This window comes from Pseudomonas sp. H26/SER47-MNA-CIBAN-0231 (genome assembly GCF_040310465.1).
GTDB lineage: Bacteria > Pseudomonadota > Gammaproteobacteria > Pseudomonadales > Pseudomonadaceae > Aquipseudomonas > Aquipseudomonas atacamensis.
The window spans coordinates 110,468-166,599 of record NZ_JBEOPW010000010.1; the positions used below are offsets into that span (position 1 = coordinate 110,468).

Sequence of the window (56,132 nt, forward strand, 5' to 3'; positions counted from 1 at the left end):
TCTTGACGCTGGCGTGGTCACGGCTTCGAGCCGGGTGTTCGACCCGGGCTATTACATGCTGCCCAACTACGACCACAAGTATCGCAACTGGAACCGTACCGGTGACGGCTTCGTCGACCTCGACACGGCGATCATGCGGTCCAACGACACCTACTTCTATGACCTGGCGCACAAGCTCGGCATCGATCGGCTGTCGACCTATATGAACAAGTTCGGCATCGGCCAGAAGGTCTCGCTGGACATGTTCGAAGAATCCCCGGGCCTGATGCCGTCGCGCGAATGGAAACGCGCGACGCGCAAACAGGCGTGGTTCCCCGGCGAAACCCTGATTCTCGGGATCGGCCAGGGCTACATGCAGTCGACGCCGCTGCAATTGGCCCAGGCCACGGCGCTGGTGGCCAACAAAGGCATCTGGAACCGTCCGCACCTGGCCAAGTCCCTCGACGGGGTGAAGCCGGTGGATGAAAACCCGATGCCGAACATCGTCCTGCGCGACCCGTCCGACTGGAACAAGGTCAACCACGGCATGCAGCAGGTGATGCACGGTGCCCGTGGCACCGCGCGCAAAGCGGCGATCGGCGCGCAATACCGCATCGCCGGCAAGTCCGGTACCGCGCAGGTGGTGGCGATCAAGCAGGGCGAGAAATACGACCGCTCCAAGGTCCAGGAACGCCACCGCGACCACGCCCTGTTCGTCGGCTTCGCCCCGGCCGATGATCCGAAAATCGTCGTGTCGGTGATGGTCGAGAACGGTGAGTCCGGTTCCGGCGTTGCCGCGCCGGTGGTGCGCCAGGTCATGGACGCCTGGCTGCTCGACCAGGATGGCCACCTGAAAGCCGAGTACGCCAGCCCAATCACTGCGGAGGCCCCGGCCCGTGATGAATAATTTCGATCGCATGCTCTCCAGCGAGGATGTGATGCGTCGCCGCGCGACGTTGCTGCAAAGACTGCATATCGATGGCCCGCTGTTGATCCTGTTGCTGATTCTCGCCGCCGGCAGCCTGTTCGTGCTGTATTCGGCCAGCGGCAAGAGCTGGGAGCTGCTCGGCAAGCAGGCCACATCCTTCGGCATCGGCCTGGTGGCGATGATTGTCATCGCCCAGTTCGAGCCGCGTTTCATGGCGCGTTGGGTGCCGCTCGGTTACGTGATCGGCGTGGTCTTGCTGATCGTCGTCGACATCATGGGCCACAACGCCATGGGCGCCACGCGCTGGATCAACATCCCCGGGGTGATCCGCTTCCAGCCCTCGGAATTCATGAAGATCCTGATGCCGGCAACCATCGCCTGGTACCTGTCCAAACGCACGCTGCCGCCGCAGCTCAAGCACGTCGGCATCAGCCTGATGCTGATTGGCGTGCCGTTCATTCTGATCGTGCGCCAGCCCGATCTCGGTACCTCGCTGCTGATTCTCGCCGGTGGCGCCTTCGTGCTGTTCATGGGCGGCCTGCGCTGGCGCTGGATTCTCAGCGTGCTGGCGGCGGCGGTGCCGGTGTCGGTGGCGATGTGGTTTTTCGTCATGCACGACTATCAGAAGCAACGGGTCCTGACTTTCCTCGACCCGGAAAGCGATCCGCTCGGCACCGGCTGGAACATCATCCAGTCCAAAGCCGCGATCGGTTCCGGTGGCGTATTCGGCAAAGGCTGGTTGCTCGGCACCCAGTCACACCTGGACTTTCTCCCGGAAAGCCACACCGACTTCATCATTGCTGTGCTTGGCGAAGAGTTCGGTCTGGTGGGGATTTGCGCGCTGCTGCTGATCTATCTGTTGTTGATCGGTCGCGGGCTGGTGATCACCGCCCAGGCGCAAACGCTGTTCGGAAAATTGCTCGCCGGCGCGTTGACCATGACTTTTTTTGTTTACGTTTTCGTCAACATCGGTATGGTCAGTGGCCTGTTGCCGGTCGTGGGGGTGCCGTTGCCGTTCATTAGCTACGGAGGAACTTCGCTGGTGACGCTGCTGTCAGCGTTTGGGGTTTTGATGTCGATCCATACCCATCGCAAGTGGATCGCACAGGTTTGAATAAGGTGAAGAGTGCAATGCAAGTAATGCGTGGCTGGGCGACTCGATGCGCGCCGCTGGTTGGCCTGATGGGCCTGCTGGGGAGCGTGCAGGAAGCGCTGGCCGGCGACTATGAAGGCTCGCCGCAGGTGGCCGAATTCGTCGGCGAAATGACCCGCGACTACGGTTTCGCCGGTGAACAACTGATGGGTGTGTTCCGCGAGGCGCAACGCAAGCAGTCGATTCTCGACGCCATCTCCAGACCCGCCGAACGGGTCAAGCAGTGGAATGAATATCGCCCGATGTTCATCACTGACGCGCGCATCGCCCGGGGTGTCGATTTCTGGCGTCAGCACGAGGCGACCCTGGCCCGTGCCGAGCAGGAATACGGCGTGCCGGCACAAGTGATCGTGTCGATCATCGGCGTCGAGACCTTTTTCGGACGTAATACCGGTAATTTCCGCGTGATCGATGCTTTATCGACCCTCGGCTTCGACTATCCTCCCCGTGCCGAATTTTTCCGCAAGGAATTGCGTGAGTTCCTCCTGCTGGCCCGTGAAGAGCAGGTCGACCCGCTGACCCTCAAAGGCTCGTACGCCGGGGCCATGGGGCTGCCGCAGTTCATGCCGAGCAGCTTTCGTGCCTACGCGGTGGATTTCGACGGTGACGGCCACATCAATATCTGGAACAACCCGGACGACGCCATTGGCAGCGTCGCCAGCTACTTCAAGCGTCACGGCTGGGTCGCCGGTGAGCCGGTGGTCAGCCGCGCCGATGTGCGCGGCGAGCAGGCCGATGAAGGCCTGACCACCGGTATCGAGCCGGTGAAGACGGTCGCAGAGTTGCGGGCGCTGGGCTGGTCAAGTCATGATGCGCTGCGCGATGATATGCCGGTTACCGCATTTCGCCTCGAAGGCGACAACGGCCCTGAATACTGGATGGGCCTGCAGAATTTCTACGCGATCACGCGTTATAACCGCAGCGTGATGTACGCCATGGCCGTACATCAACTGTCTGAACAGCTGGTACAAGCACGGGGCGTCAAGTAATGCAGGCATTGCCTAACAATAAACCCCTGAAGCTGGTGGCTTTCGCTGCGTTGGCAGTCCTGGTCGCCAGTTGCACGACCAGCCGTACGCCGACGCAGAAAACCCCGTCCACCGCTGTCCGCGCCCAACCGGGCCTGGACATCAACCGCGCGCACAAAGACGGCGCGCCGTGGTGGGATGTCGATGTTTCGCGCATCCCGGATGCGACACCGACCCTGCACACCGGCCCGTACAAGGCCAACCCGTACACCGTGCTGGGCAAGACCTATTTTCCGTTGCAGGAATCCAAGACCTACGTGGCTTCGGGCACAGCGTCCTGGTACGGCACCAAGTTCCATGGCCAGAACACCGCCAACGGCGAAGTGTATGACCTGTACGGCATGAGTGCGGCGCACAAGACCTTGCCGCTGCCAAGTTACGTTCGGGTGACCAACCTGGACAACAACAAGACGGTGATCCTGCGCGTCAACGACCGTGGGCCGTTCTACTCCGATCGCATCATCGACTTGTCCTACGCAGCGGCGAAGAAGCTCGGCTATGCCGAAACCGGCACCGCGCGGGTCAAGGTCGAAGGCATCGATCCGCAGCAGTGGTGGGCGGCCAAGGGCCGTCCGGCGCCGCTGATGCTCAATGAGCCGCAAGTGGCGCAGAATAGCGCGCCAGTGATCACGGCGTCGGCCGGCACCGTCGAGCAATGGACACCGCCGCCGCAGCAACACGCCGCGGCCGTGGTGCCCGTGCAGATCGATGCAAAAAAAAACGCTTCTGCACCAGCGTCTGGCCAGTATCTGCAGGTGGGCGCGTTCGCCAACCCGGACGCTGCCGAACTGCTGAGGTCGAAGCTCAGCGGGATGGTGAGCGCGCCGGTGTTCATCAGCTCGATCGTGCGCAATCAGCAGACCCTGCACCGGGTACGCCTGGGGCCGATCGGCTCGCCGGGTGAGATCGCCCAGGTGCAGAACAGTGTGCGGCTGGCCAATCTGGGTTCGCCCAGCGTGGTCACCGAGTAACACGTAGACCTTGATTGACGGTTCACTTGCGGTATTCGGGGGGTGAACCAGGTTGTTGGCTCGTCGAAGAACAAAAGCCCGGCAAGGGTGACTGGAGTGAGCAACTGAACACGCGATGGCCCGTTAGAAGGCTGTCTGAATAAGTTTTGCCTTCGGGCAAGTTTCCATTAGCGATTTCGAGAGACGGATGAACATCACCACCTTTGCCAAACGCCTGTGTCTGCTAGTCCCGCTGCTCCTCTCGCCAGCCGCCTTCGCGGCCGAGATGATGCCGTCGCCACCACAACTGGCCGCCAAGGCCTACGTTCTGATGGACGCCAGCAGCGGCAACGTGCTGGTCGAAAACAACGGCGACCAGCGTCTGCCACCGGCCAGCCTGACCAAGCTGATGACCGCGTACATCGCAACCCTGGAAATCCGTCGCGGTCAGATCGGTGAAAACGATCCGGTGACCGTCAGCGAAAACGCCTGGCGCACCGGCGGTTCGCGGATGTTCATCAAGGTCGGTTCGCAGGTGACTGTCAGCGACCTGCTGCACGGCATCATCATCCAGTCCGGTAACGACGCCAGCGTCGCCCTGGCCGAGCACATCGCCGGCAGCGAAGACGCCTTCGCCGATCTGATGAACAAGACCGTCACCGAACTGGGCATGACCAATACCCACTTCATGAACCCGACCGGTCTGCCAAACCCTGAGCACTACTCGTCGGCGCACGACATGGCGATTCTGGCCCGTGCGATCATCCACGAAGACCCGGCTCACTATGCGATCTACTCGCAGAAAGAGTTCTTCTGGAACGGCATCAAGCAGCCTAACCGCAACCTGCTGCTGTGGCGCGACAAGACCGTTGACGGTCTGAAAACCGGCCACACCGACGAAGCCGGCTACTGCATGGTGTCCTCGGCGGTACGTGACGGCCAGCGTCTGATCGCCGTGGTGTTCGGCACCAACAGCGAAGTGGCCCGCGCCGCTGAAACCCAGAAGCTGCTGACCTACGGTTTCCGCTTCTTCGAAACCCAGACCTTCTACCAGAAGGGCACCGAACTGGCGCAGGCGCCGGTATGGAAAGGCACCACCAGCCAGGTCAAGGCCGGCCTGGCGCAAGACCTGACCATGACTCTGCCAAAAGGCCAGCTGAAGAAGCTCGCTGCCAGCATGACCATGAACCCGCAACTGGTTGCGCCAATCGCCAAGGGCGACGTGATCGGTAAAGTCGAAGTCAAACTGGAAGACAAGGTGGTGCACAGCGCTGACCTGATCGCTCTGGACGGCGTCGAGGAGGGTGGTATCTTCCGCCGCATGTGGGATAGCATCCGTCTATTCTTCTACGGCTTGTTCAACTGATTTTGTGTTGACCTGCATGGCCCCGCCCCGATCCGGTGCGGGGCCATGTGCGTTACCACGGCTTGCGCTATAGAGGCCGTTACGCCATGACCGATACCGAAGTACAGGCGCCAAAGATCGAATTTCCCCAGACTGATTACCCGATCAAGGTGATCAGCGATACGGGCGTCGGCCGCAAAGACCAGATCATCGAGATCGTCAAGAAACACGCGACCATCAATGACGAGCGCATCGACGAGCGTCAGAGCAGCACCGGTAAGTACACCACCATCCAGCTGCACATCGTCGCCACCGATCAGGATCAGCTGTACAACATCAACAGCGAACTGCGGGCGACCGGCTTCGTGCACATGGTGTTGTGATGCACGGCACGCTGGGCTTTCGCGAGCTGGGCCAGATGGCTTACGAGCCGGTCTGGCATGCCATGCAACGCTTTACCAACGAACGCGGCAATACTGCCGCCGACGAAATCTGGCTCGTCGAACACCCGCCGGTGTTCACCCAGGGCCAGGCCGGCAAGGCTGAACACCTGTTGCTGCCGGGAGATATTCCGGTGGTGCAGGTCGATCGTGGCGGCCAAGTGACTTATCATGGCCCCGGGCAACTGGTGGCTTATCTGTTACTGGATGTACGCAAGCTGGGTTTCGGCGTGCGTGATCTGGTCAGCCGCATGGAAGCCTGCCTGATCGAACTGCTGGCCAGCTACGGCGTCACCGCCGCCGCCAAGCCAGATGCTCCCGGCGTATACGTCGATGGAGCGAAAATCGCTTCTCTGGGTTTGCGCATTCGCCACGGTTGTTCCTTTCATGGCCTGGCCCTGAACGTGGATATGAACCTGGAACCGTTTCGACGGATTAATCCCTGCGGCTACGCCGGGCTGGCCATGACCCAGCTGAGCGATCACGCAGGATCGATTGAATTTGCCGAGGTAAGTGCCCGGCTGCGCGCGCAGCTCGTCAAACACCTCGACTATGCTGAGCAGACGACCCTCACGGGCGGAATCGACTGATATGACTACTGATGCAGTGCAAACCATGATCCCGACGCTCGACGTGACCGAGCGCCCGGCCCCGCGTCCCAAGGTTGAAGCCGGCGTCAAGCTGCGCGGCGCCGAGAAGGTTGCACGCATCCCGGTCAAGATCATCCCGACCACCGAACTGCCGAAGAAACCCGACTGGATCCGCGTGCGCATCCCGGTTTCGCCGGAAGTCGATCGCATCAAGAGCCTGCTGCGCAAGCACAAGCTGCACAGTGTCTGCGAAGAAGCGTCCTGCCCGAACCTCGGCGAATGCTTCTCCGGCGGCACCGCAACCTTCATGATCATGGGCGACATCTGCACCCGTCGCTGCCCGTTCTGCGACGTTGGCCACGGTCGTCCGAAGCCACTGGACGTCAACGAGCCGGAAAGCCTGGCGATCGCCATCGCCGACCTCAAGCTCAAATACGTGGTGATCACGTCGGTGGACCGCGACGACCTGCGTGACGGCGGTGCCCAGCACTTTGCCGACTGCATCCGCGAAATCCGCAAACTGTCGCCAAACGTGCAGCTCGAGACCCTGGTCCCGGACTACCGTGGCCGCATGGACATCGCCCTGGAAATCACCGCTGCCGAGCCGCCGGATGTGTTCAACCACAATCTGGAAACCGTGCCGCGCCTGTACAAGGCTGCGCGTCCGGGCTCGGATTACCAGTGGTCGCTGACCCTGCTGCAACGCTTCAAGCAGATGATGCCGCATATCCCGACCAAATCCGGCCTGATGCTGGGTCTGGGCGAGACCGACGAGGAAGTCATCGAAGTCATGAAGCGCATGCGCGAACACGACATCGACATGCTGACCCTCGGTCAATACCTGCAACCGTCGCGCAGTCACTTGCCGGTGCAGCGTTTCGTGCACCCGGACACCTTCGCCTGGTTCGCCGAAGAAGGTTACAAGATGGGCTTCAAGAACGTCGCTTCGGGCCCGCTGGTACGTTCCTCGTACCACGCCGACGAGCAGGCGAAGCTGGTCAAGGCCGAACTGCTGGGTTCCTGATTCACTGCTGATGTAAAAATGCCCGCCGAGGACGGTTCCTCGGCGGGCATTTTTTTGCCTGAGACATGGGGCTTTTGTTTGTCTCTTGAGCTGACTACTGTGTGCATGACTTTACCGCTGGAGCCCAAGGATGACCGTTCGACCGAGCCACACCCTGATTGCCCACCGAGCCGTACCGGCGCTGCCCTCTGAAGGGACGATCGGCGTCATCGCGCCTGCCGGTCCCGGCGCCCTCGACACTGAAAAAGCGCTGCAATGGATGCGCGCGCGCGGCTATGGGCTGAAGGTGTTTCCGGCTGTCTATGAGAAGGACGGCTATCTGGCTGGCAGTGACGACGTACGCCTGCGCGATCTGCACGCGGCCTTCGCTGATCCTGAAGTCGACGCGATCATTTGCCTGCGCGGCGGCTACGGCACGCCGCGTCTGCTCGACCGAATCGATTACGACCTGCTCAGCCGGCATGCCAAGCCGTTTGTCGGCTATAGCGACATCACCGCGCTGCATCTGGCCATCAGTCGCTACGCCGGGTTTGTGACCTTTCACGGGCCGCTGCTCAATGCCGACCTGCTCGGCGACAAGGAGCCGCCGACCGTCACGTCATTCTTCGCCATGCTGCGCGGGCAAATGAAGTCAGGGAGTGTGCTGAGCCATCCAGCGGCTTATCCGTTATCCACCGTCGAACCGGGCATCGCTCACGGGCGTTTGCTCGGCGGCAACCTGGCGATGATTGCTGCAACCCTCGGCACGCCCTACGAGATTGATGTCGAAGGGGTGATCCTGTTCATCGAGGACATCAACGAGCCGCTGTATCGCATTGATCGGCTGCTGACCCAGATGCGTCTGGCCGGCAAGCTGGCCCGACTGCGCGGTGTGCTGGTCGGTGATATCGCCGGGGTGGAGGTCGACGCGCTGAATCGCCTGCTCAAGCAAACCTTTGAGCCGTTGCGAATTCCGGTGTTGTCGGGTTGGCGCAGTGGCCATTGCGACCCGAACCTGACACTGCCGTTGGGCGCGCTGGTGCGCCTGGATGCAGGGAAGCAGGAGTTGCTGCTGGAGCAGGATGTGGTCATCCGATAATTCGGGAGGCAAAAGATCGCAGCCTTCGGCAGCTCCTACATGGGATTGATGATCGTCCTGTAGGAGCTGCCGAAGGCTGCGATCTTTTGATTTGCTCTATTGGGCGCGCAGGCTCTCAAGCAACTTGTGCGTTGGATACCCATCCGCCGGCCAGCCCAGCGCCTGCTGGGCACTGCGAATGGCCTTGCGGGTATTGGCGCCGATAATCCCGTCCGCTGTGCCGGCGTCGTAATTACGCGCGCTCAATAGCGTCTGCAGTTCGATGCGCTCGGTGCGGCTCAGCGGCAGATCATCTTTCGGCCAGTCGCCATTGATCAGGCCCGCGCCTTCAAAGCGCTCGGACAACAGGCTCACCGCCAGCGCATACGACGACGAATTGTTGTACTTGAGAATCGCCCGGAAGTTGTCGAGGATGAGGAACGCCGGGCCGCGATAACCGGCCGGCAGCAGCAGGGCGGCGGACAGTTGTTCGGAACCGGCTGGCACCTGCGCACCATTGGGCAGGTTCACACCCAGTTGCCGCCATTCGGCGACGCTTTTGCGAATCGCGCCATCGGCCAGCGTGTAGTTGAAACCGCTCGGCAATTGCACTTCGAAACCCCACGGCTGGCCGCGTTGCCAGCCCGAGCTTTGCAGGTAATGCGCGGTCGAGGCCAGCGCATCGGCCGGGCTGCCCCAGATGTCGCGGCGACCGTCACCGTCAAAGTCCACGGCGTGGGTGTTGTAAGTGGTCGGAATGAACTGGGTCTGGCCCATCGCGCCGGCCCAGGAGCCGAGCATTTTCTCCGGGGTGATATCGCCCTGTTGCAGAATCTGCAGGGCGGCAATCAATTGCGCGTGAGCAAAGCCCGGACGACGCCCCTCGTAGGCGAGGGTGGCCAGCGAGTTGATCACCGACTTGCTGCCCTGAAACTGGCCGAAATTGCTTTCCATGCCCCACACCGACACCAGCGCCTGGCGATCAACGCCATAACGCTGCTCGATGCTTTGCAGAATGTCGGCGTACTGGTTGATCAGCGCCTGGCCCTTGCGGACGCGCAGTGGCGACAGCGCACCGTCGAGGTATTCCCACACCGGGCGGGAAAACTCCGGCTGACTGCGATCGGCGCGAATCACGCTGGCGTCGAAGCTGATGTTGGCAAATGCCCGATCGAACAGCTCGGGGCGAATCCCGGCGGCGAGGGCGTCCTTGCGGAAGCCCGCCTGCCATTCGGCAAAGGTCTGGGTCGGTTGAATATCGAGCGGATCAGCGGACGGCACTACCGGCGGAATGATCGCTGGGGCCGTGGTGACCGGGGCAGCTTGAAGCGGTTGTGCATCGGCGGCGGTGGGTTTTTCCGCGCAGGCGACAAGCAGAATGAAGCTGGAGGCAGCGATCAATTGGCGCACGGGCCAACGACGGGAAAGACTTGGGGGCATGCACAATTCCAGGGGAAACGAATCAGGTGCAGACCTTAACATGAGCGGGGGGTGGTGCGCTTCAGGCAGCCAGAAAGTAAAAAGCCTCCCGGTTGTCAGACCGGAAGGCTTCGCGGCGGTAGCTGCCTTTGCCCTTGGCTGGTCGTTCCTGGCGGCTGCGGAACAAGGGCTGGGCGACGATGGATTTGGCCTTGTTGGGGCCATGCTTTGCTGGCTTTTTGCTCATGAGGGTTCTCTGGATTGAGTGGGTTTGGCGCGGCAAATAATCTGCCGATGTTGGGCGTCTGTCCAGTGCCTGTTGTGTAGGAATGTTCTGGCGCTTTCGCGAGCAAGCTTGCTCCCACATTTGGAATGCATTTCAATGTGGGAGCGAGCTTGCTCGCGAATGGCCGTTATGCGGGAAACAGGTTATTCGGCAGGAAGTGTCAGGCGCTGGCCAGCCATCAACAACGCCAGACGACTCAAGCTCATCCACGGCGAACCCGCCGCCTGGCCCTTGATCTGCGCGTCGATACGCTGCGCTTCGAGCAACAATTGCGCCCAGCGTTGCGCCGAGTAGCGTTGCAGTGCCTTGCTCATCAGCGGCTTGCGCTTGTCCCAGACCGGCGGTTTCGATTGGCTGAAACACTTGTCCAGTGGCGTGCCCTGGCTGTATTGCAGGGAAATGTTGGCCAGCAGGCGCAACTCCCGCGCCAGTGCCCAGAGGATCACCGGCGGTTCGACGCCTTCGCCGCGCAGGCCCTCAAGCATGCGCAAGGCGTGGGCCGGTTCGCCGTTGAGCACCGCGTCGGTCAGGCCGAACACGTCGAACCGGGCACTGTCGGCTACGGCGGCCTGCACGGTTTCGATGGTGATCTGCCCACCTTCGGCCATCAGTTTGAGCTTTTCGATTTCCTGGGCGGCGGCGAGCAGGTTGCCTTCGACACGCGCGGCAATCAATTCGACGGCGTCCTGACTGGCCGACAGGCCTGCCTGGGACAGGCGCTGACGAATCCAGCTCGGCAGCTGATTGGCATCCACCGGCCAGATCTGCACGAACTGGGTTTGCTGGCCTTCGACCAGTGCCTTGCCCCACTTGGTTTTCTGCGCGCTGCCATCGAGCTTCGGCAAGCTGATCAGCAGGACAGTGTCTTCAGCGGGGCGTGAGCAGTATTCGATCAGCGCGGCGGCGCCTTTGTCGCCAGGTTTACCGGATGGCAGGCGCAGTTCCAGCAGGCGTTTTTCGGCGAACAGCGACATGCTTGCGCCGGCCTGCAGCAACGTACCCCAATCGAAATTGGCATCGGCGGCGAACACCTGACGTTCGTCGAAACCTTGCTGACGGGCAGCGGTGCGGATGGCGTCGGCGGCTTCCTGACACAGCAACGGATCATCGCCGCTGATGATGTAAACCGGCGCGAGTGCGCCTTGCAGGTGTTTGCCGAGTTGCGCGGGAGCGAGCTTCATAAAGAAGGGCGAGCGGGGCGCCTGAGCACCCCGGCCGTCTTACTGCTGCGGGATTTCGAGCGGCGACTGACGCGGAGTTTCCGCCTCAGCCTTCTGCGCCGCTTCCAGCGCATCGGCTTCAGCCTTGGCGCGGTCGTTGGCGGTTTGCTGCAGTTGCTGCAACTGGCCCGGGGTCAGCTGCGACAGGCGCAGCATCATGCGTTGCACCAGCTCGCGACGGATTTCATGACGGGCGTCGTTGGCTTCCTGATCGGAGCCGACGAGGTTGTTGCCGTCGTGAATGAACACCTTCTGCACTTCGAGCTTGTCGCTAAGCAGGGACAGGTCTTTGTCGCCGCGGATGTCATAGCTCAGCACAGTGTTGACCTGATACTCGCCTGTGCGCCCGGCACCGGCATAGCTGAGAATGCGCTGGCTTTCCTGCTCGTCAGCCAGATACAGCTTGTACGGCGCGCCGCTGTAAACCTTGACGCCGCTGGACTCCAGCGTCTGACGCAGCTGTCTTACGGTTTCGCCATAAGCGTTACGCGCGCTCAGGTCGATTTCCTTGATCGACAGTTCGTTGGTGCCGGTACCACGCAACTGGAAACCGCAGGCGCTCAGCAGAACGGCGAGGCCCATCACCAGCAGATTGCGTTTGATCATTGTGTTGCTCCCCTTGAAACCAGGTGAGCCGACTCTGCGGCCCGAAAGGTTTTACTGGCTGCCAGGCGAGCCTGGCAGCCGATCCAATTTAGCTGGCGACGATGTTGACCAGTTTGCCCGGCACCACGATCACTTTGCGAATGGTCAGGCCGTCGACGAAACGCAGCACGTTTTCGTTGACGCGCGCGGCGGCTTCGATCTCTTCGCGGGTGGCGCTGGCCGGCATTTCGATCTGCCCGCGCAGCTTGCCGTTGACCTGAATGACCAGGGTCAGGTTGTCCTGCACCAAGGCACTTTCGTCCACGGCCGGCCAGCCTGCATCGATCACCGCATCGGCGTGACCCAACTGCTTCCACAGTTCGTGGCTGATGTGCGGGGTGATTGGCGCCAGCAGCAGGGTCACCGCTTCCAGACCTTCATGCAGCAGCGCGCGGTCCTGTTCGGTGCCTTGGGCGGCTTTTTCCAGCACGTTCATCAGCGTCATCACCTGAGCGATGGCCGTGTTGAATTTGTGGTTCTGGCCGACGTCATGACTGGCCTGCTTGATCGCCAGGTGAATCGCACGACGCACGGTTTTCTGCTCGTCGCTCAGAGCGGCGATATCCAGTTTGCCCGGCAAGCCCTGGGTGACGTGAGCTTGCGCCAGACGCCAGACGCGCTTGAGGAAACGGTGCGAACCTTCAACGCCGGAGTCGGACCATTCCGCGCTCATGTCAGGCGGCGAGGCGAACATCATGAACAGGCGGCAGGTGTCGGCGCCGAACTGGTCGATCATCGACTGCGGGTCGACGCCGTTGTTCTTCGACTTGGCCATCTTCTCGGTACCGCCGATTTCCACCGGCAGGCCGTCGGACTTCAGCTTGGCGCTGATCACCTTGGCTTTGCTGTCACGCTCAAGTTCAACGTCTGCCGGGTTGAACCAGGTGTAGGCACCGTTGGCTTCGCGACGATAGTAGGTCTCGGCGATCACCATGCCCTGGGTCAGCAGGTTCTTGAACGGCTCATTGGAGCTGACCAGACCTTCGTCACGCATCAGTTTGTGGAAGAAGCGCGCGTAGAGCAGGTGCAGAATGGCGTGTTCGATACCACCGATGTACTGATCCACCGGTAGCCAGTGGTCGGCGGCGGATTTTTCTACCAGGCCACCTTCAAAGTGCGGCGAGGCGTAGCGGGCGTAGTACCACGACGACTCGACGAAGGTGTCCATGGTGTCGGTTTCACGCTTGGCCGGCGCGCCGCATTTCGGGCAGCTGCATTCGTAGAACTCGGGCATGCGCGCCAGCGGCGAACCGGCGCCGTCCGGCACCACGTCTTCCGGCAGAACGACAGGCAGTTGATCTTCCGGCACCGGCACGTCGCCGCACGTGGCGCAGTGGATGATCGGGATCGGGCAGCCCCAGTAGCGCTGGCGGCTGATGCCCCAGTCGCGCAGGCGGAACTGGGTGCGCGAGGCGCCGAGTTGTTTCTTGATCAGGGCCACTTCCATGGCGTCGAACGCGCCGGCGAAGTCGAGGCCGTCGAATTCACCGGAGTTGATCAGCGTGCCGTGCTCGCCATAGGCGTCCTGCCATGGCGCCGGATTGGTATCACCGGAGCTGGTGCGCACCACCGATTTCACCGGCAGGTTGTACTTGTGAGCGAACTCGAAATCGCGCTCGTCGTGCGCCGGAACCGCCATGACCGCGCCGTCGCCGTAGTGCATCAGCACGTAGTTGGCGACCCATACCGGAAGTTTCTCGCCGGTCAGCGGATGCTCGACGAACAGGCCGGTCGGCAGGCCTTTCTTTTCCTGGGTGGCGACATCGGCTTCAGCGACGCTGCCGCCCTTGCATTCAGCGATGAACGCTTGCAGCTCGGGATTGTTCTGCGCGGCCAGGGTGGCCAGCGGGTGCTCGGCAGCGACGGCGACATAGGTCGCACCCATCAGGGTGTCCGGACGGGTGGTGAAGACTTTCAGGGTGCCGGCTTCGCCGATCGAATCGACGTTGTACGGGAACTGCACTTCCATGCCACGGGACTTGCCGATCCAGTTGCGCTGCATGGTCTTGACCTGCTCCGGCCAGCCAGTCAGTTCGTCGAGGCTTTCCAGCAGCTCGTCGGCGTAAGCGGTGATCTTGAAGTAGTACATCGGGATTTCGCGCTTTTCGATCAGCGCGCCGGAGCGCCAGCCACGGCCGTCGATGACTTGCTCGTTGGCGAGAACGGTCTGGTCGACCGGGTCCCAGTTCACGGTGCCGTTTTTACGGTAGATCACGCCTTTTTCGAACAGGCGGGTGAACAGCCATTGTTCCCAGCGGTAGTAGTCCGGCTTGCAGGTGGTCACTTCACGGGACCAGTCCACCGCGAGGCCGAGGCTGCGCAGCTGCGACTTCATGTAGGCGATGTTCTCGTAGGTCCACTTGGCGGGCGCTACGTTGTTTTTCATTGCGGCGTTTTCCGCCGGCATGCCGAACGCATCCCAGCCCATGGGCTGCAGAACATTCTTGCCCTGCATGCGCTGGTAGCGCGAGATCACGTCGCCAATGGTGTAGTTGCGCACGTGGCCCATGTGCAGCTTGCCGCTGGGGTAAGGGAACATCGACAGGCAGTAGTAGGTTTCCTTGCCTGGCTGTTCACTGACTTCAAAGGACTTTTGCTCATCCCAGAACGACTGGGCGGCGGCTTCGATCTCACGTGGCTGATATTGTTCGTGCATGGCTACTTTTGTACTGGATAGGGGTGGCCTAATCCTCTTCGACGGCGGCATCCGGGATGGCCCGGGTGCGCTGGAAGTGGAATGACAGGAAGCGCCGTAGCATACATGACCGCGCTTGGCCGAGGGAAACCCTGATTACAGCTGTTTGCCCGACCTTTTGGACGACGAGGGCCGTTGGTCGCGGCGTGTAGCCGGTTCGTGCAGCGAAGCTAAGCTCTAATTGGGGAGTGAGTCTTATCTTCAATGAGGTGAGGGATGGTGGAGCAACGGAAAAAGAACGTAACGAAACCCGAGTTGTATGAAAGGTTGATCGATCGTCTGGGCATGGCGCTGGACGCCGTGAAAACCGCTGACCGGCTGCGCGACGAGCGCCCCCTGGAACTGGAATTGCGTGGCTTGAGTCCCGCCGAGTTCAAACTGGTCAAGGCCTATCTGGATCGCAGTGAACGTGAAACGCAGGGATGCCTGTCTCAAGCAGTGAAGCAGCTCGATGCAGCACATTCGGCCAAGGTCATCTGGCTCAAGGACAAGGCGCCGCGCAGAGACACCGGCAAGGTGCGTTCTGTGCAGGCCAAGTAAGCGCATGGCAGGTCATGAGACGGATCTTTTGCAACAGGATCCCGCCTATTGGTTGTAACGCGTAATCAACACTCTTAGGCTTCGGGCATCTTTGGAGATGCCCGATGCCCTTTCGCTATTTCATCAAACAACTTTTATTGCCGCCCGGCATTCTTTTGCTGCTGTTGCTGGCCGCCTGGTGGCTGCGCCGCTCACGGCCACGGCTGGCTGGCGTGTGTTTTGCCCTTGGCTTTGGTGGCCTGCTGCTGATGAGCCTGCCGGTGGTCGTGCAGTGGAGCGCCAAGGCGCTGGAACGTGAGCCGCCGCTGGCGCGGTCAGAGTGGACGAACCTGGCGCAACGCGCCGATGCGATTGTGGTGTTGGGCTCGGGGCGCGAGCGCGGTGATCTGGCCTGGGGCGAAGACCAGCCGACCGGCATTGGACTGGAGCGGCAGCGTTACGCGGCGCGCCTGGCCAAGGCCTCGGGTCTGCCGATCCTGACCAGCGGCGGCCTGCACTACGGCACGCCGCCGACCGAAGCGAAATTGATGGCAGATTCGTTGCGTGATGATTTCGCCGTAACGGTGCGCTGGCAGGAAGGCGAGAGCCGCACCACATGGGAGAACGCGAAGATGACGGCAGATATTCTCTTGCCCCAGGGGATCAAGCGGGTCGTCGTGGTGACGCAGGCGTGGCACATGCCGCGTGCAGTGTGGAGCTTTGAGCAGGCGGGTTTCGAGGTGGTGCCGGCGCCGGTGGGTTTCCTCGGTACGGATAACGCTCGCCCGTTTGGCGGCTGGTTGCCGGAATTCAAGTCGATCTGGCAGAGCGGGCAGTTGCTCAATGAAGCGGTGGGGCAGGTGGGGTATTCGTTGTTTTACCGCTGAAAATCATTTTGGCGAGGGGATTTATCCCCGATGGGGCGTGTAGCGGCCCCTCTCTTACCTTCAGAAGAGGGGACTGCTGCGCACTCCAGCGGGGATAAATCCCCTCGCCACATTTCTCAGAGGGTCTTCGACATCCGGCTCGCCATCAGCGCCCAGCCAAACAGCAGCAGGCACAACGCGATCAACGGCCACGAGCGCCATTGCAGATACGGCGTCAGATCGTGCATCGGTACCACTTCGCCGTACAGCACGCCTTGTTCGAACTGCGGAATCTGCTCGGTGATCTGCCCGAACGGATTGATCAGGCCGGTGACGCCGTTGTTGGTCGCGCGGATCATCCAGCGTCCGGCTTCCAGCGCGCGCATCTGCGCCATTTGCAGGTGTTGCAGCGGGCCGATGGACGTGCCGAACCAGGTGTCGTTGCTGATCGTCAGCAACAGATCACTGCGTGCCGACAGGCCGGCGGCGAATTCCGGATAGACCACTTCGTAGCAGATAAACGGTGCGATCTGGTAACCCTTGGCTTGCAAGAGCGCTTGATCCGACGGGCCGCGAGCGAAGTCCGACATCGGCAGGTCGAAGAACGCGATCAAGCCGCGCAACAGGTCCTGCAACGGCACGTACTCGCCGAACGGCACCAGTTTCTGCTTCAGGTAAGTGCCGTCGCCTTCGCCGACCACGGTGATGCCGTTGAAGAAGCGCCGTTCGTGATGCACGGTCTGGCGGATCGGCACACCGGTGATCAACGCCGATTTACGCTCGGCGGCGAAGTTGCCCATCATCGTCAGGTAGCCCTCGGCGGATTCCTTCAACACCGGCACGGCGGTTTCCGGCCAAATCAGCAGATCGACTGGTTTGGAGCGGAAACTCAGATCACGGTACAGCGCCAGTTGCGCGTTGAGTTCGGCCGGGTCCCATTTCATGCTTTGCGCGACATTGCCCTGAATCGCGGCGACCGTCAGCGGTGCGCCGGACGGGCTGGTCCACGCGTGGCCTTTGAGGGCGATGCCTGCTACCCAAGGCCCCGCCAGAAGTACCAGACCGGCCGCGATGAAACCCTTGCGTCGCGCCTGCAACAAGCGCGACGCGTTGTAGATCAGCGCTGCGGTAAGTGCCAGAACAAACGAGACCAGCCACATGCCGCCCACCGGGGCGAGCCCGGCCAGCGGGCCGTCGAGCTGGCTATAGCCGGAATAGAGCCATGGGAAACCGGTAAGGAACCAGCCGCGAAACGCTTCCTGGCCGACCCACAGCGCAGCAAAGGCCAAGGCATCCGCCAGCGGTGCTTCGTTACGCCGCAACCAGCGCGCCCACAGCCACGCGGGCAGGGCGAAGAACCAGGCAATCGCCGCGGTGAACAGCAGCATCAGGAACCCGGCGAGCAACACCGAAGCGCCACCGAAATGATGAATGCTGTAATAGATCCAACTGGTGCCCGCACCGAACAGACCGAAGCCGAAGCACCAGCCACGGCCGAGCGCCTGACGCGGGCTCAGCTCACGCAAACCGGCGTAGAACAAACCGACCGCGAGCAAAGCCAGCGGCCAGATGTTGAAAGGTGCCAGAGCGAAGGTGGTAATTGCACCGGCCGCCACGGCCAGCAGGTTACCGGGCCAGCCGGGGCGGGTTGTCCAGCGCATTTCAGTCCTTAGATTTCTTACCGGGCGATTGGGGTCAGTCGCAGCAAATGAATCCGACGGCTGTCGGCGTTCAGGATGCGGAAGCGATAGGCGCCGATTTCAGTGATTTCGTTGCGTTTTGGCAAGTGGCCGAACGCGCTCATCACCAGACCGCCAACGGTATCGAACTCGTCGTCGGAGAATTCGCTGTCGAAGAACTCGTTGAAGTTCTCGATCGGCGTCAACGCCTTGATCAGGAAATCACCGCTGGGCAGCGGCTTGATGTAGCTGTCTTCTTCGACGTCGTGCTCGTCCTCGATGTCGCCGACGATCTGTTCCAGCACGTCTTCGATGGTCACCAGGCCGGCCACACCGCCGTATTCGTCGATGACGATGGCCATGTGGTTGTGGTTGGCGCGGAATTCACGCAGCAACACGTTCAGGCGCTTGGACTCCGGCACGAAGGTGGCCGGGCGCAGCAGGTCCTTGATGTTGAAGCTGTCGCCGTTTTCCTTGAGGATCAGCGGCAGCAGATCCTTGGCCAGCAGCACGCCCATCACGTCGTCATGGCTTTCGCCGATGACCGGATAGCGCGAGTGGGCCGAGTCGACCACGGCGGGGAGGAATTCGCGGGGTGTCTGGGTCGCCTTGATGCTGATCATCTGCGAGCGCGGCACCATGATGTCGCGAACTTGCAGGTCAGCCACCTGGATGGCGCCTTCGACGATGGCCAGCGCTTCGCTGTCCAGCAGTTTGTTCTGATGTGCATCACGCAGCAGCTCGAGGAGCTCCTGACGGTTCTTCGGCTCGTGGGCAAAAGCCTGGGTCAGTTTACCCAGCCATGACTTCTGCCCGTTGCTCGATCGATCTTCGCTCATAGCGATTACTCTGAATCCTTTGTTGTAACGATGGGGGTGTGTTCGGTTTCGTCATCCGCGTACGGATCGGGATAGCCCAGTTCAGCAAGCAACTCGCGTTCCAGTGCTTCCATTTCTTCGGCTTCGTCGTCATCTATATGGTCGTAACCCAGCAGATGCAAGCAGCCGTGAATGACCAGATGTGCCCAGTGGGCCTTTAGTTCCTTGCCCTGCTCGGCGGCTTCGCGTTCGACCACGGCCACGCAGATCACCAGATCGCCGAGCAGCGGGATATCGAGAAATTCGTCTGGCACTTCCGCCGGGAACGACAACACATTGGTCGCGTAGTCCTTGTGGCGCCAGGTGTGATTGAGCTCGCGGCCTTCTTCCTCGTCGACCAGACGAATGGTCATTTCCGAATCAGCGCTGCGCTGGCGCAGGGCCAGTTCGCACCACTGACGGAACTCGGCTTCACTCGGCGCGCTGGCCTCGGTGGCGATTTGCAGATCCAGCTCAAGCATCGCGCGAGGCTTCCTTCGCAGCTTCGGCACGGGTCTCGAAGCGCTCGTAGGCCTCGACGATCCGCTGCACCAACGGGTGGCGCACGACGTCTTTGGGCTGGAAGTGGGTGAAGCTGATGCCCGGCACGTCTTTGAGCACTTCTATCACATGGTGCAAGCCGGACTTGGTGCCGCGCGGCAGGTCGACCTGGGTGATGTCGCCAGTGATCACGGCGGTGGAGCCGAAGCCGATCCGCGTGAGGAACATCTTCATCTGCTCGACGGTGGTGTTCTGGCTTTCGTCGAGAATGATGAAGCTGTTGTTCAGCGTACGACCGCGCATGTAGGCCAGCGGCGCGACTTCGATCACCTGTTTCTCGATCAACTTGGCGACGTATTCGAAACCGAGCATTTCGTACAGCGCGTCGTAGAGCGGGCGCAGGTACGGGTCGATCTTCTGCGACAGGTCGCCGGGCAGGAAGCCGAGTTTTTCCCCCGCTTCGACCGCCGGACGCACCAGCAGGATGCGGCGGATCTGCTCGCGCTCGAGCGCATCTACCGCGCAGGCCACGGCCAGATAGGTCTTGCCGGTACCCGCCGGGCCGATGCCGAAGTTGATGTCGTTGCCGAGGATTTCCTTCACGTAGCGCTGCTGATTCAAGCCGCGTGGGCGAATCATGCCTTTCTTGGTGCGCAGGGCGACGGTCGCTTCGGCAGGGGCCGGGTTGTCGATATCTGCTGATTCCTGAATGAACAGGTGCACCAGGTCTGGCGACAGCTCGGTACCCTTGGTTTCCCGGTACAGGCGGCGCAGCAGGTTTTCTGCGGACGTGGTGAGTTTTGGATCGCCAATCAGCTCGAACTGGTTTCCGCGATTGCGGATCTCGATGGCCAGGCGCTGTTCGATCAAGCGCAAATGCTCGTCGAATTGCCCGCACAGATTGGCGAAGCGGCGAGCCTCAAAAGGCTCGAGGAGAAAACGATGTGGTTCGATGGGTGCGTTCAAGGTCGTATTTAGCCGCCCTGGGGCAATTAGGATGAAATCAAGGATAACGCCAGTGGCGTGGGTGCGAAAGCTCTTAAATATCGACGCTGCTTTCCAACCCATTGTCTGTGGCTGGCGGGGTCTTTTGTGGTGAGGGGATAAATCCCCTCACCACAGAAACCCCATCCACAATGCGATGGTGTTACTGGATCAGCGAACCACGCAGCGAGTGCGGTTGCGCGGCGTCGATGTGCACATCGGCGAACTGACCGATCAGGGTGGGATTGTCGCAGCGGAAGTTGACGATACGGTTATTCTCGGTACGCCCTTGGAGCTCGCCCGGGTCTTTCTTCGAGTAATCGGTCACCAGAATGCGCTGGATCGAACCGACCATTTGTCGGCTGATTTCGAAGCCCTGCTGATTCAAACGATGTTGCAGCGCGTTCAGACGTTCTTTCTTCAATTCTTCCGGGGTGTCGTCGGCCAGATCGGCAGCGGGCGTGCCCGGGCGCTGGCTGTAAACGAACGAGTAGGAGAAATCGAAGCCGACATCGGCAATCAGCTTCATGGTCTGTTCGAAGTCTTTCTCGGTTTCACCGGGGAAGCCGACGATAAAGTCCGAACTGATGCAGATCCCCGGCACGGCAGCGCGCAGTTTGCGCAGTTTGGATTTGTACTCCAGCGCCGTGTGGTTACGCTTCATCGCCGCGAGAATCCGGTCCGAGCCCGACTGCACCGGCAAGTGCAGGTGCTTGACCAGTTCCGGCACTTCGGCGTGGGCCTGGATCAGGCTGTCGGAGAACTCCAGCGGATGCGACGTGGTGTAGCGGATGCGGTCGATGCCATCGACAGCGGCGACCACGCGAATCAGCTCGGCCAGGTCGGCCAGGCGACCGTCGTGGGTCTGGCCGCGATAGCCGTTGACGTTCTGCCCGAGCAAGGTCACTTCACGCACGCCGTGTTCGGCCAAGTGAATGATTTCCGCGATCACGTCGTCGAACGGTCGGCTGACCTCTTCGCCACGGGTGTACGGCACCACGCAGAACGTGCAGTACTTGCTGCAACCTTCCATCACTGACACATAAGCGCTCGGGCCGTCGATACGCGGCTCCGGCAGGTGGTCGAATTTTTCGATTTCCGGGAACGACACGTCGACCTGCGGCAGCTTGCTGCTGCGCGCGGCGTCGATCATTTCCGGCAGGCGGTGCAGGGTCTGCGGGCCGAACACCACGTCGACGTACGGAGCGCGATCACGGATCGCTGCGCCTTCCTGACTGGCCACGCAACCGCCGACGGCGATGACCATGTCCGGGTTGGCCAGCTTCAGTTCGCGCCAGCGGCCGAGCTGCGAATACACGCGGTCTTGCGCGCGTTCGCGGATCGAGCAGGTATTGAGCAGAATCACGTCGGCATCTTCCGCGCGAGCGGTGACTTCCAGGGCCTGATGTTCGCCCAGCAGATCGACCATGCGCGAGCTGTCGTACTCGTTCATCTGGCAACCGTGGGTTTCGATGTAAAGCTTCTTGGCCATGGATTCGGGTCGTCACGTGATTCAAAGAACCGCGCATTATAGGGAACAAGCCGTCAGGTTCCTACCGCTGTGCGTCCGGTGGCTATGCTATAGTTCGCGCCCTCATTTTTACCCCGATGTTATCCGCCCGCCATGACCAAACGCGAAGCTCCAATCTACAAGGTGATTTTCCTCAACCAGGGCCAGGTGTTCGAAATGTACGCCAAGCAGATCTATCAGAGTGATCTGTGGGGTTTCCTGGAAGTTGAAGAATTCGTCTTTGGCGAGCGCACGCAAATGGTCGTCGATCCGAGCGAAGAAAAGCTCAAGGCGCAATTCGAAGGCGTGGTGCGCAGTTTTGTGCCGATGCATTCGATCGTGCGCATCGACGAAGTGGAGCGTCTGGGCACGCCGAAAATCAGCGAGGCCCGGGGCGCGGTCGGCAATGTCATGCCGTTTCCGATGCCGATGCCTGAGAAGTAAGCACAGCTTTGGATTTGGAATGATGTTGTGGCGAGGGGATTTATCCCCGCTCGGCTGCGAAGCAGTCGCAATCCATCCAGCAATATGTGTCAGACAGAACCGGGTTGCAGGGTTTGGGGCCGCTTCGCAGCCCAACGGGGATAAATCCCCTCGCCACAGGTCATCTCCACAGCGCTTATGGCAGTGGTGAGAATGGCGTGCGCCCATCGGCGTTCTGCAGTTCCATCAGGTATTTGCGGAAAATCTGCCCGAGCACCTGAGTGGCGGTTTCGAGATCTTCGCGGGACATCTTTTCCGAGACTTCGTCAGCCGTGTCCAATGCCTCTTCAGCACCGTTGACCGCTGCCATCTTCAGCACGATGTAGGCCTGGATATTGTTGGCCTGCACACCTTCACCGTGGAAGAACATGCTGCCGAGCTTGTATTGCGCCTGGGCGTGGCCTTGCAACGAGGCCTTTTCGAAATAGGTCAGGGCTTGATTGAGGTCGCGCGGCGCGTTCTTGCCGTCGTAATAGAACTCACCCAACTCGTATTGCGCTTGCGCGTCCCCTTCGTCCGCCGCTTTCTGGCAGGCGGCCAGTGCCTGCGTGACGTCTTGCGGCTGAGTATTGAGGGTGCAACGACCCATCGCCGGGATCAACAACGAGTTGCCGCCTGCTTGTGCATGCGCGAGCAGGGGCTGAAGGAGCAACAGGCAGCCCAATGCAAGGGTGCGGCCGGTGCGGTTCATGGGAATCGACTTACCTCTGAAGGGCACGCGGACCCGTCGAGGGATCCAATAAGCGCGCATTATGAAATAAGCAGGGCCAACCTTACAAAGTCTTTACTCGTTTTTCTGCTGCGTGGGGAATATATCGCCCGATTCGGGCAGGATTTTCGCAGGCACGTCGGAAAAACCAAGCGGATGTAGGCGAAAGCTGACGCTGGCCATAGCCAACGTCAGCGGTACGGCGATTATTTCAATGCGGCGAAGGCGCGCTCGGCGGCGTCCAGCGTCAGTTGCAGCTCGGCTTCGCCGTGGGCGATCGAGGTGAAACCGGCTTCGAACGCACTCGGTGCCAGGTACACGCCACCTTCCAGCATCAAGTGGAAGAAGCGACCGAACATTGCCGCGTCGCTGGCCATCACGTCGTCGAAGGTGACGATGTCGTCGGCGCCGCTGAAGTACAGACCGAACATGCCGCCGGCCTGAGTGGTCACGAACGGGATGCCCGCAGCATCGGCACGCTGTTGCAGACCGTCGAGCATGCGCGAGGTGTAGTCGGTCAATTCGGCGTGGAAGCCCGGGCGGCTGATCAGACGCAAAGTTGTCAGGCCGGCAGCCATCGCCAGCGGATTACCCGACAACGTACCGGCCTGATACACCGGGCCCAGTGGGGCGATGCGTTGCATGATTTCGCGTTTGCCACCGAAGCAGCCCACCGGCATGCCGCCGCCGATGATCTTGCCGAACGTGGTCAGGTCCGGCGTCACACCGTAGTGCGCCTGGGCACCGCCGAGGGCGACGCGGAAGCCGGTCATCACTTCGTCAAAAATCAGCACCACACCATGTTTGTCGCACAGCGAACGCAGGCCTTCGAGGAAGCCCGGCGCTGGCGGCACGCAGTTCATGTTGCCGGCGACCGGTTCGACGATGATGCACGCCACGTCCTCACCTACTTCAGCGAGCATCGCTTCAACCGCGTCGATGTCGTTGAACGGCAGGGTCAGGGTGTGTTTGGCGAACGCTGCCGGCACGCCGGCCGAGCTCGGTACGCCCTGGGTCAGAGCGCCGGAACCGGCCTTGACCAGCAGGCTGTCGGAGTGGCCGTGGTAGCAGCCTTCGAACTTGATGATGCTGTCGCGACCGGTGTAACCACGGGCCAGACGGATCGCACTCATGGTCGCTTCGGTGCCGGAGCTGACCATGCGCACCATGTCCATCGACGGCACCAGCGAGCAGACCAGATCGGCCATCTCGGTTTCCATCGAGGTCGGTGCGCCGTAGGACAGGCCGTGTTGCAGCTGATTGCGCACCGCGTCGAGCACGTCCGGATGGCTGTGGCCGAGGATCATCGGGCCCCACGAACCCACGTAATCGACATAACGCTTGTCATCTTCGTCGGTGACGTAAGCGCCTTCGGCGTGTTTGAAGAACAGCGGGGTGCCGCCGACGCTCTTGAACGCGCGCACCGGCGAGTTGACGCCGCCGGGGATGTGTTTCTGAGCATTGGCAAACAGGGTTTCGGAACGAGACATGATCGGGCTCTCAAATCAGATTTTCAGAAGTTCGTTGAAGGCGCGGGCGCGGCGGGTCACTTCGGCGCTGCTCTCGGCGCCGAACAAACCGTGGATCACGGCGAGCAGATCGACACCGTGCTCGACCAGCGGCGCGGCGTTATCGAGGGTGATGCCGCCAATCGCGCAGATCGGCAAGTGCAGCGTGCGTTTGGCTTCGTCGAGCAAGTCGAGGCTGCAACTCGGCGCACCGGGTTTGGTGGTGGAATTGAAGAAGCGGCCGAAGGCAACGTAACTCGCGCCTTCTTTGGCAGCCTGTTCGGCCAGAGCGATTTGCCCATGGCAAGTCGAACCGATGATCGCTTTCGAACCGAGCAGGGCGCGGGTCGGCGAGAGCGGGCCGTCGGTCTGGCCCAAGTGCACGCCGACGTTGAGGCGTGCGGCCAGCTCGGCGTCATCGTTGATGATCAGTTGCGTCTTGTAGCGCTCGCACAGGTTGCGCAACGCCTCGGCCTCGCGCAGACGGCGGGCCTCGTCGCTGCTCTTGTCGCGGTATTGCAGCAGGGTGACGCCGCCGTCGAGCGCCGCCTCCACGTAAGACAGAAACTTGCCGGTCAGCAACTGGCTGTCGGTAATGGCATACAGGCCACGGAGTTTCATCGGGCAGACCTCACGACGTTACGAGCAGAAATCCAGCGGCAGGCGACGCGGCACGAACTGGCCTTTGCCCAGTTGTTCGGCATCGCGCAGCGTCCGCCAGGTGTAATCCAGCGCACTGCGCACGGCACTGGCCAGGTGCTCGCCCTGAGCCAGGCGACCGGCCAAAGCGCTGGCCAATGTGCAACCGGAGCCGTGATAGCTGCCCGGCAGGCGCTGGCAGATAAAGGTTTCGCGCAGGCCGTCGCGGCTGTACACGCGGTTATGGATTTCAGTTTCGTCGCCATGGCCGCCGGTAATCAGCAGGTTTTTGACGAATGGCAGGAGTTTTTCCGCGCACTCGTCGGCTGTGCCTTCGGGCAGTTCGGCGAGGATGCGCGCTTCAGGAAGATTGGGCGTGGCAATGATCGACAGCGGCAGCAGACGCTCGCGCATCGCGTAGCCGACCTCGTCCTTGCCCAGGCGTCCGCCGCCGCCGGCACGCAGCACCGGATCGCAGACCACTGGCAGATGCGGGTGCGCCGAGAGCAGTTCGACGACCGTGTCGACCATCTCCAGCGAGCCGAGCATGCCCAGTTTCACTGCGGCGACTTCGGAGTCATTGAGCACGGCGTTGGCCTGGGCCAGTACCCACTCACGGTCGAGGACGCGGAAGTCCGTGACGTTGACGGTGTCTTGCACGGTCAGGGCGGTGACGGCCGGAGCCGCATGGCAACCCTGCGCGAGCAAGGCTTCGATATCTGCCTGCAAGCCGGCGCCACCACTGGGGTCGTGGCCGGAGAGACAGAGGACAACGGGGCGGGAGCTGTAGATATTCATGGTGCGCGAGCTTACCACCAAAGCTGATTTTGGGGTTCAGTACTCACGGTGTTTGCGAGCAGATTGTCGGACAACCCCGCAGTCTTTATTTGGAGCACATTTGTGGCGAGGGGATTTATCCCCGTTGGGCTGCGAAGCGGCCCCAAACCCTGCAATCCGGTTCTTTCTGACACACCTCGCTGGATGGACTGGCGACTGCTTCGCAGCCGAACGGGGATAAATCCCCTCGCCACAATTGGTCATCTATCAAGGAGGCTGTCGTCGCGAGTTGACCAACCCAACAGCTCTATCTCGGTGCTTTGCCCTGGAACGCCCGTTCTAGAGCCGTTGTAGGAAAAATTTCCATGGTGCTCAATGGCCATCAACGGCTATGCTAGGCTGGATCCAAACAATCACAGGTAATACCGGTTTTACGTCTACTCAAAGGGAATGGGGGGCTTCCTGACACAACCGGACGAGCCACGCTGGGGCTTCAATGCGCTATTTGCTGATGTTGCTGTTCTGCTTGCCCCTCATGGCGAGCGCTGTCGAATTCGACGAATTCACCCAGAGCCTGCCACTGGGCCGATCGCTGCAAGTGTTCGAAGACCCGAGCGGTCAGGCGACGATTGCCGACGTCCGCGCGCAAGACGCCGCCGGCCAGTTCAAAGCCCACGACAAAGCCACGCTGAACGCCGGTTACTCGCGTTCGGCGTTCTGGCTGAGGATCGACCTGCATTACCGCCCGAGCAACCCGGCCGCCCAGCGCACCTGGTTGCTGGAACTGGCGTATCCGCCGCTTGATCACCTCGATCTGTACTTGCCTGGCGCCAACGGCGAATACCGACTGGTGCGCCAGACCGGCGATGCCTTGCCCTTCGCCAGTCGCGAGATCCGCCAGAACAACTACCTGTTCGACCTTCCCTTCAAACCGGATCAACAGCAGACGCTGTACCTGCGACTGGCCAGCGAAGGCTCGATCCAGGCGCCGGTGACGTTGTGGTCGAGCACCGCGTACCTCGAAGACCAACCGGTGCGCCTGTATGTGCTCGGCATCATTTATGGCGTGCTGCTGGGGATGCTGGTTTACAACCTGTTCATCTACCTGAGCGTGCGCGACACCAGTTACCTCTATTACATTTTCTATATCGGCTCGTTCGGCCTCTATCAATTGTCGGTGAATGGCGCGGCGGTCGAGTATTTCTGGCCGGACAACCCATGGTGGGCCAACGCCGCGACGCCGTTCTTCATCGGTTGCGCCGGGCTGTTCGGCAGCCAGTTCGCCCGCAGTTTCCTGCAAACCAAGACCCACAGCCCCTGGCTGGATCGTTTGCTGATCGGCCTGATTGCCTTCAGTGCACTGGTGATCGGCCTGTCGCTGATGACCAGTTACGCCCTGGCCCTGCGCCTGGCGACCACACTGGCGCTGACCTTCACCGTGGTGATCTTCGCCGCCGGGATTCTTGCCTGGTGGCGCGGCTTGCGCGTTGCGCGTTACTTCATCATCGCCTGGTCGGCTTTCCTGCTCGGCGGCATCGTCAACACGCTGATGGTGCTGGGGCTGCTGCCCAACGTATTCCTGACCATGTACGCCAGCCAGATCGGCTCGGCCATCGAGGTGGCGCTGCTGTCGCTGGCGCTGGCCGATCGCATCAACGCCATGCGCGAACAACAGGCGCAGACCTTGTTCGACGCCGGGCAGAAACTCGAAGTGCTCAACCAGCAACTGGCCCACAGCAACAAGCTCAAGGACGAATTCCTCGCGACGTTGACCCACGAATTGCGCACGCCGATGAATGGGGTGATCGGTTCGCTGGAGCTGATGCAGACCGTCGACCTCGATCCCGAGCTTGAGCAATATCAACAGACCGCCGCCGGTTCCGCCCGCGACATGATGCGCATGGTCAATGGCATCCTCACGCTTACTGAATTGCAGGCCGGCAAACTCAAGGCGACGCCGGGCAGTTTCAGCCTGCGCGGCGTGATCGAAGCGTTGCGCGTGCAGTTCGAAGGCAATGCAGCGAGCAAGTCGCTGGACTTCAAGGTCGAGGTGCTGCCGACCCTGCCGGATCGCTTGCTCGGCGACAGCGCGAAACTGGCGCAGTGCCTGGAATGCCTGCTGGACAATGCGATCAAGTTCACCCGCGTCGGCGGGTTGGCGCTGCGCGTCACCGGGCGGCCGTCGGCGGATGAGCGCATGGCGCTGTCGTTTGCGGTGATCGACACCGGTATCGGTTTCACTGATCTGGGCGAGGCGACCCTGTATCAGCGTTTCTTCCAGCTCGATGGTTCGATGACTCGCGAATACGGCGGTCTCGGTGTTGGTCTGGCGATCTGTCGGCAACTGGTCGAATTGCTCGGCGGCAAACTCACCCATCGCTCCGAGCCGGGACGCGGCAGCCGCTTCCAGCTTGATGTCGAATTCGAACTGCCGGTGATCGAAGCGCCTGCGGATCAGCCGCCTCGCGATTGCATTCGTGCGCCGCAGGACTGCACGGTGCTGCTGGTGGACGACAACAGCGTCAATCAACTGGTGATGCGTGGCATGTTGCTCAAGCTCGGTTTCCGCGTGCGCAGCGCTGACAACGGCGCCGCCGCGCTGGACTGCCTGCAACGGGAAAGTTTCGATGCGGTGCTGATCGATTGCCAGTTGCCCCGCCACGAAGGTGCATCGCTGTGCTGCCAGATCCATGCATTGCCAGGCTGCGCGCATTTGCCAGTGTTCATGCTGGCGCTGGGTGCGGATCGCGAACAATGCGCCCCGGGCGCGGCAATCGACTATCTGCCCAAACCGGTGAAATTCGAGGATCTGCAGGCTGCCTTGCAGCGCCGCGTGCTCAGTTGCTGATGGGGTAAAAGCGCCGCAAAAACGGCGCCTATGACACTTTGTTCAAAAAAGCACCAGTGCTTAACTGGTGCCATTGCTGAACACGGAGCGCCGTCATGAACCTGCATCAGTTCGCCGAAACCCACGAAGTCACCAATCAGCCGCCGTCGCTGGACGGCACCAACCTGTACCGCATCGACCTGCCGTTACAGGAGTGGTCGCGGCGTTTTGGCGCCGGTTGGGCCGAGGCGCGGATCGATGCCTATGGCGCACTCGCGGGTGGGCCGCTGATGGAAGCGGGGTTTCTCGCCAACCAGAACAAACCGGTATTTGCCAGCCATGATCGCTACGGTCATCGCATCGATCTGGTCGAGTTTCACCCGGCTTACCACGAGCTGATGCGCACGGCGATCGAACATGGCCTGACCTCGCTGCCTTGGGCACACCCGCAGGACGGCGCGCATGTCGCCCGCGCTTCGATGACCTATCTGCACAGCCAGGCCGAGGCCGGCAGTGGTTGCCCGTTGACCATGACTTTCGCCAGCGTGCCGGCCCTGCGCTTGCAGCCGGAGCTGGCTGAGCAGTGGCTGCCGAAAGTCCTCGCCACCGAATACGATCCGCGCAACGTCGGCATGGCGCACAAGGCCGGCGTGACCATCGGCATGGCGATGACCGAGAAGCAGGGCGGCACCGACGTTCGCGCCAACACCACCAAAGCCTATCCGGTCGGGGCCAGCGGCCCGGGTCAGGCCTATGAACTGGTCGGGCACAAGTGGTTCTGCTCGGCGCCGATGTGCGACGCCTTCCTGACATTGGCGCAAACCGACAAGGGCTTGAGTTGCTTCCTGCTGCCGCGCCATCGCCCGGACGACACGCGCAATCAGTTCTACATCCAGCGTCTGAAAAACAAACTCGGCAACCAGTCCAACGCCTCCAGCGAAGTGGAGTTTCGTGGCGCACTGGCGTGGATGATCGGCGAAGAAGGGCGCGGCGTGCCGACCATTATCGAGATGGTCGCCATGACCCGTTTCGATTGCATGGTCGGCTCCAGCTCGCTGATGCGCCAGGCGCTGACCCAGGCCAGCCATCACTGCGCGCACCGCAAGGTCGGCGGCAAATTGCTCAGCGAGCAGCCGCTGATGCAAAACGTGCTGGCCGATCTGGCCCTGGAAAGCGAAGCCGCGCTGGCCTTGAGTCTGCGCATGGGCAAAGCGCTGGATCATCTGGATGATCGCCACGAAGCGCAGTTCGCGCGGCTGGTGACGGCAGTGGGCAAATACTGGATCTGCAAGCGTGCGCCAGGAATGATCAACGAAGCCGCCGAATGCATGGGCGGTGCTGGATACGTCGAGGACAGCATCCTGCCGCGCCTGTACCGCGAAGCGCCGGTGAATTCGACGTGGGAAGGTTCGGGGAATGTGCAATGTCTCGACGTGCTGCGCGCTCTTTCGAAGGAGCCGGGTGTGTTGGATGTGCTGTTCAGCGAACTGGGCGATGGCCATGGCGACAAGCGTCTGGCCGCGCACATTCAGCAGTTGCAGGCGCAGTTCAAGGACACCAGTGACATTCAGTATCGGGCGCGGCAGTTGACCGAAGACATTGCCCTTGGATTGCAGGCCAAACTGTTGCTGGAGGCTGGGAATTCCGTGGTCAGCGATGCCTTCATTGCCAGCCGTCTGAGCGGTGGCGGTCGCGTCTACGGCGCGTTGCCGCGTGGGCTGGACGTTGAAGCGATCGTCGCCCGCTCGACTCCACAAGGCTTCTGACCCCATCTCCCAAACACCCCCAAAACCTGTGGGAGCGAGCTTGCTCGCGAAAGCGGTACATCAGTCGACATAAATGTTGAATGACAAACCGTATTCGCGAGCAAGCTCGCTCCCACATGGGATCTTCATTGATTTAAAGATTTCGGTACACCCACAACGCCACTGTTCCCGTGCGTCCACGATGCAGGCAAGATGAAGCTCTGCAAGTCAGAACACAGGAAGCTGATCGTGACCGAAGCGTTTATTGTCGTTCAAACCGCCGAACAAGCCGTGGATCGTCTGGCCGAGCTGCATGAGCGGGCCACCACTGCGCTGAATTCTGCCCTCAAGCGTTACCTCAAGGACCGCGTCGAGCCCGACGCCGAACAGCGTGCCCTGTTTCGTTATCCCGAACTGCGACTGACCTACCACTGCCAGGGCGAAGTGCCGCAGACCACCCGCGCTTACGCCAAGGTGCAGTTGCCCGGTACTTACAGCGTCACCGTCACTCACCCTGCGGCGTTTCGCAAATACCTGCTCGAACAACTGACGCCGTTGATGCACGACTTCACCGTGACCGTCGAAGTCGGCGTCAGCCAGCAGAATATTCCCTATCCGTATGTGGTCGAGCAGGGCGATGAACTGGCCGGTTCCGGCGTCACTGCAGCGGTGCTGGCGCGGGTGTTCCCGAGTACCGATCTGTCCGCCGCTACCGATGGCATTGCCGACGGCCTCTACGACTGGGAAAACACTGATCCGCTGCCACTGGCGCTGTTCGACGCCGCGCGCGTGGATTTCTCGCTGCGCCGGCTGGTGCATTACACCGGCAGTGACTGGCGCCATGTGCAGCCGTGGATTCTGCTGACCAACTATCACCGCTACGTCGACCAGTTCATCGTTCATGGTCTGGAGCAGTTGCGCCGCGACCCGCGTTTCGTGCGCATGGTCCTGCCCGGCAACGTGATCATCGAGAAGAGCATGGACCACGGCGAAGCCTCGGCGATTGCCGCCGGTGTGGTCTGGCACCGTTACCAGATGCCGGCCTATCACCTGATCGCCAGCGATGGCCACGGCGTGACGCTGGTGAATATCGGTGTCGGCCCGTCCAACGCCAAGAACATCACCGATCACTTGGCCGTGCTGCGCCCGCATTGCTGGCTGATGATCGGCCACTGCGGCGGCCTGCGTCAGTCGCAGACCATCGGCGATTACGTGCTGGCCCACGCCTACATGCGTCGCGACGGCATTCTTGATCGTGTGGTGCCGCCGAATATTCCCATCCCGGCACTGGCCGAAGTGCAGCTTGCGCTTCAACAGGCAGCGGCGAATGTCACCGGCGAGAAAGGCGACGACCTGAAAAAACGCCTGCGCACCGGCACGGTCCTGACCTACGACGACCGCAACTGGGAACTGCGCTGGGCTCAGGAACGGCCACTCATCAACCTGTCCCGCGCAGTGGCGGTGGACATGGAAAGCGGCACGATTGCAGCGCAAGGTTATCGCCTGCGTGTGCCTTACGGCACGTTGCTCTGCGTTTCGGACAAGCCGCTGCACAGCGAAATCAAACTGCCGGGCTCGGCCAACGCCTTCTATGAGCGCGCGGTCAGCCAGCATTTGAAAATCGGCATCGAAGCGGTGGATCTGCTGCGTACCGAACTCAACTCGCTGCACTCGCGCAAGTTGCGCAGCTTCGACGAGCCGCCGTTCCGTTAACGGTTAGTCGTGGTCATTTGGCGGTCGGGGCACTAGCATTGTCAGCCCTGATCGCTAAATGTTCTGTCTCTTATGTCCCGTCCCCCGCGTCCACCTTCCCGCCGTCCCGGCGTGAAGCCTCAGTCTTCTGCCCCGCGCCGTGTTGCCAAGGCACCACCGGCCGAGCCGAAACTGATCCTGTTCAACAAACCCTTCGATGTGCTGACGCAATTCAGCGACGGTGAGGGGCGGGCGACGCTCAAGGATTACATCGATGTGCCGGGGATTTATCCGGCCGGACGTCTGGATCGTGACAGCGAAGGTTTGTTGCTGCTGACCAACGACGGCCAGTTGCAGGCGCGCATCGCCGATCCGAAACACAAACTGGCGAAGACCTATTGGGTGCAGGTGGAGGGCGAGCCGACGGCCGAGCAGTTGCAGCGCCTGCGTGATGGCGTCGAGCTGAATGACGGCATGACTCTGCCCGCCGAAGCGCGGCAACTGGCTGAGCCGCAATTGTGGCCGCGCAATCCGCCGGTACGCTTTCGCGCGACCATACCGACTTCATGGCTGGAACTGGTGATTCGCGAAGGGCGCAACCGTCAGGTGCGGCGCATGACGGCGGCGGTCGGGCTGCCGACTTTGCGTCTGGTGCGGGTCAGGATTGGCGACTGGACGATTGAAGGGCTGGATCAGGGCCAGTGGCGGGAAGTGCCGGCGCGCTTATAAGGCGCCGGATTCGATCAGGCCGATCACCACACTCTTGATGATGAACGCGGCCACGCCCAGGCCCAGCACGAAAAACAGAATGAACGAGCCGAACCGCCCGGCCTTGGACTTCTTCGCCAGATCCCAGACGATGAAACCCATGAAAATGATCAGGATGCTGACCAGACCGGTCATCATCCACTCTTCGAACAGTGCTGGATCCATTGGCGATCTCCGGCGCGGACAGGGCTGAAAGGGCGGCGGCGAGTATACGCCATGGTCGGTGGGGTGGCATTGATCTGGGGCTGATCCGCAATTGTTGCCCTCACCCTAACCCTCTCCCGGAGGGAGAGGGGACCGATCGGGGGATGCTGATGAGCTATGTCGACCTGTTCCAGCTGTTGCGAATCCGTAATCGACTCGGGCTTTCAGGTCGATGTATAACGCCTGACCCTGCGGTCGGCTCCCTCTCCCTCCGGGAGAGGGCTGGGGTGAGGGGCTTTTGCTCAGCTACGCAAATGAGTCAGCGGCAGTTCGGTGCTGTTGAGCACCTGATTCAGCACAAAACTCGACCGCACGCTGGTGACCCCTTCAATCCGGGTCAGGTGTCCCAGCAGTAATTTCTGATAGTGATCCATATCCGGCACCACCACTTTCAACTGGTAGTCGGCATCCACTCCGGTCACCAGGCTGCACTCCAGCACTTGCGGCAATGTGCGGATTGCCGCTTCGAAATTCTCGAAGCGTTCCGGCGTGTGCCGGTCCATGCCGATCAGCACATACGCGGTCAGGCTCAAGCCGAGCATCTTGCGATCGAGCAGCGCCACCTGGCGCGAGATATAGCCATCGTCTTCCAGTTGCTTGACCCGGCGCGAGCAAGGCGAGGGCGACAGACCGATGCGTTCGGCCAGTTCCTGGTTGGAGATACGGGCGTCGCGCTGCAATTCCGCCAAAATACTCAGGTCATACCGGTCGAGTTTGCTCATCAATCTGTCCTTGGTCGTAACTATTGCGGCGGATTATCTATCCAGGGTTAAAAATTGCGCAAGCAGTGTTTAATTGAGCAATTTTCGCAATCCTCTGTCGCGGCTTCAGGCCTATTCTTATCACCAGAATCACTGCTCGGTAACACAGTCCACGCGGCCCGCCCAATCAGGCCCGCCGCGGCCGCCACCCCCACCGGGGATGTGCCGGCCCCCGAGCTGCACACTGTCCAGAAGACGGCGTGAGGTGAGCCGACGTCAAAAGCGTCGAGCCAGGACGAAGTTCTCCAGAAGGGAGGCCGACGGGTCTCCCTTTTTTCTTGCCTGCGATTTCATGTTGGCGCCTCAATAAATAAGTCGCGCGACTGATAACCTGTTGCAGAACCCGGTGGGGCTGTTTCGAGTCTCAGCAACAAGCCCTGCCAACGACAGGCTCCCGCAGTGAGGAAAAGCATGAATTCGCGCATCTGGCGTCTGGCCGGTGTTGGTTTGCTGTGTGTGGGTGTCAGTGCGCAAGCGCTGGCCGATGAGCCGCAGAATCGCGGGCCGGGCAACGGGCCGCAGAACGACGGGATTATCCGTGGCGACAACAGCCGTCAGTTCGAGCACAACGGCCAGCCGCATAACAATGACGGTCAATGGCAGAACCGCAACCGTGTCGATGATCGTCCAGAACCGCCTCGCCAGCCGGGCAACAACCTGCCGATCCAGCCGCGACCCGACGCCGTGCACCAGACTCAGGAGCCGCGTCAGGGTTACTACCGCGACGAGCGCCCGCAGAACGGTTACCACAATCAACAGTGGCAGACGCGGCCGCGTCCCGATGACAACCGCTGGCCGGGACGGCCGAACGGTCATGGCAATGGCTGGGGGCCTGGCCCGCAATATCGTCCGGGCCATGTGATCGATCGTTTTCCGGATCGTGATTACCGCGTGCCGTATCGCGGTCAGGATTACTTCTATTCCGGCGGCTACTGGTATCGCCCGCAAGGCCCGCGCTACATCGTCGTGCAGCCACCGCGCGGGATCCGCATCCAGTATTTGCCGGATTACGCCCGTGAAGTGTGGATCGGCGGCTCGCTGCTGTTCCTCGCTGCCGGTTCGTATTACGCCTATCAAGAGGCGACGCAGGATTACGTGGTGGTCGAGCCGCCGCTGCAGCAACTGCCGCAACCGCAAGCTCAGGGCTATGACGTCGAAGCCTACCCGGCCAACGGCCAGTCGCCGCAGCAGGTGCAGCAGGACGGTTACCAGTGCTCGCAGTACGCGGTGCAGCAAAGCGGTTTCGACCCGCGCACCGCGACTTATCAACCCGCGCCCGAGGTGGTTCAGGCCTATCGCCAGGCGCAGGGCAACTGCCTGAGCAGTCGCGGTTACCAAGTCAATTATTGAGTGCGGGCGGCGAGCACCACTTCCTGTGGGTCGGCGTGCACCAGCACCTCGGCCTTCGGATATTCCTTGTGGATCGCCGCCGCCGCTTGATCGCTGATGCCATGGGCGACTGACAGGGTCAGTTCGCCCGGCAGTTCCAAGTGCAATTGCACAAACCAGTGGTTGCCCGAGATCCGCGTGCGCAGGTCGTGCGCGCCGAGCACACCCGGCACGCTGCACGCCAGTTCGAGCATGTGCTGGCTGACATCGGTCGGCAGTTCCTCGTCCATCAACACCGAAAAACTTTCCCGGGCGATCTGGATCGCACTCCAGAAAATGTACACGGCGATTCCCAGCCCGAACCACGCGTCCAGTTGTGCAAAACCCATCCCGGCCAACACCAGCGCGATCAGGATGCTGCCGTTGAGCAGCAGGTCCGAACGGTAATGCAGCGAGTCGGCACGCACGGCGTTGGAGCCGGTCTGCTTGATCACCCGGTGCTGCAACATCAGCAGCGCCGCGGTCAGCAGCAGGGAAAAAACGATCACACCGATGCTCAGCCACGGCGCGCCAAGCGGCTCTGGTTTCTGCAAGCGCTCGTAGGCCTGAAACGCGATCAACACCGCGCTGCCACCAACGAACAACGCCTGGGCCATGCCCGCCAGCGATTCGGCTTTGCCGTGGCCATAACGGTGATCATCATCCGCCGGGCGCAAGGCGTAATGCACTGCCAGCAGATTGAGCATTGAAGTGACGCCATCCAGCGCCGAGTCGGTGAGGCCGGCGAGCATGCTCACCGATCCGCTGAGCCACCAGGCAATCGCCTTGGCGACGATCAGCGTGCACGCGACCGCCACCGAGGCGCGGGTCGCCAGCCGCAGCAGGCGGGCGTGTTCGGGGCTGGAGGTCATTGAGCGTCCTTATTCAAGCAGCGGGTTGCAGGCCGAACATCGCCAGTTGCTGAGTGCTGCCCTTGTGCTGGATCAGGCGCGGATCATCCAGAGGAAAATCTCGGCCCAGCTCGCTCTCGAGAATCGCCTGCAACTTGTGATTGTCGACCTGTCCATCCGGGCCGATGGCTTGCTTGAGCTTGGCCGGATCGATCTGCGCGGTGTGGCCCGGTTCGAAATAGATCGCCCCGGTGGCGAAGTCGACGGCAAACGCGATCAGCCCGGGAATGATGTAGAACAGCAGGCCGACGGCATCGAGCACGGCAATCGCCGGGTCGATCTTGCCGTCGATCTGGCCACGCCGGTCCGGGTAGAAAATCGAACCGCACGCCGACAGTTGCGTGAGCAGAGTGGCAACCAGAACACCGCCGATCAGGCGAGAGGGTAAGCGCATGGAAATGTCTCCTGAGTCATCAAATAACGAAGCTTCGTCTTGTGAAGTTAAGACCCTCACGAACGTCAGACAGTTCGTCGTTATACTCGCGGCGGGCAGGGCGTACCCACAGTAAATTGCGGCCTCGTCTCACCCCTACTGAAATACGTTGAGGATTGAAGTTGTTTTCTCCAGATCGACACCGCGTGAAGGCTGATGAATTCTATCGGGGTTCGGCCCTCCGGGCTAAAGCTGTGAACGCGCCATGCTGCGTTGCGGGACTTGGCAAGGAAACGACCCTTGCCCGCGTCCGGCGCCTTGCCTGGCACGCTCACAGCTTTAACGCGACTCGCAATTTACTGTGGGCACGCCCTGGGGAGCCAGCATGATTTCTTTGCCGATCGACGATGTTTTACCCGCCCTGCGTGAAGCCCTCGCGTCACGCCACGAAGCCGTGCTCGAAGCACCGCCCGGCGCCGGTAAAACCACCCGCGTGCCCTTGGCCTTGCTCAACGAGGCCTGGCTGGCCGGGCAGACCATCGTCATGCTTGAGCCTCGGCGTCTGGCCGCGCGCGCAGCGGCGGAACGTTTGGCTAGCGAGCTCGGCGAGCAGGTCGGTGAAACCGTCGGCTATCGCATCCGCCTCGACAGCAAGGTCGGCCCGAAGACGCGTATCGAGGTGGTCACCGAAGGCATCCTCACCCGGCGCTTGCAGGACGACCCGGCGCTGGACGGCGTGGGCCTGCTGATCTTCGACGAATTTCATGAACGCAGCCTCGACGCCGATCTGGCGCTGGCCCTCAGTCTGAACGGTCGTGAGCTGTTTCGCGCTGAACAGCCGCTGAAGATTCTGCTGATGTCGGCCACCCTCGAAGGCGAGCGTCTGGCCGGGTTGCTCGATGACGCGCCGATCCTGCGCAGCGAAGGGCGCATGTACCCGGTGACGATGCGCTGGGGCCGGCCGTTTCAGCCGGGCGAATACATCGATCAGCGCGTTACCCAAACCGTGCTCGAAGCGCTCCACGACGAGACCGGCAGCCTGCTGGTGTTCCTGCCGGGACAGGCGGAGATCCGTCGCGTACATCAGCAACTGGTCGACGCAATCGGCGAGCGCAAAGACGTTCTGCTGTGCCCGTTGCACGGCGAACTCGACCTCAATGCGCAACGCGCGGCGATTGATCCGGCGCCGCCCGGTCAGCGCAAAGTGGTGCTGGCAACCAACATCGCCGAGACCAGCCTGACCATCAACGGCGTGCGCGTGGTCATCGATGCCGGGCTGGCGCGGGTGCCGCGTTTCGATCCGGGCAGCGGCATGACCCGCCTCGACACCCAACGCATCTCCAAGGCCAGCGCCACCCAGCGTGCCGGCCGCGCCGGGCGACTGGAGCCGGGCGTGTGCTATCGCCTGTGGTCGCAGGATCAGCACGAACAACTGGCAGCCTATGGCAGCGCAGAAATTCTCTCGGCGGATCTGGCCAGCCTCGCTTTGCAACTCGGGCGCTGGGGCGTGACGCCGGGCGAACTGGTCTGGCTCGACATACCGCCCGCCGCCGCGTATGCCCAAGCGCAGGATTTGCTGCAACGCCTCGGCGCCTTGCACGGCGACACGCTGACGGCCCACGGCCAGGCCATGGCCGAACTGCCGGCGCATCCGCGCATCGCGCATTTGCTGTTGCGCGGTCAGGCGCTGGGGCTGGCGGCAATGGCCTGCGATGTGGCGGCGCTGCTCGGCGAGCGCGATATCCTGCGCGGCGCTGGTGCGGATCTGCACAGCCGATTGGTTCTGCTTTCCGGCGAAGAACGTGCCGGTCGTGGCGCGCAGGGCGGGGTGCAACGCGCCCGGCAATTGGCCCGGCAGTATCGCGGTTACCTGCGTGGCAAGCCGAGCGAACCGGTAAACGATCCCGAGCATCCGCGCTGGCTCGGCGCGTTGCTGGCGCTGGCCTACCCGGATCGCGTCGCCCAGCAACGGCGTGCCGGCGGTGCTGAATATCGTTTGGCCAACGGTCGCGCCGCGCTGTTCGCTGAGGCCGACAGCCTGATGAAGCACGAGTGGATTGTCATCGCCGACCTCGGCAGCCGTCAGGGCCAGCGCGAAGAACGCATCTATCTGGCGGCGGATTTCGATCCGGCGCTGTTCGATTCGGTGCTCGCCGAGCAAGTGCGCAGCGTCGATCAACTCGACTGGGACGAGCGCGAAGGCGTGCTGCGCGCCGAGCGCCAGCGCAGGGTCGGCGAGCTGATTCTCAGCCGCGAACCTTTGATCGGTCTGGATGAAAGCGCGCGCAGTCAGGCGCTGGTCAATCTGGTGCGGCGCAAGGGGCTGGAGTTGTTGCCGTGGACGCCGGAACTGCGCCAGTGGCAGGCGCGGGTGGCGCTGTTGCGTCAGCTCGATCTGAGCACCCAAGACGACAGCCAATGGCCGGATGTCAGCGATGCGGCATTGTTGAATACCCTGGAAGACTGGCTGATGCCGTATCTGGGCAAGGTCTCGCGGCTGAGTCATTTCGCCAACCTCGACCTGTCGAGCATCGTGCGTAATCTGCTGCCGTGGCCGCTGCCACAGAAACTCGACGAACTGGCGCCGCATCATTTGAGCGTGCCGTCGGGTTCATCGATTCGTCTGGATTACAACGAACATCCACCGATTCTCGCGGTGCGTTTGCAAGAGCTGTTTGGTCTGGCCGATACGCCACGGATCGCCGGCGGCCGGCAAGTGGTCAAGCTGCACCTGCTGTCTCCAGCGCGGCGGCCGGTGCAGGTCACGCAGGACCTGGCCAACTTCTGGCGCAGCACCTATGCCGAGGTGAAGAAGGATCTCAAGGGGCGCTATCCGAAGCACTATTGGCCGGACGATCCCTTGGTCGCCGAAGCCACGGCGCGGGCGAAACCACGCGGCACCTGACCCGCAATGGCTGCGCGCCATTAGCCCATCCGTGCTAATTGCCCTTGGTTGTTCAGGCTCGCAAAATCGCCGCCTGAACAATAACCAGCCTTGTTGCCTGGCAACTTGCGCCCAAGGAACGGAACTGCCCATGACCTCTTTCTTCAAGCTGAAGAAGTTGATCTTCTTGTCGGCTGCGCTATTGGCCGCCTCCAGTTCGGCCATGGCCGAAGAGCCCAATCCGATTGGCGACTGGTGGATTATCTACGGCAACGGCGTGCCCCAGAAAAACATCATGTACGTCGCCGATGCGACATCGGTGGTGCCTTCGCAGAAAACCAAAGGCGCGACCATGGTCGCAGTGACGCTGGTGTATGAAGAGCCCGGCAAACCGATGATCGACGTCTACAACCTCGAAGCTCAGTGCGCCTCGGGCAAGGTACGTTTTATCAATGGCCAGTCCATCGAGCGCCTCGCCTACACCATGCGTCATCTGAAAGTTGCCAACCAATGGCAGACCCCGAAAGAGTTCTGGGTCCAGCAAGCGCTGAAGTTTGCCTGCGCCCCTGGCAGTCGCGCGAAAAACGACATGGCCGCCGTGGGCAAGATGGAATACCTGCAGATGATCGAGATGCTGCAGCAGATGTTTTTCAGGCTCGCGCCGATCCAGCAAAAGAGCCAGATGATGGACAACATCGACAGCCTGCTCGAACTGAAGAAATAAGCCGAGGCATCCAATGACTTACACACGTTTATGGCTGGCAACCCTGCTGGCAGGATTGCTCTTGAGCGGCTGTTCCACTATCGCGCAGAGCCGCTGGGAAGGTCGCGATCTCCAGGAAGCACTGGACCTGTTCGGCACGCCCGACGCGATGGCAAAGGAAACCGGCCCGAACGGCGAACCCTTGGCCGTACTGACCTGGCACAAGTCCGCGAGCTGGACCTCCACCGAAGCGGCCGGCACTTCGATGACCCATACCGGCAATGGCATGGTGTACACCGAGCACTACCAACAGGTCGGCCACAGTTCTACCTGCAAGTTGCAGGCGAAGATCAATCAACAGAAGAAGATCGCCCAGTTCCTGATCGAAGACGGGCGAATACTGCACGGTAAGTGCGCCAATGTCCGCTATGTTCCGGGCTACGTTCCGCCCGGTTTATAAGGGCAAAACGCTTATGGCGCAGCGGGTAGCAAGAAGCGCGCAATCACCGGCATGTGGTCGGAAATGCGCAAGGTATCGTCCTGCCGCACCTGCGCTTGCACGCGTTTGAGCTTCGGGCTGTAGAACAGATAATCGACCGTGCGATCCGGGCCGTTGAGGCCGGGGTCGTTGGGGTAATGGGTCAGCCATTTGGCCCGATCGATACCGCCGGCCTCGTTGTTGGTCGGGATCATCGGGTACTTGTCCCACAGCAGATGCAGTTCGCTGTCGGCAGAGTAGGGCGTGCGGCGCTCGACCGGCAGGCGTCGATACTGGCCCAGCGGCAGCAGATTGAAATCGCCACCGATCAGCCACGGCAGGCCTTGGCTTTCATATTTGTCGAGGATTTTGGCCACGGCAGCCACTTGCGCCTGCACGTTGCCGTCCGCGTGGCTGGCGCGCTGCAAGTGGGTGTTGAACACGGTCAGTTGTCCGCCATCGCTGAGCGGCAGTTTGACTGCGAGCAAAGCGTCTTTGGGCTGGAACTGGCGGCTGATGAAGTTGCTCGGGGCGACGGGCAGTTGCAGGCGTTCGGCGTGTTCGATGCGATAGCGGCTCAGCGTGGCCAACTGGCGGCCGACGCTGCCGTAGATGTGGGGCTCAGGGACGAAATCGGCTTTCCAGTCGAAGGCGCTGGCACTGCACGGATACAGGTCGGCGACGCGTTCCTGCAACAGCTTGAGCTGATTCTGGTAGTCACTGGCCTTGGCGCCGTCGTCGAGCTCCTGCAACAGCACCACATCGGGTTGTTCGTCACGGATCACGCGCGCCACTTCGTCGAGGCTGAAGGCCATGTCTTCGGCGGTCGGCGCTTCGTCGTCGCCCTGAGCCAGGTCATTCCAGAATACGTAGCGCTTGCCGGCGAGGAACTGCACGTTCCAGGTCATGACTTTCAGTGCTTGCCCCGGCACCAGCGTCGGCGCGGTAGTGCTGCAACTGACCGGCAGGGTTTCGCGGGCATCGGGGCGCCAGGTCAGGCTGAACAGCAGCACACCGAACAGGACGGCGGCGAGGATGACGAGGAGCAGGGTGTAGCGCAGCAGACGGGTCATGGCTCGGCTTATAGCGTTACAGAAAGTGGCCCCGAGCATACCTGACGGCAGCGGCGAAGCCCAAGCACGGCGCGGTCAGACTGCGCCGTTACGTTTGTCAGGCAATTCGCTGATCAGCATGAACAGGCGGAACAGCACCACACTGGTGAACAGTTGCAGAAAGCTGTGAGCGCTGTCGATCAGCCCGGCAATCAGCGGATTCTGCGGTTCGGGGTACACCGCCAGCGTCGCGCCCTTGAGCAGCCACAACGGGGTCATCACGCAGAGAATGCACAGCAGGATGCGCCAGAAGTGCCCACGGGTCAGGCGCAGACTTTCCTTCATCGCCTGCAACGGCCCGAGGCCGCGCAGCACCAGCAGGTATTCGGCGAAGGCAAGCATGACCATCAGCATCAGCCCCGGCAGGAAGTACAACGACAGGCCGAGCAGAATCAGCAAGGTATTGAGCGCGGTCAGCACCGCGAAGCGCGGCCACAGGGTGGCGGCCATCGCCAGCAGGTCGCGGTTGCGCGGCGACTCGCCACGGCTGCGTGCATCGAGAAACAGGATCAGCGCGGCGGTGTACAGCGGATACACCAGCAGGCCGACGATGATGCTGACGCCGGCGAAGGTGTCCGGCCCGGTGGCGTGATCGACCGCCTGCTGCAAGAAGGCTTCGACAATCACCAGCGGCAGGCACAACTGCACGATGCTGCCCAGATGGCGTTTGAAAAAATACAAAGAGTCGCGCAGTACTTCGAGGGCATTCATCAGTCGGTATCGCAGGTCGAAAACAGTGGCTCACTTTAACCGATGCAACGCGGGCCGACACAAACGTAAACATTCGGTAAAGGCCATTGAAACGTTTTGTCACTGTCTCCATTACAGGAGAGCACCGCGCCCAGAGTGGGCGCGGGCACGTTATTACCGGCAATCTACGAGGTCGCCATGAACAGCGAAGAGCAAACCCTGATCGATGGACTGTTTTCCCAGCTGCAACAGGCCGAAACGGAGGCAGCCCCGCGCGACGCCCAGGCCGAGGCGCGGATCAAGGAACACCTGACGCGCCAACCGGCGGCAGGTTATTTCATGACCCAGGCGATTCTGGTGCAAGAGGCCGCGCTGAAAAGCCTCGATGAGCAGAACAAGCAACTGACCCAGCAAGTCCAGCGTCTGCAGGCCGAGCTGCAATCGGCCAAGGCCCAAGGCGGCGCACCGGCATCCAGCGGTGGCGGCGGTTTCCTGTCGAGCATTTTTGGCGGCGGCAATTCACGTCCGGCGCCGAGCCAGAGCGCCGCACCGTCGTCCACCGGCGGCTGGCGTGAACCGGCGCCGCAGCAGAGCTATCAGACTCCGGCACCGCAACAGAACTTCGGCGCAGCGCCGCCCAACTATGCGCAGCAGGCAGCCCCGGCGGCGGGCAACAGCTTCCTCGGCGGCGCGCTGAAAACCGCCGCAGGCGTGGCCGGCGGTGTGATGCTGGCGCAGGGCATCAGCAGCCTGTTCCACCACAATCAGCAACCGGAAGAAATCGTCGAGGTCATCAAGGAAGAACCGGCGCAGGTCGCCGACCAGAGCAACAACGGCTGGGGCGATGATCAGCGCGTGGCGGACAACGGCTTCTCGGGCAATGACCAGGGCGGTTTCAGCGACGCCGATTACAGCAGCGACAATTCGTCGTTCTTCGATGACGACGACTCCTTTGTCTGACATCGCCTTTGAAGGCTGGCATAGACACTGAAGGCTGACATAGACACTGTGGTGAGGGGATTCATCCCCGCTGGGCTGCGCAGCAGTCCTCGCTTTAATCAGGAAAAGCGGGGCTGCTCCGCAGCCCAGCGGGGATAAATCCCCTCACCACAACACCGTTTGTCAGGGACACCTCGGCGCCAGCTGGTGATTATTCGCTGAATCTTTCTCTTGGCTGGCATACTGAGCGCCTTTTTCAGGCCTGATCGCCTGACCCCGCTTCGTGCGCTTGCGCGCCCACAGGAACTCCGGTGAAAAAAATCGCAGTGTTCGCCGATGTGCAGAACCTCTACTACACCGTGCGTCAGGCCTATGGTTGCCACTTCAACTACGCCGCATTGTGGGCGGACATCAGCAAGAACGGGCAGATCGTCGAGGCCTATGCCTACGCCATCGACCGTGGCGACAGCAAGCAGCAACAGTTTCAGCAGATCCTGCGCAACCTCGGTTTCACCGTGAAGCTCAAGCCCTACATCCAGCGCAGCGACGGCTCGGCCAAGGGCGACTGGGACGTGGGCATTACCCTGGACATCATGGACGCCGCCGACCATGTCGACGAAGTGGTGCTGGCCTCCGGTGACGGCGATTTCGACATGTTGCTCGAACGCATCATCAACAAGCACGGCGTGCAAGCGGTGGCCTACGGCGTCCCTGGCCTGACCGCCAACTCGCTGATCCGCGCCGCCAGCCGTTACGTGCCGATCGAAGGCGCGCTGCTGTTAAAGAATTAAGCTCAAGAACTGATCTGTACGGAGTTGAACCCGGTTTGGAACGCATTGCAGTCATCGACTTTGAAACCACCGGCCTGTCGCCGAACAGCAGCTGCCGTGCCACGGAAATCGCCGTGGTCATGCTGGAAAACGGCCGCATTGTCGAGCGTTACCAGAGCCTGATGAACGCCGGCGTGCGCGTCCCCGCGTTCATCGAGCAACTGACCGGCATCAGCAACGCCATGCTGCGCACCGCGCCGCCGGCCGAGCGGGTGATGGAAGAGGTCAACGAGTTCGTCGGTTGTACGCCGCTGTTGGCGCACAACGCCTCGTTCGACCAGAAGTTCTGGGATTTCGAACTGGGGCGGATCAAACGCACACGCCTGCAGAATTTTGCCTGTTCACTGCTGCTGGCGCGGCGCCTGATGCCGGCGGCGCCGAATCACAAGCTCGGCACGCTCACCACTTTCGCGCAGTTGCCGCATACCGGCCAGGCTCACCGGGCCATGGCCGACGCCGAGATGGCGGCCAATCTGATGGCGCATCTGGCGCAAGAGTTGCGCGGCAAGCACGGGGTGCGCGAGTTGAATCACGACCTGTTGTGCAAGTTGCAGAAAGTCCCTGCGGCGAAAGTCGGCGAGCATTTGCAGCGTTATCGCTGATTCCAGGCACTCCGACTGATCATTCCCACGCTCTGCGTGGGAATGAAGCCCGGGACGCTCCGCGTCACTTTCAAAGCCGAACGCAGAGCGTCCGTTGAGGCATTCCCACGCAGAGCGTGGGAACGATCCATGCGGTGTGTCATTCAACGCAACTGTGACTGATACACCGCTTTCGCGAGCAGGCTCGCTCCCACAAGGACTTTGTCGGTCTCAGTTGCTTTCATGCAAAAGTGTACCGGCGCGAAAAACAGGTTTTGTAACTTATTTTTGCGCGGCGGGCTTTCTAGAATGACCGGTCCACAGAAATCTGACTGTCGAGCTGCCCATGCCTGCCTTGCGCCGTTTTTCCCTGCCGTTGATCGCTGCGTTTTTTGCGTTGTACGTGATCTGGGGGTCGACCTATCTGGTGATCCGCATCGGCGTCGAATATTGGCCGCCGCTGTTGCTGGCCGGGGTGCGCTTTGTCATTGCCGGCAGCTTGATGTACGCCTGGCTGCGCTGGCGCGGTGCTCCTGCGCCGACCTGGGCGCAGTGGAAAGCGGCGGGGCTGGTCGGCATTCTGCTGCTCAGTTTTGGTAATGGCGCTGTGAGCGTGGCGGAGCACACTGGGGTGGCTTCAGGTGTTGCTGCGTTGGCGGTGGCGACGGTGCCACTGTTCACCTTGTTGTTCGGCTACTTCTGGGGCGCGCGCAATACCCGTCTTGAATGGGCCGGGGTCGTGCTGGGGATTATTGGCATCGCCATGCTCAATATGGGTTCCAACCTGCAATCGAGCCCGCTCGGCGCGATGTTGCTGATCTTCGCGGCGGCGAGCTGGGCGTTCGGTTCGGTATGGAGCAAGCATCTGCCGCTGCCAGCAGGGGCGATGGCCAGTGCGGTGGAAATGCTCGTCGGCGGCGTGGTCTTGCTGATCGGCAGTGCGCTGAGTGGCGAGCACCTGCAAGCCATGCCGCCGCTCGAAGGGTGGCTGGCGCTGGCCTATCTGATTTTCTTTGGCTCGATCATCGCCTTCAATTCCTACATGTATCTGCTCAAACACGTGCGCCCGGCGGCAGCGACCAGTTATGCCTACGTCAACCCGGCGGTGGCGGTGTTGCTCGGCGTGGTGTTTGTCGGCGAGACCATCGGTATCGAAGAAGCGCTGGCGATGCTGGTGATCATCAGCGCCGTGCTGCTGATCAGCCTGCCGCAGTGGCGTCGACCTGCGCAGCCACCCTTGGAAGAGGCGAAAGCCGTTCCGACGGAAGCGCGTACGAATTAGGGTAAACTGCGCGGCATTGCATCCCCGCGTCATTTTTTCCTACGGTACTCCCATGACTTTCGCCTCCCTTGGCCTGATCGAACCCTTGCTGCGCTCCCTCGAGACGCTCGGCTACCAGACCCCGACGCCGGTGCAGGCGCAAGCCATTCCGGCGGTGCTGGCCGGTCGCGACCTGATGGCAGCGGCCCAGACCGGCACCGGTAAAACTGCCGGTTTCGCCTTGCCGCTGTTGCAGTTGCTGGCCATGGAAGGGCCGAAAGTCACCGCCAACTCGGCGCGTGCGCTGATTCTGGTGCCGACCCGCGAGCTGGCGGAGCAGGTCCATGAAGCCGTACGCCAATACGCCGAGAACCTGCCGCTGCGCACATATGCGGTGTACGGCGGTGTCAGCATCAACCCGCAGATGATGAAGCTGCGCGGCGGCGTCGATGTGCTGGTCGCCACGCCCGGTCGCTTGATCGACCTGTTCCGCCAGAACGCGCTGAAGCTCAATCAGCTGCAAACGCTGGTGCTGGATGAAGCCGACCGGATGCTCGACCTGGGCTTCTCCGAAGAACTGGCAAACATTTACCGCATGCTGCCGAAAAAGCGCCAGACCCTGCTGTTCTCCGCGACCTTCTCCGATGACCTCCGCCTGCTTGCCGGGCAGATGCTCAATGATCCGCTGAGTGTCGAAGTCAGCCCGCGCAACGTCGCCGCCAACACGGTCAAGCAGTGGATCGTCACCGTGGACAAGAAGCGCAAGGCTGAACTGTTCGTGCACCTGATGCGCAAGAACAAGTGGAAGCAGGTGCTGGTGTTCGCCAAGACCCGCAACGGCGTCGATGCGCTGGTGGAAAAACTTCAGGGCCTCGGTGTGAATGCTGACGGCATCCATGGCGACAAACCGCAGGCTACGCGCCAGCGCGCGCTGGACCGGTTCAAGCTCAGCGAAGTGCAGATTCTGGTGGCGACCGACGTTGCCGCCCGTGGTCTGGACATCGAAGATCTGCCGCTGGTGGTCAACTTCGATCTGCCGATCGTCGCCGAGGATTACATTCACCGCATCGGCCGCACTGGCCGCGCAGGTGCCACCGGTGAGGCGATCTCGCTGGTGTGTGCCGATGAAGTGAACATGCTTTCGGCCATCGAAATGCTGACTCGGCAGAACCTGAAGCGCCAGAACGAACCGGATTTCGAACCCGAGCACCGCGTGCCGGACACCGACGCCAGCGGTCAGGTGATCAAGAAGCCGAAAAAACCGAAGAAGCCGAAAGCGTCGGGCGGTGGCGGTGGTAAACGCAATCTGGGCAAGTGGGTCGACAGCGGCGAGGCCTCGGCGCCGGAGCCATCGATCAAGCCAGTGCGCAAAGTGCCGGTGTTCAATACTGGACCGCGCAAGCGCAAGCCTTGAGATCAAAGATCAAAAGCCCCTCACCCTAACCCTCTCCCGGAGGGAGAGGGGACTGATTGGGGGATGCTTGTGAGTTACGCCGACCTGATATATCAGATGTGAATGCATAATCGACACGATCGCTCAGGTCGATGCATGACGCCAGACACCTCGGTCGGCTCCCTCTCCTTGGGGAGAGGGCTGGGGTGAGGGGCAGGGGCGACTCAGTTCCCGCGCCGTAACCATTCCAACATCCCAAACCCCGCCGCGCGCCCGCTGGCGAAACACCCGGTCAGCAAATAGCCTCCGGTCGGCGCTTCCCAGTCGAGCATCTCGCCCGCACAAAACACCCCCGGCAACGCCTTGAGCATCAAACGCTCATCCATCGCCTCGAACCGCACGCCACCGGCGCTGCTGATCGCTTCATCCAGCGGACGGGTTTTCACCAGTGTCAGCGGCAACGCTTTGATCGCTCGCGCCAACAGCAATGGATCAGCGAACGTTTCGGCATCGGTCAGCTCGCGCAACAACGCCGCTTTCACTCCATCAATCCCCACCTGACTGTGCAGATGCTTGGCCATCGAGCGCGAGCCGCGTGGTTTGCTCAGCGCCGCCTGCAATTTATCCACAGGCCGGCCGGGCAGCAGGTCGATGTGGATAACCGCTGCGCCATAGCGATTGATTTCCTCGCGTATCGGCGCCGACAGCGCATAGATCAGGCTGCCTTCAATGCCAGTCGCGGTGATCACGCATTCGCCCAAGCGCGGGATGTCGTCGTTCAAACCGATGGCAATGTTTTTCAGCGGCGCGCCGGCGAATTTGCTCACCATCAGCTCGCTCCAGGCTTGCACCTCGAAGCCGCAATTGCTTGGCTGCAACGGCGCCAGATCCACGCCGCGCTGCTCCAGCGGCAACATCCACGCGCCATCCGAGCCCAGGCGCGACCAACTGCCGCCGCCGAGGGCGAGCAGGGTGGCGTCGGGGTTTACGCTGATTTCGCCTTGCGGACTGGCGATGCGCATTGCGCCATTTGCGTGCCAGCCGAGCCAGCGATGGCGGGTGTGGATAACCACGCCGCTGTCGCGCAGGCGCTTGAGCCAGGCGCGCAACAGTGGGGCGGCTTTCATGTCGGTGGGAAATACGCGGCCGGAGCTGCCGATGAAGGTTTCGATGCCCAGATCGTGAATCCACTGGCACAAGGCATCGGCACCGAATCCGCGCAGCAGCGGGGCGATTTGCGGTGCGCGCTCAGCGTAGCGGGAGAGGAATGCCGGGTAGGCTTCGGAATGGGTGATGTTCATGCCGCCGACCCCGGCCAGCAGGAACTTGCGCCCGACCGAGGGCATGCCGTCGTACACGTCGACGCGGATTCCGGCCTGGCTCAGCACTTCGGCGGCCATCAGGCCGGCGGGGCCACCGCCGATGATGGCGACGTGGGTGTTGGCGGGGGCGGAATTCTGGGTCATGGGCGTGCGCTGCGGTATGGCGGGACAAGGCGCGCATTCTAACAGCGCTGGACCCTGTGGGAGACACCATGTGGGAGCGAGCCTGCTCGCGAACGCGGTCTGTCAGTCAATTAGATGTTGTGGGTGCTAAAGCTTTCGCGAGCAGGCTCGCTCCCACCGGGGCTGCGGTGTATTTCGAGGCTGGTTAAAAAATAAACAGTGCGCTGGGCGCCTTGGCCAGCATGGCCTGCAGTCCCTTTCACTCAGGTTATCCACAGGCAGTTCCACAGCGATTGTGGGTAACGCAGCACGGTTCAATGACAGCCGTGTGAATCCCAGACCCGTTGCGCGCTGTGATGGAGGATGCCGTGGCGGCGGGCGAGGGCGTGGCGATCCTTGCTGTAGCCGCCGCCGATCACCCCGACCACCGGAATGTCGCGGCCCAGGCAGTGGCGCATCACCCGTTCATCGCGCTCGGCCACCCCGGCGTCGGTCAGTTGCAGATAACCGAGGGCATCGTCCTTGTGCACATCGACGCCAGCGTCGTAGAGCACCAGATCCGGTTGATACAGCGGCAGCAGGTAGTTGAGCGTGTCATCGACCACCTGCAGATAATCGGCATCGCCCATGCCTTTGGGCAGCGGAATGTCCCAGTCACTTTCGGCTTTGCGCGCAGGAAAATTCTTCTCGCAGTGCAGGGAAACGGTAATCGCCTCCGGCGTGTCATGCAGAATTCGCGCGGTGCCGTCGCCCTGATGCACGTCGCAATCGAAAATCAGTACGCGATCGACCCGGCCGCTCCGCAACAGGTACTGGCTGATAATCGCCAGGTCATTGAAGATGCAGAAGCCGGCGGGGTAATCGTAGTGAGCGTGATGAGTGCCGCCGGCCAGGTGACAGGCCAGGCCATGCTCAAGGGCTTTCTCTGCCGCCAGGATCGAGCCGCCCACCGCGCGCACGGTGCGTCGCGCCAGCGCCTCGTTCCAGGGCAGGCCGAGGCGCCGTTGGTCTTCGCGGGACAACTCGCCGCTCATGTAGCGTTCGATATAGCTGCGGTCATGGGCGAGGGCGAGGATGTCGTTGGGACAGATCTGCGGGCGCAGCAGGTCGGCGTCGCGGGTCAGGCCGCTGTCGACCAGGTGATCGCGCAGCAGCCGGAACTTGTCCATGGGAAAGCGGTGATCCGCGGGAAACTCGGGGCTGTAGTCTTCGTGATAGATCAACGGCAAGGGCATGGCTTGTTTCGCGCAGAACCAGGGAAAGAATGAACGATCCTACCAGCGATGTAGACTCAACGGCATGGAAATGGAGGGGACGATGGAGCCGATACTGGAGCTGCAAAGCGCGCGGTTGTTGATGCGTCAGTGGCAGGACGAGGATTTGCCGGCATTCGCCGCGATGTGCGCCGATCCACAGGTGATGCGCTACTTTCCAGCGCCGTTGACCCGGCTCGAAAGTGCCGCGCTGATCGGTCGCGTGCGCGGGCATTTTGCCGAGCATGGCTTTGGCCTGTGGGCGCTGGAGCGCAAGGACACGGGCGAGTTCATCGGTTTCACCGGGTTGGGCGTGGTCGGCTTCGATGCGCCGTTTACCCCGGCGGTGGAGATCGGCTGGCGTCTGGCCAAGGAACACTGGGGCCTGGGTTACGCCAGTGAAGCGGCGTGGACCGCACTGCGCGCTGGCTTCGACCAGTTGAAACTGGAGGAAATCGTCTCGTTTACCGCCGGGCAGAACGCGCAGTCGGAGAAGGTCATGCAGGCGATCGGCATGCATCACGATCCGCAGGATGATTTCGATCACCCCAAGCTTGCGCTCGATCACCCGTTGCGCCGCCATGTTCTGTATCGCATCAGCCGCGAACAATGGCTGCAAACCTTGCATGAATAAGCCGACACGGACGTTTACAATGGCCGCCATCGTATTTGGCCCGTGCCAGAACCTGAATCGTCCGCCGCAGCCAAGACTGCGCGGCCATTGCTTTGTGTGAGGAGAGTCTGAATGAGCCAAGTGCTGGAAGATCTGGTCGATCTGCTGACCCTGGAACCGATCGAAGAAAACCTGTTCCGTGGTCGCAGCCAGGATCTGGGGTTCCGCCAGTTGTTCGGCGGTCAGGTGCTCGGCCAGTCGCTGTCGGCGGCCAGTCAGACGGTGGAAGAGGCGCGCCATGTGCACTCGCTGCACGGTTATTTCCTGCGCCCGGGCGATGCCAAGTTGCCGGTGGTCTATTCGGTTGATCGCGTCCGTGATGGCGGCAGCTTCAGCACTCGCCGCGTGACGGCGATCCAGAAGGGCCACCCGATCTTCACGTGCAGCGCTTCGTTCCAGTACGACGAAAAAGGCTTCGAGCATCAGGGCCAGATGCCGGCGGTGGTCGGCCCGGAAAACCTGCCCTCGGAGCTGGAACTGATCCAGCAGCGTGCGCACCTGATTCCCGAGCACATGCGTGAAAAACTGCTGTGCCCGAAACCGATCGAAGTACGCCCGGTCACCGAAAAGGATCCGTACAACCCGCAACCGGCCGATCCGATCAAATATGTGTGGTTCCGCGCCGATGGCGCCCTGGCCGACATTCCTGCGCTGCACAAATACCTGCTGGCGTACGCCTCGGATTTCGGCCTGCTGACCACTTCGATGCTGCCCCACGGCAAGTCGGTCTGGCAGAAAGACATGCAGGTCGCCAGCCTCGATCACGCGCTGTGGTTCCACAACGACCTGCGCGCCGATGACTGGTTGCTCTACGCGATGGACAGCCCGTGGGCCGGCAACTCCCGTGGTTTTTCCCGTGGCAGCGTGTTCAACCGGGCCGGGCAACTGGTCGCTTCGGTGACTCAGGAAGGCCTGATCCGCCATCGCAAGGACTGGGCATGAGCCTGACCGAGGTTCGTCATTGGGTGTTCGACATGGACGGCACGCTGACTGTCGCCGTGCATGATTTCGCGGCGATTCGTGTGGCAATGGCGATTCCACCCGAGGACGACATCCTCACCCATCTCGCCGCATTGCCAGCGGATGAAGCGGCGGCCAAGCATGCCTGGTTGCTCGAGCATGAACGCGATCTGGCGTTGGGCTCAACCCCGGCCACCGGCGCGGTGGAGCTGGTGCGCGACCTGCATGCGCGCGGTTATCGCCTCGGCATTCTCACGCGCAATGCGCGGGAGCTGGCGCACGTGACGCTGGAGGCGATCGGCCTGGCTGACTGCTTCGCGGTCGAGGATGTGCTGGGTCGCGACGAAGCACCGCCGAAGCCGCATCCCGGCGGTTTGCTGAAACTGGCCGAGGCCTGGCAAGTGCCGGCCAGTGACATGGTGATGGTTGGCGATTACCGCTTTGATCTGGATTGCGGCCGAGCAGCGGGGGCGCGGACGGTGTTGGTGAACCTGCCGGATAACCCGTGGCCGGAGTTGACCGATTGGCATGCGAAGGATTGTGTTGAGTTGCGGCGGATGCTGTTTGCCTGACATCTTCGTCGCCTGAGCCGGCCCCTTCGCGAGCAAGCTCGCTCCCACATTGGATCTTCAGTGCACACATATTTTGTGCATGTCATAGAGCTATGTGGGAGCGAGCCTGCTCGCGAAGGGGCCGGTGGATTCAGCAAAAAACCTACTGATCAAACAACGCCTTCTGCCCCTCCGCGGACGTCAGCATGCCATCCCCGTCATGCCCGACCCCGGGCACTTCAATCAGCCGCTGATTGACCCCCTCAGGATGCCGGCGCAGCAAATAACCGAAATACAGCTTCCCGCGCATCAAGCGGTAAGCCCCTTGCGCCTCGGCCGCGCAGCTCTTGTCCAGCGCTGGATGTTCCGGGTCGACGTCCTGCTGCCCGAGCAGATAAATCACCTCGCGTTTGACGTAAGCGCTCTCGACCTGCAACGGCGTTTGCCCGCCGGCATACACCGGCATGTCCGCCAGACCGTACTTCCAGCGGTTGAAACCAGGACATTGCGCGTGATCGAACGCCACTGGCCGCTGCTCGTTGAAATATGCATAGGACGAAGGATTGGCCACCACATAGCGCAAGCGAATGCCGTTGGCCTTGAGCGCCGGCTGATCCTTGGCCAGCAGGGCGTAACGCTGCACCACCTGGCCCCCGCCGGAGTGGCCGAAGATCACGATCTGCTTCACGTCCGGAAACTGTTTGCGGTCGCTGAGCCGCGCGACGATTTCGTCCAGCGCCGCGTAGGAACTCAGCGGATTCGGCCCGGTGGACAAGCCGCCGCCCATCCACTCGTTGCCCTGCCAGCGCAGCACCGTCGGCGGCAAGGAATACAGGGTGACGTCGCTTTCATTGAGAAACTGCGGAGCGATCACCAGCGTGTGCGCGGTCTGCCCGGCGAGTTCGGCGGCGCTTTCCGCGCTTTTGCGATAGGTCTCGGCGTTGCGCAGGCGACCGTGAATGACGATCAGCACCCGCTCGATCTTTTCCGGTGCCGGGCCGATGCCCACTGCCATTTCCCCGGCCTTGAGTTGCAGGCGACCGGGGCTGATCGCATCGACGCCGGTCGCTTGCGCGGTGCCGACGATGAACAGTAACGCCACAAGCCATTTATGCATTTACAGGGTTTTCGCCGCGAAGGTGTCGCACTGGCTTACCTGGCCTTGCGCGAATCCGGTTTTGAACCAGCGCACCCTTTGCGCTGACGTACCGTGGGTAAACGAGTCCGGCACCACACGGCCCTGACCCTGTTGCTGCAAGCGATCATCGCCGATGGCGTTGGCGGCGTTCAAGGCTTCTTCGATGTCGCCCGGTTCCAGCCAGTTCAGGCGTTTCTGCGCGTTATACGCCCAGACGCCAGCGAGACAGTCGGCCTGCAATTCCTGACGAACCAGCAAGCCGCCGTCGCCCTCCATCTGCCGGCCTTGCTGACGCGCAGCCTGCATCTTCGCCGAGACGCCCAGCAGCGTCTGCACATGGTGGCCGACTTCGTGCGCAATCACGTAAGCCTGAGCGAAATCGCCAGCGGCTTTGAAGCGCTGCGACATTTCCTGAAAGAAGGCCATGTCCAGATAGATCTTCTGGTCGGCCGGGCAGTAGAACGGGCCGGTGGCAGAAGTGGCCATGCCGCACGCGGAGTTCACCCGATTGCTGAACAGCACCAGTGTCGGGTCTTTGTATTGGCGTCCGGCCTGCTGGAAGATCGGACCCCAGGTGTCTTCGGTGTCGCCGAGGATCGAGCGGACGAATTCGGCCTGTTCATCATTGGCCGGTGGCGCCTGACGGGTTTGCGAGGAGGGCGCCGGTTGCTCCATCTGCCCGGTCAACTGGCCGAGGATCTGCATCGGGTCCTGGCCGGTGAGCCAGCCGATGCCGACAATCAGCACGATGGCCGTCAGGCTCAGGCCCTTGCCGCCACCGAAGCGCATGCCGCCGCCACCGCCGGCATCATCACCCCGGGCGTCGACGACGTTGTCACTGCGTCGGCCTTTTTTCCATAGCATGTGGGAATCCTCTTTTATTGCCGGTGATGAATCTGCTGGTGATGAGTGTTGCCGCTGTGTGAGTGTGGCGCCAGTCCGGTCGTCCGTCCATGCACACGCGCCCACATGGTGCGGGCCTGGTATTGACGGTCGAGCGGGCCGTGAATTCAATCCCGAGTGGAATTTCTTCCGTCTAATTCATGAACCCGCTGTTTCGACGGCAGTCTGTGATGTTGCACACTGGCCGGGCGCCGAAGTGGCGGGAATCTTGCCTCAAGGTTTTGCCTGGCGGCGGTTTCCCGGCGAAGAAGAGTGCAACCTGTGCGGTTGCTGAAAGCTCGGCCGACTATGATTGCCACAACGATTGCCGCCAGCGCGAACGCTCGCCCGGATTTTTTTCAGAGATTGCCAATGACCGTCAGCACCCCGCTCTCCGGTGTCAACCAGCCCTTCAAGGGGATCTTGCTGATTGTCGTGGCGACGTTCCTGTTTTCCAGTCACGACGCGTTGTCGAAATACCTCTCCGGTTTTTATCCGATCGTGATGGTGGTGTGGGCGCGCTATGTGGTGCACACCTTGTTGATGGCAGGGATTTTCCTGCCGCAGTCCGGTTTGCGCGTGCTGCGCACCAAGAAGCCGTTATGGCAGCTCGCCCGTGCCCTGTGCCTGCTCGGCACCAGCCTGTTTTTCACCACGGCGCTGCGGTACATCCCGCTGGCGGAAGCCACGGCGGTCAACTTTCTCGCACCGGTATTGGTCACGGCATTGTCGGTGCCGTTGCTCAAGGAACGGGTGACGCGCGGGCAGTGGATCGCGGTGATCTGCGGCTTCATCGGCGTGCTGATCATCGTCCACCCGGGCGGCGACCTGTTCACCCCGGCGATCCTGCTGCCGTTCTGCTCGGCGCTGTTCTTCTGCTTCTACCAATTGCTGACGCGCAAGCTCGCCGAAGTGGACAGCCCGACCACCAGCAACTTCTTTGCCGGCCTGTGCAATACCCTGGTGATGAGCGCGCTGGTGCCGTTCTTCTGGCAGGTGCCGACGTGGACTCACGCCGCGCTGATGCTCGCGCTGGGCAGTTGCGGGATGACGGCGCATCTGTTCCTGACCCAGGCCTTCCGTCACGCCGCACCGGCATTGCTGGCGCCGTTCGGCTATTGCCAGATCGTCTTTGCCGGGTTGTTGGGCTGGCTGCTGTTCAATCACACCCCGAGCGGGTTGACGGTGATCGGTATTGCGGTGATCTGTTGCAGCGGATTGGCGGCAGCGTGGCAGCAGAGCCGGCGCTGAAGAGCGGATCCCGGTTCAACTTGTGGGAGCGAGCCTGCTCGCGAAAGCGGTGTGTCAGTCGCCATATTCGGTGGCTGACGTGACGCCTTCGCGAGCAGGCTCGCTCCCACGATTGGATGTATGCAGGCAGGTTATTCGGTAACGGTCGGAATCTTGCGCGGTGCCATGAAGTACATCCACGTCAGTGCGAGGAAGTACATCGCCGGGATCAGCGTGAACAGCACCGTGTAGTTGTTGTTGGTGACGGTGAGGATGTGGCCGACGATCTGGGTCATGAACATCCCGCCGATCGCTGCGCACATGCCGCCGAAGCCGAACACCGTGCTCATCATGTGCTTGGGCGTGTAGTCCATCACCAGGCTCCAGATGTTCGCAGTCCAGGCCTGATGCGCGCCGATCGCCAGCGAGATCGCCGCCACCGCCACCCACAGATTCGCCGAGCCGGCAGCCATGACCACGCCGATGATGCAGCAGGCAAACAGCAACATCGACAGCAGCCGCGCCTTGATCGAGTTCATGCCGCGACCGATCAGGAACGAGGACAGAATCCCGCCGCCGACACTGCCGAAGTCAGCCGTGACGTAGATGATGATCAGCGGAATACCCATCTGCGTCACGTTGATGCCGAGGTTGTATTGCTGATTGAGAAACGGCGGCAGCCAGTACAG

General features: G+C 61.7%; 54 protein-coding genes (2 of these 54 running past the window's edge). 29 read left to right on the forward strand and 25 right to left on the reverse strand.

Features of this window, described 5'->3' with window-relative positions:
* The 9 genes from mrdA to AAEZ10_RS16885 form a co-directional block, all read left to right on the forward strand.
* Positions 1-886, forward strand: the end of a protein-coding gene (gene mrdA / locus AAEZ10_RS16845; RefSeq protein ID WP_071173699.1) for a penicillin-binding protein 2. Its footprint begins 1,010 nt before the window's first position; only the last 886 of its 1,896 coding nucleotides appear in the window; its start codon lies beyond the left edge, outside the window; its stop codon occupies positions 884-886.
* 31 nt (positions 887-917) lie between these two features.
* Entirely contained in the window at positions 918-2,021 is a 1,104-nt protein-coding gene (gene rodA / locus AAEZ10_RS16850) for a rod shape-determining protein RodA (RefSeq protein WP_168772712.1), read from the forward strand.
* Positions 2,022-2,038: 17 nt separating this feature from the next.
* Positions 2,039-3,049, forward strand: coding sequence for a lytic murein transglycosylase B (gene mltB, locus AAEZ10_RS16855; RefSeq protein ID WP_016773026.1), 1,011 nt, complete (start codon positions 2,039-2,041; stop codon positions 3,047-3,049).
* Positions 3,049-4,059, forward strand: a complete 1,011-nt coding sequence (locus AAEZ10_RS16860) for a septal ring lytic transglycosylase RlpA family protein (RefSeq protein ID WP_016773027.1) — start codon at positions 3,049-3,051, stop codon at positions 4,057-4,059. Before mltB ends, AAEZ10_RS16860 begins: the two co-directional genes overlap by 1 nt.
* Positions 4,060-4,246: 187 nt before the next feature.
* A complete protein-coding gene (locus AAEZ10_RS16865) occupies positions 4,247-5,404 on the forward strand; it encodes a D-alanyl-D-alanine carboxypeptidase family protein (protein WP_016773028.1) in 1,158 nt (385 codons plus the stop codon).
* Between the two features lie 86 nt (positions 5,405-5,490).
* Positions 5,491-5,766: a DUF493 domain-containing protein gene (locus tag AAEZ10_RS16870; RefSeq protein WP_016773029.1), complete on the forward strand. Its 276-nt coding sequence runs from the start codon at positions 5,491-5,493 to the stop codon at positions 5,764-5,766.
* Positions 5,766-6,413, forward strand: a complete 648-nt coding sequence (gene lipB, locus AAEZ10_RS16875; protein WP_071173697.1) for a lipoyl(octanoyl) transferase LipB — start codon at positions 5,766-5,768, stop codon at positions 6,411-6,413. Before AAEZ10_RS16870 ends, lipB begins: the two co-directional genes overlap by 1 nt.
* Before the next feature lie 25 nt (positions 6,414-6,438).
* A complete protein-coding gene (lipA, locus tag AAEZ10_RS16880) occupies positions 6,439-7,437 on the forward strand; it encodes a lipoyl synthase (protein ID WP_160768663.1) in 999 nt (332 codons plus the stop codon).
* A 130-nt stretch (positions 7,438-7,567) separates the two neighbouring features.
* On the forward strand, positions 7,568-8,515 hold the full coding sequence (locus AAEZ10_RS16885; RefSeq protein ID WP_350570168.1) for a S66 peptidase family protein: 948 nt from the start codon (positions 7,568-7,570) through the stop codon (positions 8,513-8,515).
* A 96-nt stretch (positions 8,516-8,611) separates the two neighbouring features.
* Here AAEZ10_RS16885 and AAEZ10_RS16890 read toward each other — a convergent pair whose 3' ends face one another.
* The 5 genes from AAEZ10_RS16890 to leuS form a co-directional block, all read right to left on the reverse strand.
* Complete coding sequence (locus AAEZ10_RS16890; RefSeq protein WP_073475666.1) at positions 8,612-9,934, reverse strand: lytic murein transglycosylase; 1,323 nt, start codon at positions 9,932-9,934, stop codon at positions 8,612-8,614.
* A 61-nt stretch (positions 9,935-9,995) separates the two neighbouring features.
* On the reverse strand, positions 9,996-10,160 hold the full coding sequence (gene arfA / locus AAEZ10_RS16895) for an alternative ribosome rescue factor ArfA (RefSeq protein ID WP_016773035.1): 165 nt from the start codon (positions 10,158-10,160) through the stop codon (positions 9,996-9,998).
* Positions 10,161-10,342: 182 nt separating this feature from the next.
* Positions 10,343-11,380 carry a DNA polymerase III subunit delta gene (gene holA / locus AAEZ10_RS16900; protein ID WP_282387366.1) on the reverse strand — a complete coding sequence of 346 codons (1,038 nt, stop codon included), beginning with the start codon at positions 11,378-11,380 and terminating at the stop codon, positions 10,343-10,345.
* Between the two features lie 39 nt (positions 11,381-11,419).
* Positions 11,420-12,025 (reverse strand): LPS-assembly lipoprotein LptE, encoded by a 606-nt coding sequence (locus AAEZ10_RS16905; protein ID WP_073475660.1) that lies wholly within the window; start codon positions 12,023-12,025, stop codon positions 11,420-11,422.
* 88 nt (positions 12,026-12,113) lie between these two features.
* The gene (leuS, locus tag AAEZ10_RS16910; protein ID WP_110646100.1) at positions 12,114-14,720 is read right to left on the reverse strand and encodes a leucine--tRNA ligase; all 2,607 of its coding nucleotides are present in this window, start codon (positions 14,718-14,720) and stop codon (positions 12,114-12,116) included.
* Between the two features lie 255 nt (positions 14,721-14,975).
* Here leuS and AAEZ10_RS16915 point away from each other — a divergent pair, with 255 nt between their 5' ends.
* Complete coding sequence (locus tag AAEZ10_RS16915; protein ID WP_024014441.1) at positions 14,976-15,299, forward strand: hypothetical protein; 324 nt, start codon at positions 14,976-14,978, stop codon at positions 15,297-15,299.
* A gap of 104 nt (positions 15,300-15,403) precedes the next feature.
* Positions 15,404-16,165 carry a YdcF family protein gene (locus AAEZ10_RS16920; protein ID WP_350570172.1) on the forward strand — a complete coding sequence of 254 codons (762 nt, stop codon included), beginning with the start codon at positions 15,404-15,406 and terminating at the stop codon, positions 16,163-16,165.
* A gap of 116 nt (positions 16,166-16,281) precedes the next feature.
* Here AAEZ10_RS16920 and lnt read toward each other — a convergent pair whose 3' ends face one another.
* The 5 genes from lnt to miaB all read right to left on the reverse strand — a co-directional run bounded on the left by lnt (position 16,282) and on the right by miaB (position 21,657).
* A complete protein-coding gene (lnt, locus tag AAEZ10_RS16925; protein ID WP_122693057.1) occupies positions 16,282-17,805 on the reverse strand; it encodes an apolipoprotein N-acyltransferase in 1,524 nt (507 codons plus the stop codon).
* Positions 17,806-17,822: 17 nt separating this feature from the next.
* On the reverse strand, positions 17,823-18,662 hold the full coding sequence (locus AAEZ10_RS16930; protein ID WP_007909641.1) for a CorC family transporter: 840 nt from the start codon (positions 18,660-18,662) through the stop codon (positions 17,823-17,825).
* A gap of 5 nt (positions 18,663-18,667) precedes the next feature.
* A complete protein-coding gene (ybeY, locus tag AAEZ10_RS16935) occupies positions 18,668-19,162 on the reverse strand; it encodes an rRNA maturation RNase YbeY (RefSeq protein ID WP_130929140.1) in 495 nt (164 codons plus the stop codon).
* Positions 19,155-20,147, reverse strand: coding sequence for a PhoH family protein (locus AAEZ10_RS16940; RefSeq protein ID WP_016773043.1), 993 nt, complete (start codon positions 20,145-20,147; stop codon positions 19,155-19,157). The genes ybeY and AAEZ10_RS16940 overlap by 8 nt, the downstream gene beginning before the upstream one ends.
* Before the next feature lie 181 nt (positions 20,148-20,328).
* Positions 20,329-21,657, reverse strand: coding sequence for a tRNA (N6-isopentenyl adenosine(37)-C2)-methylthiotransferase MiaB (miaB, locus tag AAEZ10_RS16945; RefSeq protein ID WP_016773044.1), 1,329 nt, complete (start codon positions 21,655-21,657; stop codon positions 20,329-20,331).
* A gap of 132 nt (positions 21,658-21,789) precedes the next feature.
* Between miaB and AAEZ10_RS16950 the strand changes: the two genes are divergently transcribed.
* Positions 21,790-22,119: a DUF1820 family protein gene (locus AAEZ10_RS16950; protein ID WP_016773045.1), complete on the forward strand. Its 330-nt coding sequence runs from the start codon at positions 21,790-21,792 to the stop codon at positions 22,117-22,119.
* A 175-nt stretch (positions 22,120-22,294) separates the two neighbouring features.
* Here the strand turns inward: AAEZ10_RS16950 and AAEZ10_RS16955 are convergent, their stop codons facing one another.
* The 4 genes from AAEZ10_RS16955 to AAEZ10_RS16970 all read right to left on the reverse strand — a co-directional run bounded on the left by AAEZ10_RS16955 (position 22,295) and on the right by AAEZ10_RS16970 (position 25,812).
* Positions 22,295-22,849: a tetratricopeptide repeat protein gene (locus AAEZ10_RS16955; RefSeq protein WP_122506637.1), complete on the reverse strand. Its 555-nt coding sequence runs from the start codon at positions 22,847-22,849 to the stop codon at positions 22,295-22,297.
* Positions 22,850-23,073: 224 nt separating this feature from the next.
* The gene (hemL, locus tag AAEZ10_RS16960) at positions 23,074-24,357 is read right to left on the reverse strand and encodes a glutamate-1-semialdehyde 2,1-aminomutase (RefSeq protein WP_122506638.1); all 1,284 of its coding nucleotides are present in this window, start codon (positions 24,355-24,357) and stop codon (positions 23,074-23,076) included.
* A gap of 15 nt (positions 24,358-24,372) precedes the next feature.
* Positions 24,373-24,996 carry a thiamine phosphate synthase gene (thiE, locus tag AAEZ10_RS16965; protein ID WP_122603844.1) on the reverse strand — a complete coding sequence of 208 codons (624 nt, stop codon included), beginning with the start codon at positions 24,994-24,996 and terminating at the stop codon, positions 24,373-24,375.
* Between the two features lie 18 nt (positions 24,997-25,014).
* Positions 25,015-25,812 (reverse strand): hydroxymethylpyrimidine/phosphomethylpyrimidine kinase, encoded by a 798-nt coding sequence (locus AAEZ10_RS16970; RefSeq protein WP_007909650.1) that lies wholly within the window; start codon positions 25,810-25,812, stop codon positions 25,015-25,017.
* A 475-nt stretch (positions 25,813-26,287) separates the two neighbouring features.
* Between AAEZ10_RS16970 and AAEZ10_RS16975 the strand changes: the two genes are divergently transcribed.
* From AAEZ10_RS16975 to AAEZ10_RS16990, 4 genes are all read left to right on the forward strand, one after another.
* Positions 26,288-28,639 carry a 7TM diverse intracellular signaling domain-containing protein gene (locus tag AAEZ10_RS16975; RefSeq protein ID WP_350570178.1) on the forward strand — a complete coding sequence of 784 codons (2,352 nt, stop codon included), beginning with the start codon at positions 26,288-26,290 and terminating at the stop codon, positions 28,637-28,639.
* Positions 28,640-28,734: 95 nt separating this feature from the next.
* Positions 28,735-30,384, forward strand: a complete 1,650-nt coding sequence (locus AAEZ10_RS16980; RefSeq protein WP_350570180.1) for an acyl-CoA dehydrogenase family protein — start codon at positions 28,735-28,737, stop codon at positions 30,382-30,384.
* 192 nt (positions 30,385-30,576) lie between these two features.
* A complete protein-coding gene (gene amn, locus AAEZ10_RS16985) occupies positions 30,577-32,076 on the forward strand; it encodes an AMP nucleosidase (protein ID WP_016773051.1) in 1,500 nt (499 codons plus the stop codon).
* Positions 32,077-32,148: 72 nt separating this feature from the next.
* Entirely contained in the window at positions 32,149-32,784 is a 636-nt protein-coding gene (locus AAEZ10_RS16990) for a pseudouridine synthase (RefSeq protein WP_071173683.1), read from the forward strand.
* On the opposite strand, the gene AAEZ10_RS16995 is transcribed toward AAEZ10_RS16990, so the two are convergent.
* Positions 32,779-32,988, reverse strand: a complete 210-nt coding sequence (locus tag AAEZ10_RS16995) for a DUF2788 domain-containing protein (RefSeq protein ID WP_016773053.1) — start codon at positions 32,986-32,988, stop codon at positions 32,779-32,781. The two genes, AAEZ10_RS16990 and AAEZ10_RS16995, sit on opposite strands and share 6 nt — an antisense overlap.
* A 281-nt stretch (positions 32,989-33,269) precedes the next feature.
* Positions 33,270-33,749, reverse strand: coding sequence for an Lrp/AsnC family transcriptional regulator (locus AAEZ10_RS17000; RefSeq protein WP_007909658.1), 480 nt, complete (start codon positions 33,747-33,749; stop codon positions 33,270-33,272).
* A gap of 450 nt (positions 33,750-34,199) precedes the next feature.
* On the opposite strand from AAEZ10_RS17000, the gene AAEZ10_RS17005 reads away from it, so the two are divergent.
* On the forward strand, positions 34,200-35,138 hold the full coding sequence (locus AAEZ10_RS17005) for a DUF6515 family protein (protein ID WP_350570184.1): 939 nt from the start codon (positions 34,200-34,202) through the stop codon (positions 35,136-35,138).
* Here AAEZ10_RS17005 and AAEZ10_RS17010 read toward each other — a convergent pair.
* Both AAEZ10_RS17010 and pmcY read right to left on the reverse strand, forming a co-directional pair.
* The gene (locus AAEZ10_RS17010; protein ID WP_350570186.1) at positions 35,132-36,028 is read right to left on the reverse strand and encodes a cation diffusion facilitator family transporter; all 897 of its coding nucleotides are present in this window, start codon (positions 36,026-36,028) and stop codon (positions 35,132-35,134) included. The two genes, AAEZ10_RS17005 and AAEZ10_RS17010, sit on opposite strands and share 7 nt — an antisense overlap.
* Before the next feature lie 13 nt (positions 36,029-36,041).
* Complete coding sequence (pmcY, locus tag AAEZ10_RS17015; protein WP_016773056.1) at positions 36,042-36,461, reverse strand: periplasmic Zn2+ metallochaperone PmcY; 420 nt, start codon at positions 36,459-36,461, stop codon at positions 36,042-36,044.
* A gap of 364 nt (positions 36,462-36,825) precedes the next feature.
* Here pmcY and hrpB point away from each other — a divergent pair, with 364 nt between their 5' ends.
* The 3 genes from hrpB to AAEZ10_RS17030 all read left to right on the forward strand — a co-directional run bounded on the left by hrpB (position 36,826) and on the right by AAEZ10_RS17030 (position 40,487).
* Positions 36,826-39,345 (forward strand): ATP-dependent helicase HrpB, encoded by a 2,520-nt coding sequence (hrpB, locus tag AAEZ10_RS17020; RefSeq protein ID WP_243241592.1) that lies wholly within the window; start codon positions 36,826-36,828, stop codon positions 39,343-39,345.
* A 130-nt stretch (positions 39,346-39,475) separates the two neighbouring features.
* Positions 39,476-40,048, forward strand: coding sequence for a hypothetical protein (locus tag AAEZ10_RS17025; protein WP_243241593.1), 573 nt, complete (start codon positions 39,476-39,478; stop codon positions 40,046-40,048).
* Between the two features lie 13 nt (positions 40,049-40,061).
* Entirely contained in the window at positions 40,062-40,487 is a 426-nt protein-coding gene (locus AAEZ10_RS17030; RefSeq protein WP_071173678.1) for a hypothetical protein, read from the forward strand.
* A gap of 11 nt (positions 40,488-40,498) precedes the next feature.
* Here the strand turns inward: AAEZ10_RS17030 and AAEZ10_RS17035 are convergent, their stop codons facing one another.
* Both AAEZ10_RS17035 and AAEZ10_RS17040 read right to left on the reverse strand, forming a co-directional pair.
* Positions 40,499-41,578: an endonuclease/exonuclease/phosphatase family protein gene (locus tag AAEZ10_RS17035; RefSeq protein WP_350570190.1), complete on the reverse strand. Its 1,080-nt coding sequence runs from the start codon at positions 41,576-41,578 to the stop codon at positions 40,499-40,501.
* A 75-nt stretch (positions 41,579-41,653) separates the two neighbouring features.
* The gene (locus tag AAEZ10_RS17040) at positions 41,654-42,328 is read right to left on the reverse strand and encodes a YciC family protein (protein WP_016773061.1); all 675 of its coding nucleotides are present in this window, start codon (positions 42,326-42,328) and stop codon (positions 41,654-41,656) included.
* Between the two features lie 177 nt (positions 42,329-42,505).
* On the opposite strand from AAEZ10_RS17040, the gene AAEZ10_RS17045 reads away from it, so the two are divergent.
* The 5 genes from AAEZ10_RS17045 to rhlE1 all read left to right on the forward strand — a co-directional run bounded on the left by AAEZ10_RS17045 (position 42,506) and on the right by rhlE1 (position 47,332).
* The gene (locus AAEZ10_RS17045) at positions 42,506-43,267 is read left to right on the forward strand and encodes a DUF2076 domain-containing protein (RefSeq protein WP_350570192.1); all 762 of its coding nucleotides are present in this window, start codon (positions 42,506-42,508) and stop codon (positions 43,265-43,267) included.
* Between the two features lie 290 nt (positions 43,268-43,557).
* Positions 43,558-44,037, forward strand: a complete 480-nt coding sequence (locus tag AAEZ10_RS17050) for a LabA-like NYN domain-containing protein (RefSeq protein ID WP_016773064.1) — start codon at positions 43,558-43,560, stop codon at positions 44,035-44,037.
* A gap of 35 nt (positions 44,038-44,072) precedes the next feature.
* Complete coding sequence (locus tag AAEZ10_RS17055) at positions 44,073-44,678, forward strand: 3'-5' exonuclease (protein ID WP_024014425.1); 606 nt, start codon at positions 44,073-44,075, stop codon at positions 44,676-44,678.
* A gap of 325 nt (positions 44,679-45,003) precedes the next feature.
* Positions 45,004-45,939: a drug/metabolite exporter YedA gene (gene yedA / locus AAEZ10_RS17060; protein ID WP_323167495.1), complete on the forward strand. Its 936-nt coding sequence runs from the start codon at positions 45,004-45,006 to the stop codon at positions 45,937-45,939.
* A 52-nt stretch (positions 45,940-45,991) separates the two neighbouring features.
* Positions 45,992-47,332, forward strand: coding sequence for an RNA helicase RhlE1 (gene rhlE1, locus AAEZ10_RS17065; RefSeq protein WP_350570195.1), 1,341 nt, complete (start codon positions 45,992-45,994; stop codon positions 47,330-47,332).
* Between the two features lie 203 nt (positions 47,333-47,535).
* Here rhlE1 and AAEZ10_RS17070 read toward each other — a convergent pair whose 3' ends face one another.
* Together AAEZ10_RS17070 and AAEZ10_RS17075 are read right to left on the reverse strand one after the other, a co-directional pair.
* Complete coding sequence (locus tag AAEZ10_RS17070; RefSeq protein WP_350570197.1) at positions 47,536-48,777, reverse strand: TIGR03862 family flavoprotein; 1,242 nt, start codon at positions 48,775-48,777, stop codon at positions 47,536-47,538.
* A 293-nt stretch (positions 48,778-49,070) separates the two neighbouring features.
* On the reverse strand, positions 49,071-49,991 hold the full coding sequence (locus AAEZ10_RS17075; protein WP_350570199.1) for a histone deacetylase family protein: 921 nt from the start codon (positions 49,989-49,991) through the stop codon (positions 49,071-49,073).
* 82 nt (positions 49,992-50,073) lie between these two features.
* Here AAEZ10_RS17075 and AAEZ10_RS17080 point away from each other — a divergent pair, with 82 nt between their 5' ends.
* From AAEZ10_RS17080 to AAEZ10_RS17090, 3 genes are all read left to right on the forward strand, one after another.
* Positions 50,074-50,643, forward strand: a complete 570-nt coding sequence (locus AAEZ10_RS17080) for a GNAT family N-acetyltransferase (RefSeq protein ID WP_024014420.1) — start codon at positions 50,074-50,076, stop codon at positions 50,641-50,643.
* A 111-nt stretch (positions 50,644-50,754) separates the two neighbouring features.
* Positions 50,755-51,624, forward strand: a complete 870-nt coding sequence (gene tesB / locus AAEZ10_RS17085) for an acyl-CoA thioesterase II (RefSeq protein ID WP_016773073.1) — start codon at positions 50,755-50,757, stop codon at positions 51,622-51,624.
* Positions 51,621-52,214, forward strand: coding sequence for an HAD family hydrolase (locus tag AAEZ10_RS17090; protein ID WP_350570202.1), 594 nt, complete (start codon positions 51,621-51,623; stop codon positions 52,212-52,214). Before tesB ends, AAEZ10_RS17090 begins: the two co-directional genes overlap by 4 nt.
* 142 nt (positions 52,215-52,356) lie before the next feature.
* On the opposite strand, the gene AAEZ10_RS17095 is transcribed toward AAEZ10_RS17090, so the two are convergent.
* Together AAEZ10_RS17095 and ypfJ are read right to left on the reverse strand one after the other, a co-directional pair.
* On the reverse strand, positions 52,357-53,310 hold the full coding sequence (locus AAEZ10_RS17095; protein WP_350570204.1) for an alpha/beta fold hydrolase: 954 nt from the start codon (positions 53,308-53,310) through the stop codon (positions 52,357-52,359).
* Entirely contained in the window at positions 53,311-54,195 is an 885-nt protein-coding gene (ypfJ, locus tag AAEZ10_RS17100; RefSeq protein WP_350570206.1) for a KPN_02809 family neutral zinc metallopeptidase, read from the reverse strand.
* 390 nt (positions 54,196-54,585) lie between these two features.
* Between ypfJ and AAEZ10_RS17105 the strand changes: the two genes are divergently transcribed.
* Positions 54,586-55,464, forward strand: coding sequence for a DMT family transporter (locus AAEZ10_RS17105; protein ID WP_350570208.1), 879 nt, complete (start codon positions 54,586-54,588; stop codon positions 55,462-55,464).
* Positions 55,465-55,595: 131 nt separating this feature from the next.
* On the opposite strand, the gene AAEZ10_RS17110 is transcribed toward AAEZ10_RS17105, so the two are convergent.
* Positions 55,596-56,132, reverse strand: the 3' portion of a protein-coding gene (locus AAEZ10_RS17110) for an MFS transporter (protein WP_024014417.1). It continues 801 nt past the right edge of the window; the window shows 537 of its 1,338 coding nt (coding positions 802-1,338); its start codon lies beyond the right edge, outside the window — the gene reads right to left on this strand; its stop codon occupies positions 55,596-55,598.

Coding starts and splice junctions, on each gene's coding strand:
- AAEZ10_RS17010 (WP_350570186.1), bottom strand. CDS start 36,028: ATGACCTCCAGCCCCGAACACGCCCGCCTGCTGCGGCTGGCGACCCGC.
- AAEZ10_RS17095 (WP_350570204.1), bottom strand. CDS start 53,310: ATGCATAAATGGCTTGTGGCGTTACTGTTCATCGTCGGCACCGCGCAA.
- rhlE1 (WP_350570195.1), top strand. CDS start 45,992: ATGACTTTCGCCTCCCTTGGCCTGATCGAACCCTTGCTGCGCTCCCTC.
- lipA (WP_160768663.1), top strand. CDS start 6,439: ATGATCCCGACGCTCGACGTGACCGAGCGCCCGGCCCCGCGTCCCAAG.
- holA (WP_282387366.1), bottom strand. CDS start 11,380: ATGAAGCTCGCTCCCGCGCAACTCGGCAAACACCTGCAAGGCGCACTC.
- AAEZ10_RS16865 (WP_016773028.1), top strand. CDS start 4,247: ATGAACATCACCACCTTTGCCAAACGCCTGTGTCTGCTAGTCCCGCTG.
- AAEZ10_RS17090 (WP_350570202.1), top strand. CDS start 51,621: ATGAGCCTGACCGAGGTTCGTCATTGGGTGTTCGACATGGACGGCACG.
- AAEZ10_RS16990 (WP_071173683.1), top strand. CDS start 32,149: ATGTCCCGTCCCCCGCGTCCACCTTCCCGCCGTCCCGGCGTGAAGCCT.
- AAEZ10_RS16870 (WP_016773029.1), top strand. CDS start 5,491: ATGACCGATACCGAAGTACAGGCGCCAAAGATCGAATTTCCCCAGACT.
- AAEZ10_RS17080 (WP_024014420.1), top strand. CDS start 50,074: ATGGAGCCGATACTGGAGCTGCAAAGCGCGCGGTTGTTGATGCGTCAG.
- arfA (WP_016773035.1), bottom strand. CDS start 10,160: ATGAGCAAAAAGCCAGCAAAGCATGGCCCCAACAAGGCCAAATCCATC.
- lipB (WP_071173697.1), top strand. CDS start 5,766: ATGCACGGCACGCTGGGCTTTCGCGAGCTGGGCCAGATGGCTTACGAG.
- lnt (WP_122693057.1), bottom strand. CDS start 17,805: ATGCGCTGGACAACCCGCCCCGGCTGGCCCGGTAACCTGCTGGCCGTG.
- AAEZ10_RS16885 (WP_350570168.1), top strand. CDS start 7,568: ATGACCGTTCGACCGAGCCACACCCTGATTGCCCACCGAGCCGTACCG.
- AAEZ10_RS17030 (WP_071173678.1), top strand. CDS start 40,062: ATGACTTACACACGTTTATGGCTGGCAACCCTGCTGGCAGGATTGCTC.
- hrpB (WP_243241592.1), top strand. CDS start 36,826: ATGATTTCTTTGCCGATCGACGATGTTTTACCCGCCCTGCGTGAAGCC.
- yedA (WP_323167495.1), top strand. CDS start 45,004: ATGCCTGCCTTGCGCCGTTTTTCCCTGCCGTTGATCGCTGCGTTTTTT.
- mltB (WP_016773026.1), top strand. CDS start 2,039: ATGCAAGTAATGCGTGGCTGGGCGACTCGATGCGCGCCGCTGGTTGGC.
- AAEZ10_RS17025 (WP_243241593.1), top strand. CDS start 39,476: ATGACCTCTTTCTTCAAGCTGAAGAAGTTGATCTTCTTGTCGGCTGCG.
- ybeY (WP_130929140.1), bottom strand. CDS start 19,162: ATGCTTGAGCTGGATCTGCAAATCGCCACCGAGGCCAGCGCGCCGAGT.
- AAEZ10_RS17005 (WP_350570184.1), top strand. CDS start 34,200: ATGAATTCGCGCATCTGGCGTCTGGCCGGTGTTGGTTTGCTGTGTGTG.
- amn (WP_016773051.1), top strand. CDS start 30,577: ATGAAGCTCTGCAAGTCAGAACACAGGAAGCTGATCGTGACCGAAGCG.
- AAEZ10_RS16860 (WP_016773027.1), top strand. CDS start 3,049: ATGCAGGCATTGCCTAACAATAAACCCCTGAAGCTGGTGGCTTTCGCT.
- leuS (WP_110646100.1), bottom strand. CDS start 14,720: ATGCACGAACAATATCAGCCACGTGAGATCGAAGCCGCCGCCCAGTCG.
- AAEZ10_RS16950 (WP_016773045.1), top strand. CDS start 21,790: ATGACCAAACGCGAAGCTCCAATCTACAAGGTGATTTTCCTCAACCAG.
- AAEZ10_RS17000 (WP_007909658.1), bottom strand. CDS start 33,749: ATGAGCAAACTCGACCGGTATGACCTGAGTATTTTGGCGGAATTGCAG.
- AAEZ10_RS16975 (WP_350570178.1), top strand. CDS start 26,288: ATGCGCTATTTGCTGATGTTGCTGTTCTGCTTGCCCCTCATGGCGAGC.
- AAEZ10_RS16905 (WP_073475660.1), bottom strand. CDS start 12,025: ATGATCAAACGCAATCTGCTGGTGATGGGCCTCGCCGTTCTGCTGAGC.
- AAEZ10_RS16890 (WP_073475666.1), bottom strand. CDS start 9,934: ATGCCCCCAAGTCTTTCCCGTCGTTGGCCCGTGCGCCAATTGATCGCT.
- AAEZ10_RS16970 (WP_007909650.1), bottom strand. CDS start 25,812: ATGAATATCTACAGCTCCCGCCCCGTTGTCCTCTGTCTCTCCGGCCAC.
- AAEZ10_RS16995 (WP_016773053.1), bottom strand. CDS start 32,988: ATGGATCCAGCACTGTTCGAAGAGTGGATGATGACCGGTCTGGTCAGC.
- AAEZ10_RS16930 (WP_007909641.1), bottom strand. CDS start 18,662: ATGAGCGAAGATCGATCGAGCAACGGGCAGAAGTCATGGCTGGGTAAA.
- AAEZ10_RS16915 (WP_024014441.1), top strand. CDS start 14,976: ATGGTGGAGCAACGGAAAAAGAACGTAACGAAACCCGAGTTGTATGAA.
- ypfJ (WP_350570206.1), bottom strand. CDS start 54,195: ATGCTATGGAAAAAAGGCCGACGCAGTGACAACGTCGTCGACGCCCGG.
- AAEZ10_RS17040 (WP_016773061.1), bottom strand. CDS start 42,328: ATGAATGCCCTCGAAGTACTGCGCGACTCTTTGTATTTTTTCAAACGC.
- AAEZ10_RS17075 (WP_350570199.1), bottom strand. CDS start 49,991: ATGCCCTTGCCGTTGATCTATCACGAAGACTACAGCCCCGAGTTTCCC.
- miaB (WP_016773044.1), bottom strand. CDS start 21,657: ATGGCCAAGAAGCTTTACATCGAAACCCACGGTTGCCAGATGAACGAG.
- AAEZ10_RS16920 (WP_350570172.1), top strand. CDS start 15,404: ATGCCCTTTCGCTATTTCATCAAACAACTTTTATTGCCGCCCGGCATT.
- AAEZ10_RS16980 (WP_350570180.1), top strand. CDS start 28,735: ATGAACCTGCATCAGTTCGCCGAAACCCACGAAGTCACCAATCAGCCG.
- tesB (WP_016773073.1), top strand. CDS start 50,755: ATGAGCCAAGTGCTGGAAGATCTGGTCGATCTGCTGACCCTGGAACCG.
- AAEZ10_RS16955 (WP_122506637.1), bottom strand. CDS start 22,849: ATGAACCGCACCGGCCGCACCCTTGCATTGGGCTGCCTGTTGCTCCTT.
- AAEZ10_RS17105 (WP_350570208.1), top strand. CDS start 54,586: ATGACCGTCAGCACCCCGCTCTCCGGTGTCAACCAGCCCTTCAAGGGG.
- AAEZ10_RS17035 (WP_350570190.1), bottom strand. CDS start 41,578: ATGACCCGTCTGCTGCGCTACACCCTGCTCCTCGTCATCCTCGCCGCC.
- rodA (WP_168772712.1), top strand. CDS start 918: ATGCGTCGCCGCGCGACGTTGCTGCAAAGACTGCATATCGATGGCCCG.
- AAEZ10_RS17070 (WP_350570197.1), bottom strand. CDS start 48,777: ATGACCCAGAATTCCGCCCCCGCCAACACCCACGTCGCCATCATCGGC.
- hemL (WP_122506638.1), bottom strand. CDS start 24,357: ATGTCTCGTTCCGAAACCCTGTTTGCCAATGCTCAGAAACACATCCCC.
- pmcY (WP_016773056.1), bottom strand. CDS start 36,461: ATGCGCTTACCCTCTCGCCTGATCGGCGGTGTTCTGGTTGCCACTCTG.
- thiE (WP_122603844.1), bottom strand. CDS start 24,996: ATGAAACTCCGTGGCCTGTATGCCATTACCGACAGCCAGTTGCTGACC.
- AAEZ10_RS17045 (WP_350570192.1), top strand. CDS start 42,506: ATGAACAGCGAAGAGCAAACCCTGATCGATGGACTGTTTTCCCAGCTG.